Below are 56,270 nucleotides of genomic sequence, written 5' to 3'. Positions count from 1 at the left end.
CTCATATCAAGGAGCATGCGACTGATTTCGATGGCGTCCAGATCGAGGAGCGCACCGAGCGCGTGTATCCGTATGGAACGCTTGCGAGCCATGTTCTGGGCTATACGGGCACGATCACCGGAGAACAGCTCAACGCCCAGGATGATTCGAAAGATGCCGCCGGCGCGGTTCGCTATCAGTCGGGCGATATCGTCGGCCAGGCCGGTGTTGAAATCTACTACGAGCGCTTGCTGCAGGGTATCCGCGGTGAGCAGACAGTGCACGTCGACGCTGCGGGCAACGTGACCGGAAAGGCGGGCGCCATCCCGCCGCGGGCAGGCTCCGATATCAAGCTCACGCTCGATCTCGCCATCCAGCAGGCGTGCGAAGAGGGTCTCGCGCGCGCCATGGCGATGGGAAAGCAGACCGGATACACCTCCGATGCCGGTGCCTGCGTGTGCATCGACTGCACGAATGGCGATATCCTCGGCATGGCTAGCGCACCCACGTTCGATCCGTCGGTGTTCATCGGCGGCGTATCGAATGATGATTGGTCGAAGCTCAACGGCGAGACGAGTGGAAACCCCCTTCTCAATCGCTGCATCAGCGGCCAGTACATGTCTGCATCAACCATCAAGCCCCTGGCGGCGCTCGCCGCGCTTGAGTATGGCGTGTACACCTCCGGCCAGACAACAACCTGCAACGGCTGGTGGACGGGTCTCGGTGAGGGCGCCGGCCGGTGGTGCTGGGACCATGGCGGGCATGGCACGCTCAATCTGCAGCAGGGTATCTCACACTCCTGCGATCCGGTCTTCTACGATATCGGCAAGGGTTTCTACTACGACGAGGACCACCCCGAGGGCCTGCAGGAGGTCTACAAGCGGTGGGGCCTGGGCGAGCCCACGGGCATCGACCTTCCCAGCGAGGCGGCGGGGCGCGTACCCACGGCCGAGTGGAAGAAGGAGTTCTTTTCTTCCTGGCCCGACGCCGATCGCGCGTGGGGTCCCGGCGACATGCTCAATATCGCCATCGGACAGGGCGACATTCTCGTCACGCCGCTCCAGATGGCCACCGTGTACGCCGGTCTTGCTGAAAACGGCAAAGAGTTCACGCCGCATGTCTTTCTCTCGGCCGTCGCGCGCGACGGCGATGGGGACGCCGTGGCCCATCAGCCAGAGGAGCTCCGTTCCGTCGACGTGCGCGATCAATCCGACCTCGACCTGGTCCACGGCGGCATGAAGGGCGTTATCTACGATACGGCCTCGACGGCGAGCCATTTCAACAGTCTTGGCGTCACGGTCGCGGGCAAGTCCGGTACGGGTGAGAAGGCAGACGACGACCTCTATGCGTGGTTCATCGCTTATGCGCCCGCCGACGATCCCAAGTATGTCGTGGCGACGCTGGTCGAGCGCGGCGGCTTCGGCTCCACATCCGCGCTTGTGGGCACGAGGTACGTACTCGGTGCCATCTACGGTTCGCATGACTCCGTGTCGGCCGCGGGCGGCACACATGATCGCTAAGGAGGTGCGGTGCAATGTCGAATGGAAGCAGGCGCGACGCGTCGGCCGATAGCCTTAAGCGCGTGAACAAGCGCGTCGTATCGTCACGCAACTCGCTTTCCCAGCGCGTGAATATTCCCGTGCTCATTGCGGTCGTGGGCCTCATGGCATATGGAACGCTCATCATCTGGACAGCATCCCTGTCGATTCCCGAGGCGCAATTCTCTCGCCATCTGCTCGGCATCGGCCTCGGTGCGGTCTTGGGTATCCTGTGCTGGCGAACGGATTTTCGCGGTCTGCAGAATATGACGACGGTGCTTCTGGTCATCGATATCATGGTCATCTTCTCGCCGTATATCCCCGGCCTGTCGTATAACGCGAAGGGTATGACGGGGTGGATTCAAATTCCGGGCATCGGCTTGACCTTCCAGCCCGTCGAGCTCGCCAAGATCATCACCGCGTTCTTCATCGCCGGTCTGGGGGCCCAGTACAACGGCAAGATCGATTCCGTCCGCGATTACGTGAAGCTCTGCGCCATGCTCGCCATCCCGTTCGGCGCCGTTCTTGCCGCGGGCGATCTGGGAAGCGGACTCGTCATCTTCGTGGGCGGCGCCATCGTCATCTCCATGAGCGGGGCTCGCAGGGAATGGGTCCTGTCGACCATCGCCATTCTCATCGGATTGGTCTCCCTGCTGCTTGCCGCCGATTCCGTCGTCGACTCGCTTGTCGGTCGAGACGTGCTCATCAAGCAATACCAGATGAATCGCCTGCTCGTGTTCATAGATCCTACCGCCGATACTTCGGGAGCGGGCTACAACCTCATGCAGTCCCTCATCGCCGTTGGATCGGGTGGCTTCTTCGGCAAGGGCATCGGCGGCGCCACCCAGGCGGCAGAGGGCTTTCTGCCCGAAGCGCATACGGACTTCGTGTTCGCCCTCATGAGCGAGGAATTCGGCTTTGTCGGCGCCCTGCTGCTCTTAGGCCTCTATGCGCTCCTGATATTTTCCGCCATCCGCATCGCCTATAAAAGCGATTCGTTGTTTTTGAAGCTTACCGTCGTGGGCATCGTCGGCATGTGGACGTTTCAGATTTTCGAGAATATCGGCATGTGCATCGGACTCATGCCCATCACGGGTATTCCGCTACCCTTTATCAGCTTCGGTTCGAGTTCTATGCTTATGCAAAGCGCCATGGTCGGCATCGTCCAGTCGGTATGGCGTCATCGCTCGAAGGCAGCGTAGTCCTTCGGGCATCCATGAGAGGAAGGTGCCGTATGCGAATTCCGTTTGATGCGGTGGCAGATGCTTTCAAGATGGGCGTGAGCGCCCAGCAGCAATCCGATGAGCCCGTGCGCGTGTCCGTGTACGTGGACGGTTCGGCCTCGGCCTATCTGATCGATGCGATCCGCAGCGCGATGGTGCCGCAGACTATCGGCGGACTGGTCCGCGTGTCTCGTCTTACCGCCGAGCTTGAGCCGAAGGCCGACTCCGATCTCGCCATCGTTGTCTCGTGCGGCTCCAGCATGCTGGAGGCGGCGTGCCACCGGTTGGTGATCGCTGGTTCGCCCACCGTCGTCGTATGCGAGTCCCGCGACGACGCGCCTTTCATCGAGCGCGATACCCCCATGCTCGGCTTGGTCGCCTCCCGCGAGGAAGGCGTGCTGCTTCATCGGCTTGCCTGCTGGGTGCTCGATCGCACCGACAAGCCCCAGGCGTTCGCTGCGAATTTCCCGTTCATGCGCGCCACGGCTTCTCGAGGGGTCGTTGCCGCCACGGCGCTATCGAATGCCGTGACGGGTGCGTTGACGATCGTGCCCGGCGCCGATTTTCCGGTTATGACGCTGGCGCAGCTCGGCATGATGGCGAAGCTTGCTTCGATGTACGATAAACCGATGCGCTTCGAGCGCCTGTATGACGCCGCGGGGGTCGCGGTCGCCGGCCTCGGTCTCCGCGCCCTTTCCCGTTCGCTGGCGCCACGCGCCGGAAGGGCGGCGTTCGCGGTCAAAGCGTCGATCGGCGGTCTCGGCACCATCGCCATGGGCATCGCCCTTATGGAGCTGTATGCTCGCGATATCGATTACGGGCCGGCCAACCGCGTCGTTCGAAACGCGGTCGACGCTGTCCGCGACGCCGTTGCCCCCGCCGACGGCGTCGCATCTGTTTCTGCAGAATACCTCGACTAGAAGGAGAGTTTACGTGCGCGTACCCTACGAGGACCGATTCCATGAGCTAGAGCCTTTGCTGGCCCGTGTGGAAAAGCCCAGTCGCTATATCGATCACGAATGGGGCACCATGTCCAAGCAGGAGGCCGACTACCGAGCCTGCTTGATCTACCCCGATACCTACGAGGTCGGCCTGCCCAATCAGGGTATCGCCATCCTCTACCACATCCTCAATCAACAGGAGGGCATCTCCTGTGAACGCGGCTATGTGCCCTGGGTCGATATGGCCGACGAGATGCGTGCCGCCGGCGTCCCCTTGCTGTCGCTCGAGGGCGCGGCCCCCGTGGCTTCGTTCGATGTCGTCGGTTTCCATGTGCCGCACGAAATGGCGTGCACGAATTACCTGGAGGCCATGGATCTGGCGGGCATCCCGTTTTATTCCGCCGATCGCAGCGAGGACGACCCCATCATCATCGCGGGAGGGCCTTCGGTCTACAACCCCGAGCCGCTCGCCCCGTTCTTCGACGCCATCCTTATCGGTGAAGGCGAGGAAGCTATCGTCGAGGTGTGCCGCGAGCACCAGCGCCTACGCGATGCCGGCGCGAGCCGCGACGAGATCTTGCGCGGTCTTGCTGCGATTCCTGGCACCTACGTCCCGGCCCTGTACGATATCCGCTTCGATGGCGACTGCACGCCCCACGGGTATGCCGTTCCCAGCGAGGGCGAGAACGTTCCGCCCGTGGTGTATAAGCGCGTCGTCAAGGATTTTGGCGCAACCGATCCGGTGAGCCAATCGGTCATCCCGTATGCGCAGCTCGTCCACGACCGCCTTTCCGTCGAGGTGCTTCGCGGATGCGCGCGCGGCTGCCGTTTCTGCCAGGCAGGTATCACGTATCGCCCGGTTCGCGAGCGCTCGGCGGACCAAATCGTGTCCGCCGTGACCCGCGGCCTGGCCGAGACCGGCTACGACGAGGTGTCCCTCACATCCCTTTCCACTACCGACCATTCGTGCTGCGAGCAGATTCTGTCGCGTCTCAACCGCCGCTTGGAGGATACGGGAATCTCGGTATCCATCCCCTCGCAGCGCCTCGACTCGTTCGGCGTAAACATGGCACTGCAGGTCGCGGGGGAGAAGAAGGGTGGTCTGACCTTTGCTCCCGAGGCCGGAAGCCAGCGCATGCGCGACGTCATCAACAAGGGCGTGACTGAAGACGACCTCGACCGCGCCGTACGCGCCGCCTTCGAGGCGGGCTGGCGCCGCTGCAAGCTCTATTTCATGATAGGTCTGCCGGGCGAGCGCGATGAGGATATCGTCGCCATCGCCGAGCTCGCCGACCACGTGCTCGAGCTCGCGCGCGAGGTCGTTCCCAAGGGGCAGCGTGGCGGCATCTCGATCTCCATCTCCGTGTCCGTCTTCATCCCTAAGGCCTCTACGCCGTTCCAGTGGTGCGCCCAGACACCCGATGAGGAGGTTAAGCGTCGCCAGCAGCTGCTGCTCAAGAGCGTTAAGAACCGTGCCGTTCGCGTTCACTATCACGACGCCGAGACCTCGCTGCTCGAAGCCGTGCTATCCCGCGCCGGTCGCGATATGGCTCCCGTAATCGAGGGCGCCTGGCGCCGCGGCGCTCGCTTCGATGCATGGACCGAACAGTTCAGCCTCGAGCGGTGGGAGCAGGCGGCCAGCGACTGCGGCATCGACCTGCGCGCGATCGCGCAGACGCCATACGACCTTGATGCCATCATGCCCTGGGAGCACGTGAGCCCGGGAGTCTCCCGCGGGTTCCTGCAGCGCGAGTACCGCCGTGCGCTTGCCGGCGAGACCACGGCCGATTGCACCCGTGCGTCTTGTGCGGGATGCGGTATCTGCCCCACCCTGCATGTCGATAACGTCCTGATGGGAGAGCGTTCGTGAGCGAGCAAAACATTCAGCCCCTGTTCCGGCTGCGCGTCGAGTACGTCAAGGCCGGTCGCCTGGCGTATCTGGGCCATCTCGAGGTGCTGCATACCATCGAGCGCATCATTCGCCGCGCGTCTTTGCCGTATGCCGTCACCCAGGGCTTCTCGCCCCATATGCGCGCCGGGTTCTCGTCGGCGCTCCCGGTGGGAACGAGCTCCCGCAGCGAGTGGTACGACGTGTTCCTAACGAGCCTGGTGCCTCCGGCTGAGGCTCTGCAGCGCCTCCAAGCTGCCTCACCGGAGGACCTCATGGCTACGCGTTGCGGCTACGTCGATGTTCGCACCCCTGCGCTGACCGCTCAGATCACGCGGGTCCTCTACCGTATCGAGCTATCGTTTACCGATGCGAGCGCAGGGTGCCCCGATGTTTCGGATGCGCTATCCGAGGTCATCGGCTTGGGACGCATCCCATATGCTCGCGGTAAGAAGAACAAGGTGCTCGATGTCGACCGCATGCTCGTGTCGCATCGTGTGGCGGATGGCGAAGGATGCATCGTGCTCGAGCTGGATACACGCTGCGATAACGAGGGTGCGCTTCGTCCGGAGATCCTGGTTGCCGCGATCGACCGCGTTCTCGCCCGGCGTGCGGTGGCGTCCGATGACGACCCCATCCAGTCCACGGGAATCCAGCGATTCGATCGTATCGCGCGCTACCGCGTCGAGCGGCGCGCGCAGCTGGTGGAAGGGGAGGACGGCGAGCTGATCGACCCCCTGTGCGCCCGGAGCTAACCGGGTGCCCCCGCGAGGACGGCATGGTTGGCACTGAGCTGCACATTTTATGAAGCAATCTTGCACGATTCCCATTATCGTCTATGATTGTTCAACGGCGCCGCGTCGTCCAGATCGCATGTTTCGTATGCAGGTGCAGCGTCGTTCCAGTGAAACAAGGGCAACTTGTGAATACGCTGGGGAAATGTTCTCGTTGCTTGTTGACGGTGCATGCATCCCCTGCTACTATATTCGGCTGTTGCACTAACTGATGCATGAAGGGCAAGAAACAATGTACGCAATCGTAACAACGGGCGGCAAGCAGTATAAGGTCGCCACCGACGATGTTCTTACGGTCGAGAAGATCGAGGGCGAGGCCGGCACCAAGGTCGAGCTTCCCGTTCTCTTCCTGAACGACGGCAAGAAGATCGTCACGGATCCTGCCAAGCTCGCAAAGGCTAAGGTCACTGCTGAGATCGTCGACCAGTTCAAGGGTGAGAAGCAGCTTGTTTACAAGTTCAAGAAGCGCAAGCGCTATCACAAGCTTCAGGGTCATCGTCAGCAGCTTACCAAGCTGAAGATCACCAAGGTCCAGGCCACGTCGCGTGCCAAGAAGGCTGCTGTTGCCGAGGACGCCGCTGCTCCCGCAGCGGAGTAGTTTCCCTTAAGAACTGTAGAGAGTAGGTATCAGACATGGCACACAAAAAAGGTCTTGGTTCCTCCCGTAACGGCCGCGACTCCCGCGGTCAGCGTCTCGGCACCAAGCGTTTCGACGGTCAGTTCGTGAAGACCGGCGAGATTCTCGTCCGTCAGTGCGGCACCCATATCCACCCCGGCGAGAACGTCGGTCGTGGCAAGGATGACACGCTGTTCGCACTTACCGAGGGTAAGGTCAAGTTTACCCGCGGCGTCAAGCATCGCGTGAGCGTTCTTCCCGTCGTCGAAGCCTAAGTCCCTTCACAGCATAGGCAAATAGAGAGGCCCTCGGCTGTTAGCCGGGGGCCTCTTTTGGTAAGCTCACTGTTGTCTTTCGATACGTTAGGGAAAGGTCATCCATGTCCCAATTCACCGATATCTGCCGTATCAACGTCAAGGGCGGCGATGGCGGCGCCGGCTGCATGTCGTTTCGTCGCGAGGCGTTCGTTCCCAAGGGCGGACCTGACGGCGGCGACGGCGGCCGAGGCGGCAATGTCGTCGTGCAGGCCGACGCCCAGCTGTCGTCGTTGATCGACTACCGATTCAAGCATCATTTCCGCGCTGAGCGCGGCACGCACGGACAGGGTGCGCGCAAAGACGGTAAGAACGGCGAGAACCTCGTCTTGAAGGTCCCCATGGGTACCGTCGTGCGCGAGATCGATGGCGAGACCATGCAGCCCTCCTACGAGATCGCCGACCTCACGCATGATGGTGAGAGCGTCGTCGTGGCCCCCGGCGGTTCCGGTGGCCGCGGAAACCCCCATTTCGTGACCTCGACGCGCCGTGCTCCTGCGTTCGCAGAGAAGGGCGAGCCCGCTATCGAGCATTGGATCGAACTCGAGATGAAGCTCATGGCAGATGCCGCGCTCGTCGGCATGCCCAGCGTCGGCAAGTCCTCGCTTATCGCGCGCATGAGCGCCGCTCGTCCCAAGATCGCCGATTATCCGTTCACCACGCTCGTTCCCAATCTGGGCGTTGTGCGCGCCGGGGAGTATTCCTATGTCGTAGCCGATGTTCCGGGTCTTATCGAGGGTGCGAGCGAGGGCCGCGGACTGGGTCACCAGTTCCTGCGTCATATCGAGCGCACGGCGCTCATCCTCCATGTGGTCGATATCACCGGCGGTTTCGAGGGGCGCGATCCCTTGGAGGACTACCGCATCATCAACGACGAGCTCGCCGCCTATGCGCCTGAGCTCGCGGTTCGTCCGCAGATCGTCATTGCGAACAAGTGCGATGCCAGCGGTATGGCCGATCGCGTTGCCGCCCTGAAGCGAGCCGCCCTCGATGACGGCCACGCCTTTTTCGCTGTCTCAGCGCTTACGGGTGCCGGGCTTCAGACGCTCATGCTCGCTTGCGGCGAGCGCGTTGCCGACCTCCGTCGCGAGCTTTCCGAGGTCGAGGATGCTCCCGAGCTCGATGAGGGCAAGTGGGATCGCAACCGTCAGGCGCGCGACCGCGCATTCCACGTGGAACGCGAGGACGGTTGTGCATGGCGAGTCGTGGGACGCGGGATCGAGCGGCTCGTCGTCCAAACCGACTGGGAAAACGAGGAGGCCGTTATCTACCTCCAGCATCGCCTCGAGCGCATCGGCGTCGACTCCGCGCTCACCAAGGCCGGCTGCAAGCCTGGCGATGAGGTTCGCATTCTCGGCTACTCCTTTGATTTCGAGGGCGCTGAGGACTTCGACGATGAAGACGACTATGAAGACGATGGCGCGTTTGAGTGCATCGATCTTGCAGACGGCGAGGTCGAGGACTAGATGGGCGCGCGGGCACCGCAGCGCCTCCCCGAGCTCGGGCGCGATCCCAACCGGGAATACCGCCTCGGCATCATGGGTGGGACGTTCGATCCCATCCACTACGGCCATCTCGTCACCGCCGAGCAGGCGCGCGAGGCGCTCGATCTCGATCTGGTGCTCTTCATGCCCGCGGGCTCTCCTGCCTTCAAAGATGATTCGTTCGTGACGAGCGCCGAGGATCGCTATGCGATGACGGTGCTCGCCACGGCCGCGAATGCGGATTTCATCGCAAGCCGCTTCGAGATCGATCGTGCGGGGACCACCTATACGGTCGACACGCTTCGCGCGCTGCGTGCACATTATCCCGACAACGTCCATCTCTATTTCGTCACGGGCGCCGATGCGATTCACGATATCGTTTCATGGCACGACGCCAAGCACATTGCAACCCTTGCCACGCTTATCGCTGCCACGCGACCGGGATACGATATCAACCAGTCCTGCCAACGGGTCGAGGAATCCGGTATCGCCTTCGATGTGCGCTATATCGAGATTCCTGCCCTTGCTATCAGCTCGACGAATATCCGCGATCGCGTAGCGCACGGTAAAAGCGTTCGCTATCTTACTTCGGAGTCCGTTATCGGCTACATTCGAAAAAACGGCCTGTATCGCGATCCCGTTTCGCGGTCCCAGGCCGAACCGGGGGAGTGATTATGATCGACACATCTCGACGCGCCATGCTCCATGCGATCGAAACGCGCCTGCGCGACCACATGTCGGGCGCGCCCAAGCGCCTTCGCCATGTCTTGGGTGTTTCCCAAACGGCTGCCGAGCTCGCACGCATCTACGGTGTAGACGAGTTCGAAGCGTGCGCCGCGGGCTTGCTACACGATTGGGACAAGGTTCTCACGCCGGATGAGACGCTTGCGCGCGCTGCTGAGCTTGGAGTATCGCTCGATGGACCCGCGGACCGCGTTGTCGGCTTGCTGCACGGACCGCTGGCTGCGCGCGAGCTGCCCGCGCTGTTTCCCGAGCTCCCCGCAGCGGTATTCCAGGCTGTTGATCGACACACCGTCGGGGCCATCGATATGATGCCGCTCGATATGGTTGTCTTCATCGCGGATGCCATCGAACCGGGTCGCGTGGGGGCATATGCCGACGAGTTGCGCGCTCAGGTCGGTGAGGTCACCCTCGATGAGCTATTCTTCTCATGTTTCTCGCATGGAATCACCTATGTGGTTTCTACGGGCAGATACCTCTATCCCACGGCGGTGGACATCTACAACACGTATGCTATTCGGCGTACCCTTTCAGAAAGGTAAGCATGACTGATCAGATTCAAGAGACGACCTCCGTCGAGGACGAGGTCCGCAACGAGGAGTTCGGCGCGTCGGTAGAACGCTCCGCTGCATCCCTTTCCGCGCGCGGTGTCGATGCGCGAACCGTTGCCACCGTGGCCGCCCAGGCTGCAAGCGATAAGAGCGCGCAGGATATCGAGGTTTTGGACCTCACGGAGCTTTCCGATGTCTGCGATTTCTTCGTCATCGCCACCGGTACCAACAACCGTATGGTCGATGCTGTTATCGATGAGGTCGAGGAACAGGTCTTCAAGACGTGCGGCGAGCACCCCTTTGCCATCGAGGGTCGCGAGGAGCGCACGTGGATCCTCATGGATTACGGCTCGGTTCTCGTCCATGTTTTCACGCCCGAGCAGCGCGATTACTATCGTCTCGAGAAGCTGTGGGGCGACGCCCCTCGTTTGGAGCTCGAACTCGACTAGCGGTCGCGTCGTCGCCATTCATGTGCATCGTATTGAACGAAGGGGCCCGCGCGGCCCCTTCGTCATGAGTATTTATCGCGTCGAACGACGTCGTGGTCGAATCGCATCGATCGACCATATCCGACCGCGCTCGATCCGAAGCGCTCGATCACGCCGTCGACGGCAACCGACAGCGCCCGCTTCTCGCTCGATGCGGCCCCGCGCTCGTCGAGCTCGCAGAATAGATTCGTCTGGACTCCCGACTCGTGGTCAAAGCCGCTCATGCACACGCCAACAAGCCTGACGGCAACCCCTGGACTCCAGATCGTATGGAGCAGCTCCCGCGCCGCCCTGCAGAAAATATGCTCGTCATCGGTTGGCGCCTCAAGCGTTCGCTGGGCGGTCCTGCCCGATCCATAGCCATATTTCAACTTAAGGGTGACTGTCCTACCGGTGAGGCAGCACTTGCGCAGGCGTCGACCGACCGATTCCCCCAGCACGTCTATGGCAGCCTCGATATCGGCTTGCTCTGTGAGGTCGTGGGCGAACGTGCGCTCGTTGCTCAGCGATTTCATGGGGCTCGCTTCGTCGATAGCGTGCACGCGGCTGCGCTCACGACCCTGCGCGCGCTGGCGTACGGATGTCGTGTTGGCACCGAATACCGGAGCGAGGATGTCGTCCGGGGCCCCGGCGAGCTGTCCGAGGGTATGGATGCCGCGCTGTGCCAGGGCCTGCTCCGCCCGCGCCCCAATGCCGCTCATCGTGCGGACGGGCAGCGGCGCGAGAAAGGCTTCTTCGGTGCCGGGGAGGATCGCGGTGAGGCCGCGCGGTTTATCTCGTTCGCTTGCTATCTTCGCAACTGTTTTGTTGCATCCAAGTCCTATCGAGCACGTGATGCCGAGTGCGTTTACGCGCTCCGAGATCCTTCGGACAACGGCCAGGGGGCTTTCGGAGTTAAATCGACCGGGAGAGATATCGAAAAACGCCTCGTCGATCGATACCTGATCCACGTATGGCGTTTCGTCGGCAAGAATAGCCATAACGCGCGCGCTCAACTCGCGGTAGCGGGAGAAGTTCCCATCGGTCCAGATTGCATGCGGGCAGAGGCGCTTCGCCTGCGCAGAGGGCATGGCCGAGTGAACTCCGAATGTGCGCGCCTCGTACGAAGCCGTCGATACGACTCCGCGTCGATCGGGGCTGCCTCCGACGATGACGGGCTTGCCGCGCCAGTCAGGGTGATCGAGTTGCTCGACGCTCGCGAAAAACGCGTCGAGGTCGAGCAGGCCGATCGCCGGACCCGTCCAGCTTCCGAATAGGGAGGGAGCGTAGGGTCCGGTCTCGCCACATGCGGCGTTCGCCTTATCGTATGTGTGTTCGTTATCCATGGAGATAGTATAGCGCACGTCAACTCAGCTCTTTGCATTTTGCGAAATGATGGGTAAGATATGAAAACGCTAACGTCAATTCCGAAGAAGTTCCACCTGGGGCTTCACCTGCTCCCGTCGTTGGCGTAAAATGTTCAATCGTTTGTTTATCGTTGCAGCTGATTGCTGCTTGGTTGGAGGAGTTTGCATTGGCAGTCAAGATTCGCCTTGCTCGTCACGGCTCTAAGAAGCGTCCGTATTACCGTGTTGTCGTCGCCGACGCCCGTTCGCCCCGCGACGGTCGTCTCATCGAGGAGGTTGGCCGCTACAATCCGCTGACCACCCCGAAGACCATCAGCCTCGACCTTGAGAAGATCGCTGACTGGCAGGCCAAGGGCGCTCAGCTTACCGACGCCGTTGCCGCGCTGGTTCGTGCCGCCAACGAGGGCGAGAAGGCCGCTGCCGAGCCCAAGAAGTCCAAGAAGCAGCTCGCCAAGGAGGCTAAGGCCGCTGAGGAGGCCGCAGCCGCTGCCGCCGAGGAGTAATCTACGGTGTCTGTCGATTCCAACAACGAGCTTGCATCCCAGCAGGGAAGCGACGAGGTGCTCGTCTCCGATCGCGTTGCCGATCTGGTGGAGTACCTCGTCGTGAGCATCGTTGATGACGTGGATGCCGTCAGCCTCGAGGTCATCGATGGCGTCGACTCCTCCACCATCGAGGTGACTGTCGCCGAAGACGACGTTGCCAAGGTCATCGGGCGTCATGGACGCACCATCAAGGCGGTTCGCACGCTTTCGCGTGCCCTCGCTGCCCGTCTGGGCACGTCCGTCGAGGTCGAGGTTTTGGGGTAGGTCCGTGTCTTCCCACTATAAGAATATCGCCCGTGTGCTCAAGGCGCACGGGTCTAAAGGGGAGGTCATCGTAGCTGAGCTACGTGGCCTTCCTTTTCTCGTTGAACCCGGTATGCGCGTCGCGCTCACGCCGCCCGCGCTGGATCGCGATCGTTTCGTGCGGGTCGAAAGCGTTGTCGATGGCGGCGATCGCTATATCGTTCGCTTCTCCTGTGCGCACAGCATCGGGGAAGCCGAATCGCTTACGGGATGCTACGTGCTGGCGGATAGCGACGACCTTCAGCTCGATTCGTTTGATGTGACATACGATGACCTGCTTGATCGTTCGGTCATCGACGAGCGTTTTGGTGGACTCGGCACCATCGTCGAGATTATGGAGACGCCTGCCAACGACGTTTGGGTTATTGCGGGCGGCGCCTATGGCGAGGTCCTTGTCCCCGTCGTCGAGGATGTGGTCCTCGATATCCCCGAAGCCGGTCCCATCCGCGTCAAAGTGATGGATGGCCTTATCAATTCCTAGTTCGAGAGGACGCAGATGCTCATCGAGTCGTTATCCGTCTTTCCGGAGATGTTTGAACCGGTGATGTCCACGTCCATCCTGGGTCGTGCCCGAGCGGCCGGTCTCTTCGAGTTTCAGGCTCATAATTTGCGTGACTGGACTCATGATCGACATCGCACCGTCGATGACGAGCCCTATGGCGGCGGGGCGGGCATGCTTATGAAGGTGGGGCCGCTGCACGAGGCCATCACGAATCTTGCGAGCGACCCCGTTTTACCCAGGCCCCATGTCGTGTTCTTTACACCGTGTGGCGTGCCGTTCACCCAGCATGTGGCTGAGCGTCTGGCGTCCTACGATCGCCTCCTGTTCGTCTGCGGCCGTTACGAGGGCATGGATGAGCGCGCGTACGAACTTGCGGACGAGCGCCTATCCATCGGCGACTACGTGCTCACCGGTGGCGAGCTTGCTGCTATGGTCGTTACGGACGCCGTCGTTCGCCTCATACCCGGTGTCCTTGGTGACGAGATGAGCAATAAAGACGAGTCGTTTGCCACCGGCGACGCCGGCGGGCTGCTCGAATATGCGCAATACACGCGTCCGGCATCGTTCAACGGCAGCGAGGTTCCCAGCATCCTTCTTTCGGGCGACCATGCGAAGGTCGACGCGTGGCGGAGGAGGAACGCCATCGAGCGCACGTGCCGCTGGCGTCCCGATCTGCTCGACCAGGCTCGCCTCACCGAAGTTGAGCGCGCCTACGCCAACGAGGTTCTGCGCGCATTGCGCGCTACCGATGATTCGGAGTGATTGCGTTGTCTCGTAACTCTGTTCTTAAAAGCGTACTCGAATGGATCGCGGTTCTCGCGATCGCTATCGTCGCTTCACTGTTCATCCGAACGTTCGTCATCAGCCCGTTCGTCGTCCCCACCAGTTCGATGGAGCATACTATCGAGGTTGGCGACCATCTGCTCGCGCAGAAGGTTACCGTCAATCTGGGTCGGGACGTCAATGCGGGCGACATCATCGTCTTCGAGAACCCTGACGGCTCTTCCAGCCATGACATCCTCGTCAAGCGCGTCATCGCTACCGCGGGCCAGACGGTCGACGTGCGCGACGGCTTCGTCTACGTGGATTGCCAGCGGCTCGACGAACCCTATGTCGAAGGGAGCACTTTTCCGTTGCTCCAGCAGGCCGCTGGCGTCGATGTGACGTTCCCGCTCACCGTTCCGAGCGATCAGCTTTGGGTGATGGGGGATAATCGCGAGAACTCCGCAGATTCGCGGTACTTCGGTTGTATCGATGAGCGCTCCGTTATCGGTGTCGTTGTCGCTCGTTATTTGCCGCTCGACCGCATCGGATTGATGTAGCGGCTTTTCATGCGCCTCGCTTGTTGCGGGGCGCATTTCTTTTGCACCTCACCTATCAACTTAAATGGCCATGCGGTAGTATTGAGAACCGTATGTATTTCTATCGAGGAGTTAGCAGGTAGATGAACGCTTCAGCTCTTTCATTCCAGGACATTATCCTCAAGCTACAGCAGTTTTGGGGCAGCCAAGGCTGTGTGATCATGCAGCCGTACGATTCCGAGGTCGGTGCGGGCACCTTCCACACCGCCACCACTCTTCGCTCCCTCGGTCCGCAGAGCTGGCGTACGTGCTACGCCCAGCCCTGCCGTCGTCCCGCCGATGGTCGCTATGGCGAGAACCCTAACCGCATGCAGCACTACTATCAGTTCCAGGTTCTCATCAAGCCCAGCCCCGCTAATTCCCAGGAGCTGTACCTTGAATCGCTCAAGGCCATCGGCCTCGATCCCGCCGAGCACGATGTGCGTTTCGTCGAGGATGACTGGGAGAGCCCCACGCTCGGCGCCTGGGGCCTTGGCTGGGAGGTCTGGCTCAACGGCATGGAGGTCACTCAGTTCACCTACTTCCAGCAGGTGGGCGGTATCGAGGTCGATCCCGTTCCCGTAGAGATTACCTACGGACTCGAGCGCCTTGCCATGTACGTGCAGGGCGTCGATTCCGTGTACGATCTGGTATGGAGTGTTGCGCCCGATGGCACGACCATGACCTACGGCGATGTCTTCCTCGAGAACGAGCGCGAGTTCTCGGCGTACAACTTCGAGGTCGCCAACGTGGAGCTCATGCGTGAGAAGTTCGACGATTACGAGCGCGAGTGTCATTCCTGCCTCGATGCCAAGCTTCCGCTGCCGGCATACGACTGCGTCATGAAGTGCAGCCACGCGTTCAACATCCTGGATGCGCGCGGCGCGCTGTCCGCAACCGAGCGCGCGGCGTATATCCTCCGCGTGCGCGCTGTTGCGAAGGCGTGCTGCGAGGCGTATCTGTCCGAGGTCGCGGCTGCGGGCGATGATTCTGAAGAGACGAAGGGTGAGGTGGCCTAGCGATGGCTGATGTTCGTGACTTCCTTTTTGAGATCGGAACCGAGGAGATGCCCTCGGCTCCGTTGAACAACGCTGCTTCCCAGCTTGGCAAGATGGTTCCCGAGGCCCTGGACCGTTCCGGCCTCTCCCATGGCGCCGTCACCGTCCTCACGTCTCCGCGTCGTCTGTGCGTCCATGTTGCCGATGTCGCCTCGGCAACCGAAGAGGTGCACGAGGTTAAGCGCGGTCCCGCCGCGGCGATAGCGTTCGATGCCGACGGCGTTCCCACCAAGGCTGCCGAGGGCTTCGCGCGTAAGTGCGGCGTCAGCGCAGCCGAGCTCGTTCGCCGCGAGGATACCGATGGTCGCGAGTACGTTTTCGCCGAGAAGAGCATCGACTCGATTCCCGCCGAGCCCATCCTCGCCGACCTGTGCTCGTCTGTCCTTACGGGCCTGCAGTGGCCCAACTACCGTTCGCAGCGCTGGGGCGCGACGCATGAGAGCTTCGTTCGACCGGTTCGTTGGCTGTGCGTCCTGTTCGGCGGCGACGTGGTGCCCGTGGCGTTCGCAGGCGTCGCGAGCGGTCGAACCACTCGTGGTCACCGCGTGCTCGCTCCCGGTGACCACGAGGTCGCAAGTGCTTCCCTGGCCGATTACCGCGATGCGCTCGGCCGCGCTTTCGTGATGCCCGACGAGGACCGCAAGAACCTCATCAACGCTCAGATCGAGCGAATCGAAGCCGAGTGCAACGTTCGCGTCGAGCGGCCGCGCTCCGTGTTCGACGAGGTCGTCAACCTCTGCGAGTGGCCTACGGTGCTCATCGGCTGTTTCGACGACGAGTTCCTGCAGGTCCCGCACGAGATCATTTGCGAATCTATGCTGTCCAATCAGCGGTATTTCCCCATCTACGACGCTGAGGGCGCCCTGACTCCCGAGTTCGTCGTGGTATCAAACGGCCGTCCCGAGTGCGCGGACGCCATCATCGACGGCAACGAGCGCGTGGTTCGCGCGCGTCTTTACGATGCTAAGTTCTTCTACGACGAGGACCTTAAGGTCTCCCTCGAGGAGTTCCGCTCGCGTCTGGCAACCGTCGGTTTCCAGAAGAAGCTCGGCACCGTTCTCCAGAAGTCCGAGCGCATGGAGGACCTGGCGCTCGCTATTGCCCAGGCGGCCCATGTCGGCGCGTCTTCCGCATCCGATGCCCAGCGAGCCGCGCACCTCGCTAAGGCCGATCTCGTATCCTCCGCGGTCGTCGAGTTCACCAGCCAGCAGGGCGTTATGGGTGGCTACTACGCCTTGGCCGCCGGCGAGGCCCCCGAGGTCGCCGCGGCTATCCGCGATCATTACCGCCCGCGCTTCGCGGGAGACGAGCTGCCCGAGGGTATCGCCGGCTGCATCGTGGCCGTTGCCGATAAGGTCGATACCATCGCCGGCATGTTCGCCATCGACGAGCCGCCCACCGGTTCCAAGGATCCGTTCGCGCTTCGACGCGCGGCGATCGGTGTGATCAACATGCTGTCTCGTCGCCTGTCCTGTGGTTACGAGCCCATCGTTGACGCTGCGCTTGATTTGTATCTCGAGCAGGGTCTTGCGTTTGACAAGTGCTCCGTGAAGGATGCCTGCTGCTCGTTTATCAAGGGTCGTATGGAGCAGCTCGCTCGCGATAACGGCATCGCCGGCGACGTCGTCGCGGCCGTCTCTGCGGGCGATATCACCGTTCCCGCCGACTTCTTCGAGCTCTGTTCCGTGTTGCAATCGGCTCGCGCCGATGATCCCGAGACGTTCGAGAACCTTGCCGTCGCGTACGCCCGCGCCTCCCATCTTGCCGATGCCTCGCTCGGCTTCGACGTCGACGCCGCGCTGTTCATCGATGCCGAAGCCGCCTTGCTTTCCGCAATCGATGATGCTTCCGCGGCCATTGCCGAAGCGGCTCGCGAGAAGCGTTATCTCGATGTGGTGAGTGCCCTTGGCTCCCTGCGCCAGCCTATCGATCGCTTCTTCGACGAGGTCATGGTCATGGATGAGGACGAGTCGCTGCGCGTCAACAGGTTGCGTCTTCTCAACCGCTTCGAGTCGGTATTCTCCGGTATCGCCGATGTGAGCCAGCTTGCCAAGTAGTCTGTGCCCGTATGGGACTGCGTAAAGACCGGCCCTCCTGTCCGTTCGGGCAGGAGGGCCGGCTTCGTTGTCCTGCGGAGGCGTGATGTCTACGCTTCGGCGGAGAGGTGGGTCTTTCCGTTATCGGAGTGAACGGCAAACGGGTGCAGGATGAGTTCGATGCCGAGCAGCAGCACATGGTGCTCGATGTTTGCCAGGGGGCTCGTGATGAGCAGGGTGCCAAGCACCATCTCGATGATGCCCGATAGGGTGACGAGGACGTAGGGTTTCTTGGCGCGGCGTGCGTGCAGCGCTTCGTCGAGCTCCGCCGCCGCTTTGCTTAAGCCGATAAAGCCCCAGGTAACGCCGACGAGATGTAAAAGGGCAGTTCCTTGGAACAGCAGCGTTGCGCCGACGACGATCATGACGATGTCCGACCCCTGGCTGATGCTGCCCGTCTCCTTCTCGTCGTCAAGGAAATCCGTGGCAAGATCCGCTGCGCCCACCAACAGCATCAAACAGCCCAGGATATAGGGGAGGCTGCCCATGATGGCGTCGGGTGCGGCAAGGCAGGCTACGCCTACGAGCGGAAAGAGCAGCGACGCTATGAGGGCTGCTTTGCCCGGTATGCTCTGACGCTTGATGTCTGCTACGGAATCTGCTCGTGCCATTGATGTGCCGTTCCTTTCCGGTATTGCTTGGTTGGCCTAACTCACTCTTCCCCAAATACGGAACATTATGTTGATACGTATGATTTGCATGAAACATTCGCGCGACCAGCGGTGGATCGATCCATCCGACAAGCGGTTGACCAGCTTCTTCGCTCGAGTCGTGAATTGGTTGTAATTGTCCTTGCTTTCCCAGTTATGTCGTGTACAATAAAGAAGTTTGTAAACCTATGTGTCGGCGTACGCGTGCGGCACCTCTAGAACAGTAAAGGAGCGAGAATGGATTACATTCGCGCAATCGAGCGTCAGCAGATCCGTGAGGACATTCCTCAGGTCCGCGTCGGCGACAACGTCAAGGTTCACTACCGTATTAAGGAAGGCGACCGCGAGCGCATCCAGGTCTTCCAGGGCGACGTCATCCGCATGAGCGGCGGCTCCTCCCGTGAGACCTTCACCGTCCGCAAGATCTCCTTCGGTATCGGTGTCGAGCGTACCTTCCCGCTTCACAGCCCGAAGATCGCCAAGCTCGAGGTTGTTCGCCACGGTCGTGTTCGTCGCGCTAAGCTGTACTACCTGCGTGACAAGATCGGCAAGGCCGCTCGCATCCCCGAGAAGCGCTAAGATTTATATCATGTGCTTTGGAGCCGTCTCCTACGAGGCGGCTCTTTTTATACGTAAGATCCGTTGAATTCTGAAGAGGTTGCATTCATGGCCAATATGACGAGCTCTGCGCCGGCGGCGCAGGTTGCCGCCGAGCTGGCGAGCGCTTCGTTCGATCAGGTGCCGGGACTTGTCCAGCGCTATGCGGAGGATCCGCGCCAGCAGGTCAGGAAGGCGTGCGAGCGCGCGTCTCGTCGTTATGAGCGCGAATGCGCCGAGCACGAGCGCGTCCGCTTGCTCTATAGCGCTATGGCCGAGCTTGGCGGGGAGGGCGTTGTACTTGGCGTGGATGAGGTGGGCCGGGGTTCGGTCGCCGGGCCCTTGACCGTGTGCGCCGTTCAGCTGCCCGATGATCCCATTATTTGGGGCCTTAACGATTCCAAGCAGCTCAGCCCTGCCAAGCGCGAACTGCTTGCCGCGCAGATCTCCGAGGTCGCTCGTGCTATCGGCGTGTATCATGTCGCCCCCGAGCGCATCGACGAGATCGGCATGGCGCGTGCGCTTCGCGAAGCGGTGGCGGGCGCCGTCGCCGATGCTGGAGTGGAACCCGATTGCGTTTTGATGGATGGAAATCCCCTAGGTGCCGTGGCGAACGAACGTGATGTGGTGCACGGGGATGCCACGGTTGCCTGTATCGCCGCCGCTTCGATCGTTGCCAAGGTCACGAGGGATGAGTTGATGGTTGAGCTCGATGCCGAATATCCCGGCTATCACTTCGCCCAATCAAAGGGGTATGCTTCGGCCGAGCATATCAACGCCATCCGCGAGCACGGTCTTAGCCCTGTTCACCGCGTTAGCTTTTGTGGAAACTTCCTGCATACCGACTCTCTCTTTTGATGATTTGATGGCGGGTTCACCGTGTGCGCACCTCCACTGCCTTGGGTGTTAACGGGTGCGGTCGATTTTGTAGAGTCGATCGCGCCTTTTTGTTAGTTGATTCAATTTTACCTTCCAGATGACATGCGATGCTTCGCTTGCGAGCGCGAGAGGAGCTGATGGTTATGGATCGAAGGGCGTGTTCGGATGGGGTTCGGTGCGATTCGAGCCCCGATGGTTCGGCGGGACGTCGTCCGGCCGTGTTGCGCGATGATGCTACGGTCGAGGGACTTTCCTCGAAAGAGCTTGGGCGGCTCGGTGAGTCGTTAGCCTGCTTCTACCTTGAAGAGCGCGGGTACCACATCATTGAGAGAAACTATCGCTGCCGTGAGGGCGAGGCCGATATTGTCGCGTATGACGAGGCCGATGATTCTATCGTCCTGGTTGAGGTTAAGACGAGGCGCAAGGCCGCGACCTCTTTGGAGCTCTATCCCGAGGAGGCCGTCAACAAGAAGAAGCGCCGGCGATACCGCAGAATCGCTGCATGCTATGTGATGGAGCATTATCCCGTGCAGACCATACGATTCGATGTGGTGGGCGTTTGCATCCATGATGGGCGTACTGCGGGAATCCAGCATATCTTGGGGGCTTTCGACTGGGACGCGGACCTATGACCGGGTCGGGTGCCGCGATGCACACGTTCTCCGTACATGCTGCATGTATTCGCGGGGTGGAAGCGCAGCCCGTTACCGTCGAGGTCTCGTTTACCGGCGGTATTCCCGGTATCACCTTGGTGGGGATGGCAGATGCGGCCGTCAACGAGGCTCCCGCGCGCATTCGATGTGCGCTGCGGGGGAGCGGATATGATGTTCCCCGTAAAAGCATCATTGTGAATCTCGCGCCCGCCGATATGCGCAAGACGGGCTCGGGACTTGATTTGGCCATCTCCATCTCGATATTGGCTCTCTCAGGGCAGATTCCAGTCGAGGGTCTTGATTCCTGTTTGTTCGTGGGGGAACTCTCCCTCGATGGGTACGTGATGCCGGTTCGCGGCGAGGTTGCCTATGCGATGCTTGCTCGTGATTGCGGCCTTCGGCTTGTCTCGGCACATGGCGATTGTCCAGTTGCGCTGCCAGGTGTCGATATGTATTGCCTCCGGGATCTTTCGTCGTTGCGCGCTGGCCTTTCGAGCGCTCTTGATGCCGTTGATGCTCCCGCTATTCTATCTGGTACCGTCGGATCGTCTCTGGATTACGCAGACGTTAAGGGCCAAGAGCTCGCAAAGCGGGCGCTGGCGATCGCTGCGACAGGGGGCTTGGGCCTGATGATGGTCGGTCCTCCGGGGTCCGGTAAGACGATGCTTGCCGAGCGCATGGGAACGATCTTGCCGCCCATCGACGAGGTGGAGTTGCAGGAAGCGCTGTGCATCCATTCGGTTGCAGGGGAGAGCGTGGAATCCTTGCTCGCCTCGGGCAGGCCGTTTCGATGTCCGCACCATAGTATTTCTGCTGCGGGGTTGGTAGGTGGGGGCCGACCCGTACGTCCTGGTGAGATTAGCTTGGCGCACGGCGGCGTGCTGTTCTTGGATGAGCTGGCGGAGTTTCCCTCGAGTGTGTTGCAGCTATTACGTCAACCACTTGAGAGCAAGGCGGTCCGCATCGTTCGTGCGGATGGCGCGTATGTGTTCCCGGCTCATTTCCAGTTGCTGGTGGCGAGCAATCCGTGTCCATGCGGATATCTCGGGGACCGCGATGTAAGTTGCGCGTGTCCTCCGTATGCCGTTGCGCGTTATCAGGCGAAACTCGCGGGACCCCTTGCCGACCGAATCGACATGCGCATCGATGTCGCTCGCCCCGACCCCGACCTGTTGTTGGAGGGCGGAGCGGGCGCGAGCTCCTCATCCCTTCGATCCGAAGTCGAACAGGGGAGGGCGTTTGCCACGTGGCGTCTACAGCATGGCATCGCAGTTGGAGGAATCGATATGAGGGCGATCGATGGAGCGCAAGGTGTTGCGGGGGCGTATGCCCTGGACTCCGCTGGCTACGAGACGCTTCTGGCTATCGCGCAGCGCGGGCACTTGACGGGACGCGGGATCGTCCGGCTTTGTCGGATCGCGCGGACGATAGCGGATATGCAGGAGTCCCGCGAGGTCGGCCCGAGCCATGTCTTTGAAGCTTCGATGTTTCGAGGGAGGTGCAGCGATGCCGAGTGAGCCTCGTTGCGTGCTTGAATCTTCGGATTCGCGCTATCCCGCGATGCTTCTCGATCTTCCGGGGGAGCCGCCACGCCTCTTCGTACGCGGGGATCCTGATCTTCTTTCGGAGTCCGGACTTGCCGTGGTCGGATCGCGCCGGGCGACTCCGTATGGATTGGCTGTGGCCGAGCTGGCCGCCAAGATTGCTGTGGAGTCGGGAATAGCCGTTGTTTCAGGTGGCGCCGTGGGCTGCGACCAAGCGGCCGGTCGATGTGCGGTGCAGCGAGGCGGCCGGAATGTGATCGTACTCGGTTGCGGGGCCGATGTCGTGTACCCAAAGAGTTCCGCCAGTTTGATCAATCGCACTATCGAAGGGGGCGGCGCGGTCATCTCCCTTGAACCCTGGGGCACGCCTCCGCGACGATATGCGTTTCCGAAACGGAATCGCATTATTGCCGCGCTGTCGAGGGCGACGCTTGTGTGCGAGGCGGGTATGCCGTCAGGGACGTTCTCGACGGCTGAAACGGCCTCCGATCTTGGTCGAGAGGTTCTGGCCGTTCCCGGATCGATATTTGCACCGGAGTATCGTGGTACCAACTATCTGATCACGGTTGGCGCGACGTGCATTGTCGATGAGGAATCGCTTGAAGTCGCAATCTCTCGCTTATATGGAACGATGAGGTATTGTCATGATGCTCCTGCGACGATCGTGGTCGAGAACGGAGCATCGCGTGAAATGCTGCGGTCTTTGGTCGCTCAGCCGATGCGAATCGATGAGCTCGCCTCTCGTTTAGGTGAATCCGAACATGCGGTCATGATGCGTTTGAGCGAGCTTTCAGCTGCCGGATTGGTGGAGCGGCTGTATGACGGTCGCTTTGCTGCTTCAAAAAGTATGCTTCATGGGTTAACCTCGTTCGGGAACAAGCGGCCATAGGGTTTTCGCGGATAGGAGTTTCGAGATGTTTGATGGTGTCATCGTTATTGGGGGCGGTCTTGCGGGATGCGAATGCGCCTTGCAGCTTGCCGACCGGGGAATTCGCGTTCGCCTCTATGAGATGCGTCCCCTGGTCTCGTCTCCGGCGCACCATAGCGACCATCTTGCAGAGCTCGTATGCTCGAACTCGTTCAAGTCAACCCGTTATGATTCCGCCGCCGGAATGCTGAAGCGCGAGCTTCGCGCTATGGGCTCCGTCCTCATGGATTGTGCGGATCGTGCCGCAGTCCCTGCTGGCGGCGCTCTTGCTGTCGATCGCGGACTATTCTCCCGTTATGTTGAAGAGGCTATAGCATCCCGATCGAATATCGAGGTCATTCGCCAGGAGGTCACCGCTATTCCGGAGGGTCGTGTCGTCATTGCTGCGGGCCCCCTGTGCTCGCCGTCGCTCAGCGAGGCCGTTCTGGGCCTGGTAGGTGGCGAATCCCTTTCTTTTTACGATGCGGCGGCTCCCATCGTCGATGCAGCCACCCTTGATATGGATGTCCTGTTCTCCCAGTCCCGCTATGAAGAGCAGGGTTCTGGCGACTACTTGAACGCCACGCTCTCCCGGGAGGAGTATGATGCCTTCATCGACGGCCTTGTTGGGGCCGAGCGCGTGATTTTGAAGGATTTCGAGCGACGCGACCTGTTCCAGGCGTGTCAGCCCGCCGAGGAGGTGGCTCGTACGGGCAAGGATGCCATTCGTTTCGGCGCCATGAAGCCGGTGGGTCTTATCGACCCGCGAACCGGTAAGCGACCCTGGGCCGCCGTGCAGCTTCGCGCCGAAAACGCCGAGCATACCGCGTACAACCTTGTTGGATTTCAAACGAATCTGACATTCGGTGAGCAGAAGCGCGTGTTCCGAATGATCCCCGGTTTGGAGAACGCGGAGTTTTTCCGGTATGGCGTCATGCATCGCAACACCTTTGTCGACGCGCCCCATGTTTTGGATCGTTCATTTGCGGTCCCCGGTACAACCGTGCGCCTCGCGGGTCAGATTACGGGAACGGAAGGCTATACCGAGGCTGTCGCCTCCGGTCTCCTGGCGGCTCTCAACACGTTTGCCGATATGCGGGGGCTTGACCACGTTTCGCTTCCCGATACGTCGGTATTCGGTGCGCTGGTGTCCTATGCCACCGATCCCGCGTGCCTCGACTATCAACCTATGCATGTGAATTTTGGGATCATCCCTCCGCTCGAAGATGGAAAGCGCCGTTCCAAGCGTGACCGGTATACGGCGTATGCCGACCGAGGCGGCAGGGATCTTCAGGCGTACATTGCGTCGCGCGTCGATCTATTTGGTCTCGACGCGAGGTAGACGATCCCGTTGGCTGAGATGCGCGCATATATCGATGATTACTGCCGCTACCTTGTCGATGTCATGGGTCGCTCAGTTCAGACCGACAGGGCGTATCGACAGCATCTGTACGCCTTTGAGGAGTGGTGCGCGCGCGAACATGTGGACGTCGCCGAGGTCGCTGCCAGGGATCTTCGGCGTTATCTAGCGTTCCTGCATGCGGCGGGGTATGCGCCGCGTACGGTTGCCGCGCACCTCTCTTCGATTCGATCGTTCTTTCGGTGGATGGTTCGCATGGGCCCTGTCGATAGCAACCCTGTCGATCTGATGCTTTCGCCGAAACTTCCGACAACCCTTCCCGTTGTTGCTACGAGATCTCAGTTGGAGCGGTTATTTGAAGCCCCCGATCGGGACACCGCCCAAGGATTGAGGGATGTGTGCATGCTCGAGCTTTTATATGCATCGGGCGCACGCATCTCCGAGCTCGCAGGCCTTGACGTGGAGTCGTTCGAGGATGCCGGGCGCGCTTGCCGTTTGTTCGGCAAGGGCTCCAAGGAGCGAATCGTACCCCTGCACCGTCGGGCTCAACATGCCGTTCGCAACTATACTCTTGATGCTCGGCCCAGCTTGATTGTCGATCATCATGATGCCGTTCGGCCTAATGGGCGCCATGCGTTGTTCATCTCCGATCGCGGTCGCATCATGGACGCCGCATCGTTGCGATACCGCTTTACCGTTCTTCGAGATCGAGCGGGCGTCAGTCGTTCGGTAACGCCGCATACGATGCGCCACACCTTCGCTACCGACCTCTTGGATGGCGGCGCTGATCTGAGGACCGTTCAGGAGCTGCTAGGACATGCCAGCTTGTCGACTACTCAGATTTACACGCACTTAGCGCCCGAATCGCTGAAATCGGCCGTGCGGCAAGCTCATCCTCGAAGTGGTTCGTAGCGGACCTCGCGCATGGCGGCCACTCGAGTCTGCGTGATGCACAAGTCGCACACAAGGTGCGTGCAACCCTTGGATTCTCGTCGATGTCCTGCTATTATTTATCGGGTTGCTCTTGTGAGCAACGGACGTATTTCGCACGTGCGACGACTTTTGCGCCGTGGTGCCCGAGATTTGGTAGCGCATGATCGGGTGGCTCAAAAGGATGACATCGCACGGAGGCAACGAACCACAGGAGGTAAGTATGGCTACCACGATTAACATCCGCACCCTGCTCGAGGCTGGCTGCCACTTCGGTCATCAGACCCGCCGCTGGAACCCCAAGATGCGTGAGTACATTTTCGGCGAGCGCAATGGCATCTACATCCTCGATCTCAAGCAGACCATCATCAACGCCGACCAGGCCTACACGTTCCTGAAGAGCATCTCCCGCAAGGGCCAGGTTCTCTTCGTCGGTACCAAGAAGCAGGCTCAGGAGGCCGTGAAGACCGCTGCCGAGCGCGCCAACATGCCCTACATCAACCAGCGTTGGCTCGGCGGCATGCTCACCAACTTCGTTACCATCCGCTCCCGTATCAACCGTATGGAGGAGCTCGAGGCTATGGTAGAGGACGGCCGCATGGCCCTTCTGCCCAAGAAGGAGCAGGCTGTTCTGGGTAAGGAGCTCGCCAAGCTCCAGACCAACCTCGGTGGCGCCCGCGACATGAAGGGCCTTCCCGCTGCCCTGTTCGTCATCGACACCAAGCGCGAGGAGAACGCCATCAAGGAGGCCCAGCGCCTGAACATCCCGGTTGTCGCCCTCATCGACACCAACTCTGATCCCGACGAGGTCGATTTCGGCGTCCCCTGCAACGATGACGCTATTTCCGCCGTCTCCCTCATGTGCGAGCTCTTCGCCGACGCCTGCCTCGCCGGCTCCGGCAAGGAGCAGATCTCCGAGGCTGAGATGGCCGCTGCCCCCGAGGCCGCTGCCGACGCCGAGTAACGTCCGTTTACGTTCGTTCAACGCTCTTTGAAAGGAGCCATCATGGCCCAGATTACCGCCGCTATGGTCAAGCAGCTTCGCGAGATGACCGACTCTCCTATGATGGAGTGCAAGAAGGCCCTCGTCGAGGCCGACGGCGATATGGACGCCGCTGTCGACGTTCTTCGTAAGAACGGTCTTGCCAAGGCTGCCAAGAAGGCTGGCCGCGAGACCAACGAGGGCGCCGTCGCCGCTTTCATCTCCGAGGATGGCAAGACCGGTGCTCTCGTCGAGCTCTCCTGCGAGACCGACTTCGTGGCTTCCAACCCCAAGTTCACCGGTTTCGCCGCTGAGCTCGCCAAGGTTGTCGCCGAGGTCAAGCCCGCCGACGCCGAGGCCCTCATGGCCGCCCCGATGAACGGCGACACCGTCGAGGGCGAGCTCACCGAGCTCATCCACGTTATGGGCGAGAACATGAAGATCGCCCGCTTCAACCTCCGCACCGTCGAGGCCGGTGCCCTTTCTTCCTACATCCACATGGGTGGCAAGATCGGCGTTATGGTCGAGTTCTCCTTCGAGAAGCCCGAGACCTTCGCGTCCGACGACTTCAAGACCTTCTCCCATGACGTCGCCATGCAGGTTGCGGCTACCAGCCCCATCTGCGCTCGTCGTGAGGACGTTCCGGCCGACGTTGTCGAGCACGAGAAGTCCATCTACATGGCTCAGGCTGCCGAGTCCGGTAAGCCCGAGGCCATTCAGGAGAAGATGGCCATCGGCCGCCTTGAGAAGTTCTTCAAGGCTTCCGTCCTCAACGAGCAGGAGTTCATCAAGGATTCCAGCGTGACCGTCAACGGTCTTGCCGAGCAGGTGTCCAAGGCTTGCGGCGATACCGTTAAGGTTATGGCTTTCGATCGCCTTGAGCGCGGCGAGTCCGATAACTAAGGTTATTTCGGTTTTCTGATATGAAAGCGGGCTGTGGGATTACCTACAGCCTGCTTTTTTATGGCTTGTTTCGTTTTCGCTGCTAGAATAAATAAGAATGATGACCAAAGGAGGAATTTTGTCTGATTATCGCTACAAGCGCGTGCTGTTGAAACTTTCCGGTGAAGCGCTCATGGGTGAGAACGGATACGGTATCGATCCGTCGGTTACCGAGAACCTCGCGCGCCAGATCAAGGCCATTCACGAGGACGGCATCGAGGTCGGCATCGTTGTGGGCGGCGGTAACATCTTCCGCGGTCTTGCTGGCTCGGCTAAGGGTATGGATCGTGCCCAGGCTGATTACATGGGTATGCTCGCCACCGTCATGAACGCGTTGGCGCTTCAGGATGCATTCGAGCACGAGGAGTGCCCCTGCCGTGTTATGAGCGCCATCCAGATGAACGAGGTTTGCGAGCCCTATATTCGTCGTCGTGCGATGCACCATCTCGAGAAGGGCTACATCGTCATCTTTGCTGCGGGATCCGGCAATCCGTATTTCACGACCGATACCGCGGCCGCGCTGCGCGCCTGCGAGATCGATGCCGACTGCCTCCTCAAGGCCACGAAGGTCGACGGTGTCTACGATAAGGATCCTGTTTCTAACGAAGATGCCGTTCGTTTTGATACCATTAGCTATCATGAGGTTCTGGTTCGCGGCCTGCAGGTTATGGATTCCACTGCCACCGCGCTGTGCCAGGATAATCGCATGCCTATCATCGTCCTTAACATCGAGGGCGAGAACAACATCAAGCGTGCTCTTTGCGGAGAGCCGGTTGGCACCGTCGTAGTTCAGGAGGACTAACATGGCCACCATCAACGATCACATGGATAAGACCCTCGAGAGCCTCAAGCATAATTTCTCGAAGGTTCGCACCGGCCGTGCGAATGCTAACGTGCTGGCGGATATCACCGTTGATTACTACGGTGTTCCCACTCCCGTAAGCCAGGTTGCCGCCGTCAAGACCCCAGAAGCCCACATGCTTCTGATCGAGCCCTGGGATAAGGCACTCGTCAATGCGATCGTCAAAGCCATTTCCGCTTCCGATCTTGGTATCACGCCGAATACCGACGGTACGGTCATCCGGTTGCCGTTCCCCGCTCCCACGGAGGAGCGTCGTCGCGAGCTTGTTAAGGATTGCCGCGATCTTGCCGAGCAGGCCCGCATCGCCGTGCGCAATGTTCGCCGCGATTTCAACAACAAGCTCGATCGCGATGAGGAGCTTACGGAAGATGAGGTTCGTCGCGAGCAGGCTAAGATTCAGAAATGCACCGATGAGTACATCGCCAAGGTTGACGCTATGCTTAAGGCAAAGGAATCAGAAGTGATGGAGATCTAGGGCTCCCTGCCTTGGGTCTTTTGTCTCGCGCCGTGTCATTCGACATGTAAACCGGGCAGCCCGCATGCTCCCTTCCTAGGAGCATGCGGGCTTTCTTATGAGTTCGTTCGGCGGGGCATTGCCGGATCGCCGGTACGCATGGTTGCTTTCATATGCTGCTTATACTGCGACTTTTATGAAATGGGTCCTTGCGTTGCCTTGCTCCATCGCTCTCTTTATTATTGATAGATATGCGTTCTCGCACCCGCGTCTGCGCTGAGCCGTACACACGCCCGCATGTGCGGGCTCGCTATAGTCTGGAGTACCAACGTGCGCTACGACCCCGATAAGCTCGTCGAGCATTTCAGCAATCCTCCACAAGACATATCTTTGGCAGATATCGATCTTGATCGAATTCCGCGCCACATCTCCTGCATCATGGATGGCAACGGCCGCTGGGCTACCTCGCGCGGGCTTTCCCGTACGGAAGGTCATAAGCAGGGTATCGTTGCGCTTCGCGACGTCATTACCACCGCGGTCCGTCTGGGTGTAGATGTCTTGTCTGCCTACGCCTTTTCTACGGAGAACTGGGGGAGGCCCCAGCACGAGGTCAATGTCCTCATGCATCTCTTTGCGAAGACGTTCATCGATGAGCTGCCGCTGTTGAAGCGCGAGAACGTTCGCGTTGTTTTCCTGGGCGATATCTCCGCATTGCCCCAAAAGACGCGCGATGTTTTCGAATATGGCTTGAAGGAATGCGAGCATCACACGGGAATGGTTCTTGCCCTTGCCGTGAACTACGGCGCGCGCGCAGAGCTCGCCCGGGCTGCTCGTACGATTGCCGAGCAGGTGTCCGCCGGCTCTCTTGCAGTTGGGGATATCGACGAGAACGCGGTTGCCGAGCATTTGTACACCGCTGGCCTGCCCGACCCAGAGCTTGTTATCCGTACATCTGGCGAGATGCGCGTTTCCAACTATCTGCTTTGGCAAATCGCGTATTCGGAGTTCTATATCACCGAATTGTACTGGCCTGATTTCGATAAATGGGGAATGCTGCGCGCGATCGCAGCCTTCCAACACCGCGACCGTCGATTTGGCGGCTTGAGCGCCGAGTAGCGCTCGTGTTAGCAAGAGAGGAGCATGTACGGTGGAAGATCAAAAGCAGCGTCAACGGGCCCAGGAGCCTGTAGCTGCCGGTCCTCGTGCCGAGCGAAAGCCCTTTGACGTGAAGGGTTTCCTTGTCCGCTCGGGCTTTGGCATTATGTATGCGGCATTGTTTATAGCTTGTTTGGTGCTCGGCGTCATTCCGACAGCTGTATTCGTTGCCGTCATGAGCTGGTTTTGTTGCTATGAGTTTTACCGTATGGCGCGTCTAGACGGCAAGGTGCCGAACGAGTTCATTGGCCTTTCTGCTGCCGTGCTCTTTCCGCTGTCTGCGCTAGGGGCATCGGTGCTTCTCACGGCGCTGCTCTTTATCCTGGTTCTGGCGGTTGGTTTGTGGTATCTCTATTCGCCGCGTACGCGTATCTCAGATGTCGCCGTCACCATCTTCGGTCCGCTCTATACGGGTTTCATGCTGTCTGCAATCGTTCTTACGCGCGGTTCTATCCCAGGGTTTGCCGGCGCCCTACTTTCCGTGGGCGTTTGCGCATCGCTATGGGTGAGCGACTCGCTCGCGTATATGGTTGGCAGCCGCTTCGGTAAACATAAGATGGCCCCTAAGATCTCTCCCAACAAGACTTGGGAGGGTTTTTGCGGAAGCGTAGCGGGCTCCCTTGTTATCTGGCTGATTCTGTATGCAACCGGCTGGTATAGCCTGTCGCTACCCGTAGCGGTACTCGCTGGTGTCGGCGTGGCCGTTTTGGGCGTTTTCGGCGATTTGATCGAGTCGCGTATCAAGCGCGGCGTAGGCGTCAAGGATTCCGGCAACCTGATTCCGGGACACGGCGGCATGCTCGATCGTTCCGACTCCCTTATCTTCGGTTGCATCACGGCTCACCTCATCTTGGTACTAGGAGGCGTTCTATGAGTGAATGCAGGCGCCGCGTGGCGGTTTTGGGTTGCACGGGATCCATCGGCGTTCAGACCCTCGATGTTTGTCGCCAGCATTCCGACCGTCTCGAGGTCGTCGCGCTTTCGGCCCATCGAAGCATCGCCGGCCTCGTGTCCGCTGCTCGCGAGTTCAACGTTTCCGCTGTCGCGCTGACCGATTCGTCGTTATCCGCCGACCCTCGTTTGTCCGAGCTTCCCGATCCGCATCGCTGCGGATTCGGCATGCGCGCGGCGATCGATATGTGCCTTTCCGATGAGGTGGACGTCGTGGTCGTTGCCATCGTTGGCGCGGCCGGTCTCCATGCGACCTATGAGCTCATGGCTGCCGGTAAAACCATTGCGCTTGCCAACAAGGAGTCGCTCGTGGTCGGCGGCGATCTTATCATGCCGCTCGCCAGGCCTGGTCAGCTGCTGCCCGTCGATTCTGAGCATTCGGCAATCTTCCAGTGCTATCTGGGCGAGGATATGCGCTCGACGCATAAGATCTGGTTGACCTGTTCCGGCGGCCCTTTCTATGGCTGCAGCCGCGAGGAGCTTGAGCGGGTTACCGTTGCGGACGCACTGGCCCATCCCACGTGGAATATGGGTTCCAAGATCACGATCGATTCGGCTACGTTGATAAACAAAGGCCTTGAGCGTATCGAGGCCATGCATCTATTCGATATAGATCTCGATCGCATCGAGGTGCTCATTCAGCGCCAGTCGAAGATTCATTCGATGGTCGAGTTCGCCGATGGCTCGGTTATGGCGCATCTCGGAGCATCCGATATGCGCATACCTATTCAGCTTGCACTTTCGTATCCGGATCGCTGGGAATCACCCGCTCCGCGCGTCGATTTCCGGACGTTGGGCTCACTTGATTTCGACGCCCCGGACGCCGATGCGTTCCGCTGCCTTGCCTTGGCGGAACGGGCGGGAATGACGGGCGGAACCCTGCCGTGCGTTCTCAATGCGGCGAACGAGGTGGCTGTCGACGCGTTCCTGCATGAGCGCTGCTCGTTCACCGACATCCCTCGCATCGTCGAGGGCTGTCTCGATGCACACGACGTCCAGCCCGTCTCCTCGCTCGAGCAGCTCGACGAGGTCGATGCATGGGCGCGGATCACGTCGGAACGCTTCGTAACATCTCTTTCACGATAGAAACGAGCTTATATGGATGCCATCTTTGGTTTCATCACCCCGCTCTTCTGGGGTGTTTTGCTGCTGTCGCTTCTGGTGTTCGTGCATGAGGGCGGCCATTTCCTTGCTGCGCGTGCGTGCGGCGTTCGCGTTACCGAGTTCTTCTTGGGACTGCCGTTTCGCTATAACATCAGCCATACGTCCAAGCGCATCGGTACGAAATTCGGCGTAACGCCGCTGCTTCTCGGTGGCTATGCGGCCATCTGCGGCATGGATCCCGAGCAAGCGCCCCATGCCGCGCGCGTGCTTTCGCGCGTGCACGAAGCCGGGGCCATCTCCGTTGACGAGCTTGCCGAGCAGCTCGAGATCACCCCCGATGAGGCCCTTGAGGCATGCGTGTTTCTCATGGGCTGGGGGTCCGTCCTGCCGGTGTACGATGCTTCGAAGGGTGAGGGGCCGACTTCAAAATACTATCCTTCGCGCTATATGGCACCTGCCCGCGATGCCGCGGGCAACACCGTGTTCGATGGTCGGGTGTTCGACCGTGCCGGCGCCACCAGCGATGGCGAACCGTGGACGCCTCCTATGGGCGCCGAGCGCTTTTTCGAGCTCGAGCGCTCCCATACGTATGTGGGCAAGGGTTTCTTCAAGCGCGCGTTCATGCTTCTCGCCGGAATCCTCGTTAACCTCGTTACCGGCGTGACGCTGTTTGTCATCGCTTATTCCGCCATAGGCTACAACGCACCCATCGACGTCAACATCGTCGGTTCGATTACCGAGGGTTCACCGGCGGCGGCCGCTCATATCCAGGAGGGAGACCGCATCCTTGCTGTCGACGGCACGGCTGTGGACAGCTGGTCCGAGCTTCTCGCCGCGCTTGGAAATCGCGATGCCGGCGCTACGGTCGCCCTCGAGGTGTGGTCGCCCTCCCAGGAGGAATCGGCCGAGCAGCGTCTTGGGCCCGTCGACCGCACCTATCTCGAAGCGCATGGTTCTACGCACACGGTTGAGGCGAAGCTGGATGAAGATGGTCTGTTGGGTATCGGGGTGCTCTACCACACGATGCGCGTGAGCCCTATGGTTGCAGCTCGCATGTCGGTCGACTATCTCGTCCAGACCGCCCAGGGCGTGGCCAAGCTGCTTATGCCGCAGCACACCAAGGAGGTTTTGGATAGCTCGACCTCCGTCGTCGGTATCTCCGTTCTGTCTGCACAGGCCGCCGAGCAGGGTGCCGCCTCCTTCATGAGCTTTGCGGCGCTCATCTCCTTCTCGCTGGGCTTCATGAACCTGCTACCTATCCCGCCGCTCGACGGTGGCAAGCTTGTGATCGAGGCTATCCAAGCCGTTCGGGGGAAGGAGCTTTCCGTGAAGGCCCAGACAATCGTGTCGTACGTCGGTATCGCCTTCTTCGCATTCTTGTTCCTGTATATGCTTCGCGCGGATATCCTGCGCTTGCTGCACTAGGAGGCTTGCTATGTCCTATCAGCCTTGCGCGCGGGAGTTGACCCGTCCGGCCCATGTGGGGTCCGTGATAATCGGCGGGGGAGCTCCCGTGGCCGTCCAGTCGATGACGTGCACGCCCACGGTCGATGCGGCGCGTACGATCGAGCAGGTTCGCGCCCTTGCCGATGCGGGCTGCGACTTGGTGCGCGTCTCCGTTCCCAACGCCGATGCCGTTGCATCGTTCGGCGAGGTGTGCGCGGAAAGCCCCGTGCCCATCGTGGCCGACATTCATTTCGACTACCGTCTGGCTATCGCTGCCGTCGAGGCCGGCGCCTCGAAGCTCCGTATCAACCCCGGCAACATCGGATCATGGGATCGCGTCGACGCTGTGATCGACGCGGCGGGGGAGCACGGCGCCGCCATCCGCATCGGTGTCAACGCGGGTTCGCTCGATCCCGCTATCGCGCAACGTGAGGATCTTTCCCAGGTGGACAAGTTGGTCGCTTCCTCGATGCAGTTCGTAGAGCACTTCGAAGCGCGCGGCTTCACGAATATCGTGCTGTCCGCCAAGGCCCACAGCGTCGCGACCACGCTGGAGACGAACCGTCGCCTTTCAGCCGAGCTCCCGCAGGTACCGCTTCACCTTGGCGTTACCGAGGCCGGCGGCATCCAGCAGGGCACGATCAAGAGCGCGATCGCATTGGGCTCGCTGCTTGCCGAGGGCATCGGCGACACCATGCGCGTTTCGCTCACCGCCGACCCGCTGGAGGAAGTGCCCGTTGCCTGGGGCATTCTCTCGGCTCTCGAGTTGCGCCGCCGTGGTCCCGAGATCGTGTCTTGTCCTACGTGCGCCCGCTGTCAGGTCGACTTGATCGGTATCGCCGACGAGGTCACCCGGCGGCTCGCCTCGTGCACCAAGCCCGTTTCCGTTGCCGTTATGGGTTGCGTTGTGAACGGCCCCGGCGAAGCATCCGACGCCGATGTAGGCGTTGCCTGCGGGCGCGGCTCGGCCTTGCTGTTCCGCCACGGGGAGGTTATTCGCAAGGTCGCCGAAGACGAGATAGCCGACGCCTTGCTCGATGAGATCGACCGCCTGTGACCCTCGGCGCGGTCCGTTCCGTCCGTGCCGTTTACACGCATGATTTGCGCTATGATTGCTACTGTTTGTGACGTTTGATACAAGGAGTTTTACCGTGACTACCAACCGCACCAGGGCTATGAAGATGTCGGCGCTCTATGCGCCCACCTTGAAGGAGGATCCCGCCGAGGCCGAGCTTGCCAGCCATCGGCTGCTCCTCCGTGCCGGCATGATCCGCAAGCAGGCTGCCGGCCTCTATAGCTATCTGCCGCTTGCATGGCGCTCCCTGAAGAAGATCGAGGATATCGTCCGCGATGAGATGGATGCAGCCGGCGCCCAGGAGCTCCTCATGCCCATGGTGGTCGATGGCGGCCTGTGGCACGAGAGCGGCCGCTGGAACGCATACGGCCCCGAGCTCATGCGCATGAAGGATCGCCATGATCGCGAGTTCGTGCTCGGTCCCACGCACGAGGAGACTATCACGGACCTCGTCAAGAACGAGCTGCGTTCCTACAAGCAGCTGCCCGTTAACCTATATCAGATCCAGGATAAATTCCGCGACGAGATGCGTCCGCGCTTCGGCCTGATGCGCGGTCGCGAGTTCATCATGAAGGACGGTTACTCCTTTTCCGCGACGCAGGAAAGCCTGCAGGAAATCTATGATGAGATGAAAGACGCCTATGCGCGCATCTGCGAGCGCTGCGGCCTGAAGGCGCTGCCCGTCGTGGCTGATTCCGGCCAGATCGGCGGCGATACCTCCGTGGAGTTCATGGCGCTTGCCGATGCGGGCGAGGCCAGCCTGGTGTACTGCGACGCCTGCGGCTTTGCCGCGGACGACGAGGCCGCGTCCACCACGATCGCCGTTACCGAGGGGCCGGGAGACGGTACCCTCCAGAAGGTTCACACTCCTGGCTTGGGCTCCATCGAGGCCGTTGCTGATTTCTTCGGCTTCCCTCAGAACGGCACCCGCAAGTCGCTCGCGCTTGTCGCCGAAGACGGCACCAGGGTCGTTGCCATCGTTCCCGGCGATCACGAGCTCAACGAATGCAAAGCCGAAAAGCTCTTCGGCGAGTTCCACATGATGAGCGAGGAAGAGCTTCAGGAAGCCGGTCTCTTCAAGGGCTTCATCGGGCCGGTCAATCTGCCCGAGGGCATTCGCCTCGTCGTCGACGAGTCCCTGCGTGAGTCGCGCAGCTGGACGTGCGGCGCCAACGAGGTCGATTACCATTTCACCGGCGCTTGCCCCGAGCGTGATTTCTCCGTCGATGAGTGGGCCGATCTCGTGACCGTTCACGAGGGCGATGTCTGCCCGCACTGCGGCGAGTCCCTGAAGGGCGCGCGCGGTATCGAGGTGTCGCAGGTTTTCCAGCTCGGTACCAAGTACTCCGAGGCCATGGGCGCTACCTTTGCCGACGAGAACGGCGAGGAGAAGCCGTTCATCATGGGTTGCTACGGCGTCGGTGTATCCCGCACGCTTGCCGCCGTGGTCGAGCAGCATAATGATGAGCACGGCATCATCTGGCCTGTTTCCATCGCGCCGTACGAGGTGTCCATCATTCCGCTCGATCCGAAGATGGACGAGTGCGCGGCGGCATGCGGTGCCATCGCCGACGCCCTCTGCGAGGCTGGTATCGAGGTTGTTATCGACGATCGCGACGAGCGTCCCGGTGTGAAGTTCGCGGACAACGATCTTATGGGCTTCCCGTATCAGGTTGTGATCGGTAAGCGCGGGTTGAAGAACGGCACCGTCGAACTCAAGGACCGTTCTACGGGCGATCGCGTCGATGTGGCTCTCGACGAGGTTGCGGCCAAGGTTGCGCAGCTCGTTGCCGAGCAGCGTCGCTAGGAGTATTCTCGACAGCTTGTTTTCTAGACGGCGTCCGTGCTGGCGGACGCCGTCTTTTTATTGTCTGCGAAAAAAGTTCAAGGATTTACTTGCATGCTCGCCTGCAATCCCGTATAGTACTTTTCAGTTGCAAGGGGGCGTAGCTCAGCTGGGAGAGCGCTTGACTGGCAGTCAAGAGGTCAGGGGTTCGATCCCCCTCGTCTCCACCACTTGCTTTTCTCTTTCATGGGGGCGTAGCTCAGCTGGGAGAGCGCTTGACTGGCAGTCAAGAGGTCAGGGGTTCGATCCCCCTCGTCTCCACCATGAGATTTATGGCCTCCGGGTAACCGGAGGCCTTTTTTCTAAAGAGAGTTGTCGGCGAGTGAATAGCTCCGGGCTCTTGGCGCAACGGTTAGCGCAGGGGACTCATAATCCCTGGGTTCTGGGTTCGAATCCCGGAGGGCCCACCATCGAATCAGCAGGTCAGACCACGTGTCTGGCCTTTTTCTTTTTCGCGCCCGGTGCACATCGACTACATGCGATCCCTCGCGTCGCGCTTCTCCGGCGAGACCAACGTGCCGCTGAGCGAGCTGGGCGTCGTGTCCGACAACCCGTCGAGCGCGGAGGCGATCTACGCCGCCAAGGAGGCGCTCGTCGTGGAGGCGCAGAACCTCAACGCCGACAACGGCGAGGCCCTCGCGCACGTGGCCCTCATGGCGCTCGCCATCAAGGAGGGCACCACGTACGCCGAGCAGGCGGCGCGCCGCCTGCGGATATGCCCCAAGTTCCGCAACCCTGCCATGCCGTCGGTGGTCACGCAGGCCGACGCCATGCTCAAGGACGTCCAGGCCGTGCCGTGGCTCGCCGAGAGCGACGTGCTCCTCGAGGAGCTCGGCTTCTCGGACGACCAGATCCAGCGCCTGCGCAGCGACCGCGACCGGGCCACGAGCCGCGCGCTCGTCGCCGCCGCGACCTCCGGCACCGGCATCGAGCTGCCGAAAGCCAATCCGGCGGCTGCCGCCGGCGCGCTCCTGGGCGGGGAGCGATGATATCCCGCGAGCAGTTCGACGCCTGCAACCGAGCGGTGGCGAGCCTGTCAGACGGCGCGCAGTGCGAGATCGAGTCGAGGATCATGTCCTGGCTCCAGACCGACGATGGGAGGTCGGCGAGCGTCGCGGAGTGCCGCGAGTACGCAAAATCCGTCATGTCCGGCGTGGTGCAGGCCTACGACTCCACCGCCTCCTCTCTCGCGGCGGAGTGGTACGACAAGCAGGCGGCGGATAGCGGCGCCAGGCTGCGCGCCGCCGTCACCGCGGCGACCTACAACCCCGAGAGCGTCGACGAGACGGCGCGCTACCAGGCCAAGAAGCTCGCGAAGGGCGACCTGCGCGGCTTCGCGGAGTACTGCGGCGAGCTCGGTCGCAACGACGTCCTGCGCAGCCTCAACGAGACGATCATCCGCAACGCCGCTAGAGACAGGAAGAAGGGGGTGCGATTCGCGCGCGTCCCAACCGGCGCGGAGACGTGCACGTACTGCCTGATGCTGGCGAGCCGCGGCGCCGTCTACCACTCCCGGAAGACCGCCGGCGAGTTCCGCCACTTCCATCGCAGGTGCGACTGCAAGGTCGTGCCCGGCTTCGAGGACGACAAGGATGCCGAGCTGGTCGAGGGCGTCAGACCGAAGGAGCTCCGAGAACTGTGGAGGGAGTTCAAGGATATCGACGACCGGGATGGCCTGGCGAATGAGGAGGGGCAGCTATTAAAGAGGTTTGTCGCATCAGGGGGAGAGGTCCCGTTCGTGGCGGCGAAGGGCGTCGGCGCGAAAGCGAGGAACGAGTACGTCGTACACATGCCGGATGGATCGGAGTCGCGGTTCGTTACGGGAAGCGAGATAACCGTTAAGAAGGTGTTCGCTGGGAACGGGGGCGAGCCTTACAAAAAACTTCGTGTTTCCGGGAGATTGGTTGAAGCCTACGGAGGGGAGGAGGAAGAGCGGTCCCATGTCGCCGGTGTTGGATGGATATTCGATCCATCGGAAGATGGTGAAATCAAGCTAGCCGACGTGCTCTGGATGGAGCATCCAGAGCTTGGCATATTCGAGTTCCATTGCAAGCACTGGCTGAAAAGGAGGGGCTGATGAAGGTCAGGTACATCGGGGACTACTACAAAGTGGTCTTGGAAAAGGGCAAGGTCTACGATGTCGAATGCATGGAACCGGGCCCCTTCGGCGATGCTTATAGGATTTTACTCCCCGATCTCGATGACGATGGACTTTTCCCCGTCGACGATTTCGAAGTCGTGGAACTTTTTGTCGACTAGCGTGCGACCTCGTTTCCATGAGCATCTTAGGATGCTCGAGAGGGCCGGTGGGTCTTACTATCTCCCTGAGGACGACGGCTCGAAGGCCGGGCCGGTGTGCCCCTAGTGCAACGGGGCGGACGAGATCGTCTGCATCCTCCACCGCTCGAGGTCGGGCGCCCGTTGCGCGCGGTGCGGCACGCGGTACGCCGGCGTCGAGGCATCCGCCGAGGGCTTCAAGCAACACATCTTCTAGTTATCCCATCGAACAGATCGGAGCCCCGTCATGGCATTTATGAGGAAGCTCCTGGTCGTCTGCGACAAGTGCGGCTGGCACGTCGAGGCGTCCGGGGGATCGCGCGACCCGGCGGTATCCGGTTGGCTCGCGGTCGATTCCGAGCACCATCTCTGCCCCGCATGCGCTGCCGCGTACACGAGGCGTAAGGAGGAGATGGAGCGCGAGCTCAAGGAGCGCGTGGCCACGTCATCACATGGAACTGCTTTCATGCCGAAAGCAGGCGTCAGTTCAATCAGCGACTCTACACCACGTACGATTTCTAATTTTGTTCGACTCCCCTGGCTATCTCCATCTTCTCGTCGTTGGGGCAATATTTATAAAAATGTCCTTGCATTCCGCATCGATCTCGCGTAAAGTATTTTTTGCACCACATGGGGGCGTAGCTCAGCTGGGAGAGCGCTTGACTGGCAGTCAAGAGGTCAGGGGTTCGATCCCCCTCGTCTCCACCTCATGTATTTTAGACCCCCCGGTATTCGGGGGGTCTTTTTTTAGCCGTCGCTCGGAGTCACTCGACCGTGCGGAAATATTTTCAAAAAGACGCTTGCATCCTCTTCGAGTACCGTGTTATTATTCTCCTTGCTGAATAGCAACGGGCGATTGGCTCAGGGGTAGAGCATATCCTTCACACGGATGGGGTCACAAGTTCGAATCTTGTATCGCCCACCATCAAATCTTAAGGACCTGGGTAACCGGGTCCTTTTTGTTATGAATGGGAGCAGTCGTCGTGATCCTTCTTGCCGACAAGATCGAAAAGAGCTTTGGTGCCCGCGTATTGTTTTCCGGTGCCACGCTTCAGGTGAACCCCGGTGAACGCTATGCCTTGGTTGGTCCGAACGGCGCCGGCAAGACCACGTTCCTCAAGATCGTCATGGGTCTCGAGTCGCCGGATGCCGGCACCGTGTCGTATGCGAAGGATGTCACGGTTGGCTATCTCGAGCAGGAGACCAAGCTCGCTTCCAATACATCGGTGATCGAAGAGGTTATGGCGTCCGCTGTCGAGATTCGCTCTATGGGCGAGCGCGCCGAAGAGCTTCAGGTTATGATCGCGGAGGCGGGGGAGAACGACGACCTTGACGCGCTCCTCCTTGAATACGGTCGCGTTCAGGATCGCTTCGAGCATCTGGGCGGATACGAGCTCGAGAGCCATGCGCGCCAGATCCTCTCGGGACTGGGTTTCCGCGTTTCCGATTTCGATAAGCCATGTAGCGATTTTTCCGGTGGCTGGCAGATGCGAATCGCGCTCGCCAAGCTGTTTCTTCGCAAGCCCGATCTGCTGCTGTTGGACGAGCCCACCAACCACCTTGATCTTGAGAGCGTTCAATGGCTTCGCGGCTTTATCGCGAGCTACGAGGGCGCGGTCCTGCTTGTCAGCCACGACCGCGCATTCATGGACGCTTCCGTCGACCATGTAGCGGCGCTCGAGAACAGGCGCGTCACGGTCTATACCGGTAACTACAGCTCGTATCTCAAGCAGCGCGAAGACAATCTCGAGCAGATGCGCGCCAAACGCGCCGCCCAGGAGCGAGAAATTGCCCATATGCAGGTTTTTGTAGATAAGTTTCGCTACAAGCCCACGAAAGCGGCCCAGGCTCAGGAGCGTATGCGCAAGATCGAGCAGATTAAAAACGAGCTGGTCATACTCCCCGAAGGCCACAAGCATGTGGACTTCAAGTTTCCCGATCCTCCGCGCTCGGGTGACCTCGTGGCTTCTCTCGAGGGCGTAAGCAAATCGTACGGGGCCAAAGAGATCTACAGCGGTATCGACCTTAAGCTTTACCGAGGCGACCGTATCGCGCTCGTCGGTCCGAACGGCGCGGGTAAATCGACGTTGCTCAAGATGCTGGCCGGCGTCGAGCAGCCGTCGTCCGGCTCGCGAGAGCTGGGCCTGCATGTGGGCGTGGCCTATTATGCACAGCACCAGCTGGAAGGACTGAAGGAATCGAATACCGTACTGCAGGAGATCGATTCGGTCGCTCCCGGTTGGACCGTGCCCCAGGAGCGAAGCCTGCTGGGCGCCTTCCTGTTCTCGGGCGATGACGTCGATAAGCGCGTCGGTGTTCTGTCGGGTGGCGAGCGCGCCCGACTGGCGCTGGCCAAGATGCTCGTAGCGCCCGAGGCCCTCCTATGCCTCGACGAGCCCACGAATCACCTTGATATCGATTCGGTCGATATGCTTGAAAACGCGCTCAAGCGTTTTCCCGGCACCATCGTGTTGATCAGCCATGACGAGCATCTCGTCCGGGCTGTTGCCAATCGCGTCGTTGATATCAGGGACGGCCACATGACCGTGATCGACGGCGATTACGACTACTACCTCTATAAGCGCGAAGACCTTGCCGCCCGAGCTGCGCTCGAGGCGTCGGCGGGCGCCCCCTCGCGTCCCAAGCAGGCTGCGCCCACCGTTTCCGCCGCGACTCCTGTTCGCGAGGGCAAGAAGACAAAAGAGCAGCGTCGGGCCGAAGCCGACGCTCGTGCCGAGCTCAACCGTCGTCTTAAGAAAACGAAGACGCGCCTCAAGGAAGTCGACGCTGCCCTTGAGAAGCACCGCGCTCGTTATGACGAGCTCATGGAATTGATGGCATCCGAGGAGCTCTACGCCGACCAGGAGAAATTCAACACGGCCCTTGCGGAATATAACGAGTTGAAGAAGACCATCCCCGCGCTCGAGGACGAATGGCTCGAGCTGTCGACGACCATCGAGGAGGAAATGGAACGTGGACGCTCGTAGAGCCGGCGCCATTGCCTTGACCATCCTTGCGATCGCGCTTCGCATCTGCGCGTTCGCGCTCTGCTCCATCGTTGTCCTGCTGTGCTTCAGCGGGCTTTCCGCCCGCCTCAACATGGTTGGCTTCGTGGTCGATCTCTCGCGCCTGCTGCCCTCGTTCATCGCGGGTTACGGCGTGATAACCACCCCGTTTGGCGGCGTATTTCGGCTTGATTTCTCCCTTGTAGCCGTTGTGTTGTTCCTGCTCGATTACGCTTGCATGCGCGCCGCGCGCAAGCTTCGCTTCTGAAAGGTAGTAGATGGGACTCAAGATTAGCTCGCTGCTTATGAGCGCACTTGCCGTGATGCTCGGTATCGTCGTTCATGAAAGCGCGCATGCGCTCGCAGCCTACGCGCTGGGCGACAAGACCGCTCGCTCCCGCGGTCGAGTTTCGCTGAATCCTTTGCGCCACATCGACCCCTTTGGCACCATCTTGCTGCCGTTGCTGATGATCGCCGCCGGCGGCCCCGTGTTCGCGTTCGCAAAGCCGGTGCCGGTGTACCTCAATAATCTCAAGCATCCCAAACGGGACGAGGTCCTCGTTTCTATCGCGGGACCCGCGTCAAACATCATTCTTGCCTGCGTGGGCGCCGCGATTCTGTCCCTCGTCGCCTCGGAAGCAGTTGCCGTCGCTCTGCCCACGGCGGTGCTGAGCGCCCTCGTCGACTTCTCGTTCACGTTCATCTTCGTCAATCTCTCGCTTGCTTTCTTCAACCTCATCCCGTTGCCGCCGCTTGATGGCTCGTCCATCTTGGTGCCGTTCCTCAAGGGCGATGCGTTGCATGCGTATTACCGAATCCAGCAGTATGCGATGCCCATCCTAATCGTTGTTCTGTACCTGCTTCCCATGGTTACGGGTATCGACCTGATCGGTATGTATTTCGATGCCACTGTATATCCTCTGGGCGACGTCCTCGTGTCGCTGGCTCTCGGTCGGTAGTGCGCTAAACTACCTACGTATTTGTTCTTATTCGATCGCAAGAGGAGGCCGGCGTTGTCCTATCGAGTTTCCACGCAGGTCTACTCGGGGCCGTTCGATCTGCTGCTTCAGCTTGTAAGCAGGCAAAAAGTCGATATCGGATCGATCTCTATCGCCGAAGTGGCCGAACAGTATCTCGCCGAGGTCGAGCGACTGGAAGCCCTCGATCTCGATGTGGCCAGCGATTTTCTTCTCGTGGCCGCCACGCTGCTCGACATCAAGGCCGCTTCGCTTGTTCCGGATGAACCCGTCCGCTCGCGTTTGGACGAGGAGGAGCAGGAGGAGTTCGCCGAACTTGATGGCGATGCGCTGCGCGAAGTGCTTATCGCGCGCCTGATCGCCTACAAGCAGTTTAAGGGCGCGGCGGCGGCGCTCGGTGCGCGCATGGAGGCCGAAAGCCGCATGCATCCGCGCGTCGCCGGTCCCGACCCGGAGTTTCTCAACCTCATGCCCGATTATCTTGCTGGCATCACCCTGCGCGGCCTTGCGGTCATCTGCGCCGATATCGATGGCCGCCGCGAGAAGTTCCTGCTCGAGGCCGAGCACGTGGCGCCGCGGCGCATGCCCATCGAGCTCACCGTCGCCTCCGTAGACCGCGTTACCATCGCGCGACCCCATCTGACGTTTCGCGAGCTGCTCGATGGCCAGGCTACGACGGAGCAGCTCGTTGCCGCGTTCCTTGCCATCCTCGAGCTTGCAAAGCGTGGCTCGGTCACGCTCGAGCAGGAGGAGAACTTCGGAACCATCTCCATTCATCGCGTTGCAGGGGCTGCGGAATACCGTCCCGGCGATGCGCTCGCCATCGAAGGGGAGTAACGCATTATGGCAGAATTGACGACGCTCGGACCCTCCTCGCTGAAGGGGGCTCTGGAAGCGCTGCTACTCGTTTCAAGCGACCCGGTAAGCGCGGCCACGCTGGCTTCCCATCTCGATGTCGCACCGGGCGAGGTCGCCTCGCTCCTGGCCGAGCTCCAGGTGGAATACGAAGAGGCCAATCGTGGATTTCAGCTGCGCGAGGTGGCTGGTGGTTGGCGGCTGTTCACGCATCCGGCCTTTCACGAGCAGGTCGAGTCCTATGTTCTCTCGTGGGACACCCAGAAGCTCAGTCAGGCCGCCCTGGAGACGCTTGCGGTGATCGCCTACCATCAACCCGTCACGCGCGAGGCGGTGAAGGGCATCCGCGGCGTCAACTCGGACGGCGTGATCTCCTCGCTTGTCGATAAAGGCCTTATCCGCGAGATGGGTCGTGACCCCGAACGTGGTCAGGCCATCCGTTACGGTACCACCACCGTGTTTCTCGAGAAGTTTGGCCTGCGCAGCGTGAAAGATTTGCCCGACCTCGAGCAGTTCGCCCCCGACGAGCAATCGCGTCAGTTTATTCGCGAGCGCCTGTCTGGTCGTTCGATTCAGTCGACGCTTGAGGAAACCGAAGAGGACTTGGAGGAAGAACGCGATCTGATCGACTCCTCCTATGAACTCGATGCACCTAGGGAGGATGCACATGAGTAGCCCCGCGTTTCGACCTGATGAACGCCTCGTTCCCATGCGCCTGCAGCGGTTTCTCGCCCGCGCCGGCGTTGCGAGCCGTCGCGGGTCCGAGGACCTCATGACGGCCGGCAGGGTATGCGTCAACGGCATCGTCACCACCGAGCTCGGCAGCAAGGTCGACCCTGCATGCGACCGTGTTACGGTGGACGGCGTCCCCGTGGTCCTTGGCGCCGGTGCCACGTATATCATGCTCAATAAACCTGCCGGTTTCATTACCACGATGCGCGATCCGCATGGGCGGCCAACGGTTGCCGAGCTCGTTCCGACCAGGCGCTACCCCGGGCTTTTTCCCGTAGGGCGCTTGGACCTGGACACCACCGGATTGTTGCTCTTTACCACGGACGGTGATTTCGGTCAGGCCCTGCTCCATCCCTCGCATCATGTATGGAAGACGTATCTCGCGCTGGTCGACGGCATCCTGGAGGACGATGAGCTCGAGCCGCTGCGTCGCGGCATCGAGCTCGATGACGGCCTATGCCAGCCCGCGCGCTGCCGGCTTCTTACCAATCGCGAGATTCGCCAGGTCTATTCCGGTCGTCCGCCCGCATACACGACCTTCGTCGAGGTGAAGATTCGCGAAGGCAGGAAGAACCAGGTGAAACGCATGCTTTCGATAATTCACCATCCTGTCCTGGAGCTGCACCGGACGCAGTTCGGTTCGCTGCGCCTCGACGATCTTCCCATGGGGGAATGGCGCGAGCTCGATTCCTCTGAAGTCGCGCTTCTCAAAGACGATGCAGGCATCTCCTAAGCCTGCCTTATACGACCGAAAGGACGCATCACCCATGATCGTTGCTATCGACGGCCCCGCCGGTTCGGGTAAATCAACTATCGCGCGCGAGCTCGCGCATCGACTCGACTTCGAGAAGCTTGATACAGGTGCCCTGTATCGGACCGTCGCGCTTTCATGTGTTCGCGACGGCATCGACCTTGAAGATGAGGCGGCGGTGTGCGCGCAGGCTCGTTCGGCTTGCATATCGTTTGACTCTTCCGGGGATGCGACGCGCATCTCGCTTGATGGCGACGATGTCAGCGAGGCCATCCGCACCCCGCAGATCGACCGCGTCGTTTCGAAGGCCTCGGCATATCCTGGCGTTCGCGAGGCCATGCTGCCTGTTCAGCGCAGCTTCGCCGAAGGCCGCAACGTTGTCGCCGAAGGACGTGATATCGGTACCGTCGTTTTCCCTAACGCCCAGGTTAAGGTCTTTCTCACCGCTGACCCGCGCGAACGCGCGCGCCGTCGCGTGCTGCAGCGTCATGAGGGCGAAGTCGTTTCCGCAGCTCAGGTCGAGTCCGAGGTAGATGAGACCCTTCGCGACCTCGAACGGCGCGATGCCCTTGATTCGACCCGCGAGACGGCACCTTTGCGTCCGGCCGACGACGCTGTGCATATTGACTCCTCGTCCTTCACGATCGAGGAGGTCGTGGCAGCCATCTCGCGCCTCATCGACGAGGAGGCAGAATAATGAAGGTGTTCGGAGGTGCTCCCGACGAGTACTACGAGTCAGATATGGCGGATTTTCCGCGGCGCGTGCGCATGCTATACGCGATCGTCCTGGCGGTCGTCTTTGCTTTCACCAAGATCATGTGGCGCTGGACGATGGCCGACGAGGGCCATCTTCAGCCTTCCGGGGATACCGGCCGCGTGATCATCTGCAATCACACGTCGATGGCCGAGGTCCCCGCGCTCGTAGCGTACCTTTGGTCGAAGGGCCATCGTGTCCGCCCGATCTTCAAGTCGGAGTTCAACGGCAACGGACTCGTTCGCTGGGCGTTCGCCCGTACCGGCGGCATTCCCGTCGAGCGCGGCACCGCCGACATGAAGAGCCTGCGTCGCGCGCAGCACGCCTTGCAGCGCGGCGAGGATATCCTGATCTTCCCCGAGGGCACGCGCGTGCGCTCTGACGATCAAGAGGTCCAGGTACACGGAGGCTTCGCACTGATCGCGCAGATGGGCAAGGCCGCTATCGCGCCGGTTGGCGTCTGCGGTTTTCGCGACGTCACGCCGGAGGGCAAGAAGCTCATGCGTCCCGTTACCTGCTGGATGAAAGCGGGGGCTCCGGTTTCGTTCGATGATGCCCCCGTCGAGCTTAAGCGCAAGGAGCGCGTGCAGTGGATCGAGGACGAGGCGGTTCGCCGTATGTACGCGCTTCGCGACGACCTTCGTCGCGAGCATCCGGGTAGGCGATAGCCATGGCGTCATCTCAGGTCGTGCGCATTCGCGTGGCCCAGCACGCCGGTGTGTGCTACGGCGTCGAGCGGGCCCTCAAGCTTACCATCGACGCTGCGAGCGCGGCGCGCCAGCCTGTTTGCACGCTGGGTCCGCTCATCCATAATCCGCGCGTCGTTGCCGAGCTATCGGCTGCAGGCGTCGGCACGGCAGGTTCCGTGGACGAGGCCGAAGCGGGGACGCTCGTCATTCGCGCCCACGGGGTCGTACCGCAGGCTATCGAATCGGCCAAGCAGCACGGACTCGACGTGATCGATGCCACGTGCCCGTACGTCAAAAAGGTTCATCACGCTGCCGCCCGCCTCGCGGCCGACGGCTATCAGGTTATCGTTGTAGGGGAGAGCGGCCACCCCGAGGTCGAGGGCATCCTGGGCCATGCCGGCGACGGCGCCGTCGTCGTGTCAGGAATCGATGACCTGAACGATATCGTTCTTGGCAAGCGCGTAGGCGTTGTGGTGCAGACCACGCAAACCGATGAGCGACTGGGCCAGGTCGTGGCTTCGCTCGTTGCTCGCGTGGGCGAGGTTCGCGTTATCAACACGATCTGCAAGGCCACGCACGAGCGACAGGAAAGCGCCGAGAGGCTCGCGTCGAGCGTCGACGCCATGGTCGTTATCGGCGGCAAGAACTCGGGCAACACGCGCCGCCTCGCTCAGATCTGCGCGGCCCAGTGTCCTTCCACCTACCACGTCGAGGATGCCGACGAACTCGATCCCATCTGGTTCCAAGATGTCCGCAACATCGGCCTTACCGCGGGTGCCTCCACGCCGCCTGCCCATATCCACCAGGTGATCGATCGCCTGGTGGCCTGTAATCCAGACTCTTCTGTTGAATGGAATCGTGACTGAGCATGACGAAACCGACCGTTCCCGCCTATGCCTCCACTCCCGCGAACTACGGGGCGAGGCGCGGGACCGTACCCGCCGAGGCGTTTCGCGGCGCGCTCGTTGTGGCGGTTCGCCCAGATTCGCCCGCATACGATGCCGGCATCGAGCCGGGTATGTACATTTCGCACGTGAACGACCAGTCGCTCACGGATATGATCGTCTGGCTATGGGAGGCTGACGAGGACGAGGTCGAGCTGACGGTGTTCGATCCGAGCGACGACACGTCAACGCCCTGCGTGCTGGAGCGTTTTCCCGGCGAGGACTGGGGCCTTACATTCAACGACGCCATCTTCGATGAGATGCGCACCTGCGTGAACGCGTGCGTGTTCTGCTTCATGCGGATGCTGCCCAAGGAGAGCCGCGATACGCTCACGATTCGCGACGACGATTACCGACTCTCGTTTCTGCAGGGCAACTTCGTAACGCTCACCAATATGAGCGACAGCGATGTCGAGGAGGTTATCGACAAGTTCCTCTCGCCCATGAACGTCTCTATCCACGCCGTGTCGCCCGACGTGCGGCGCAGCCTTATCGGCCGCAATGCCGGGCGCGGTATCGAGGTGCTCGAGCGCTTGATGGATGCGGGAATCGAGATTCACGCCCAGATCGTCTTGTGCCCGGGCCTCAATGATGGCGACGAGCTCGATCGGACGCTTCGCTATTGCGAAGCGCATCCGTCTATCACGAGCCTCGGGATCGTGCCGCTCGGATTCACCAAGCACCAGGATCGCTTCGCCTCGTCGTATTCGGATGATTGGCGTGCGGCACGGGCGGTGGTTGAACAGGTTCGCCCGTTTCAGGAGCGGGCGTTCGAGCGTTTCGGTCGCCATACGTTCCAGATGTCCGATGAGTTCTACCTCGCTGCGCGCCTCGATCCCCCTCAGGCCGACTTCTACGACGGCTACCCGCAGTTTTATGATGGCATCGGCATGATCAGATCCTATCTGGACGATACCGACGCCGTTCTCGCCGACGCCGCGCGCGTTCGTCGCACGGGCGATGCGCTTCGCTCGCTCGGTCTTCGGCTCGTCGTCATCTCGGGAGAGGCGGCGCGCGACACCGTGGCGCGCTTCGTCGAGTCCCCCGAGCTCTCGGGTGAGGCCCGTGCCATCAAGAACTACTATTTCGGCGGCAACGTCAACGTTACGGGGCTTATCTGCGCATGCGATATCCTCGACCAGCTCGAGACCGACCTGGGACGGGTTATGCTCATTCTGCCCGAAGTCATGTTCAACGCCGACGGCCTCACGCTGGACGGGTATCATCGTGAGCACCTGCTCACTTTGCTGGAAGAGCGCGGGGCTCGTGCGCTCTGTTCTTCCACCGCGCCTCAGGAGCTCCTCTCGTTTATCGAGGGCGACCTGGGGCTCTAGCCGTATCGTAATTCTTCTTATCGAGGAGCGTCTATATGAAACCTATCGTCGCCATCGTCGGCCGACCGAATGTCGGTAAATCCACGTTGGTGAACCGCATCGCGCAGACCGCCGACGCCATCGTCCATCAGAGCCGCGGCGTTACGCGCGACCGCAGCTACCACGATGCCGATTGGAACGGCCGCGAGTTCACGCTTGTCGACACCGGCGGTATCGAGCCGCTGAAAAGCGAGGATATCTTCTCGGGCTCCATTCGCGACCAGGCGCTCGCCGCCTGCGAGGAGGCCTCCGCGATCCTGTTCGTGGCCGACGGCACCACCGGCGTCACCGAGGAAGATGAGAGCGTTGCGCGCATGCTCAAGCATGTCAAGGTCCCCGTGTTCCTCCTCGTCAACAAGCTCGACAATCCCGAGCGCGAGGCCGACAACCTTTGGGAGTTCTACTCGCTGGGCGTGGGCGAGCCTATCCCCGTGTCGGCGCTGCACGGCCATGGCACGGGCGACCTGCTTGACGATATCGTCGCGCTTTTCCCCGATGAGGAGGAGCTGACCGAGGACGACGACCCCGACATGATCTCGGTCGCCATCATCGGTCGTCCCAACGCCGGTAAATCCTCCCTGTTCAACAAGATCATCGGATCCGATCGGTCCATCGTGTCCAACGTCGCCGGCACCACGCGCGATGCCATCGATACGATCGTCGAACGCAACGGCCGCCGCTACCGCATGGTCGACACGGCGGGCATCCGTAAGAAGAGCACCGTCTACGAGAACATCGAGTACTATTCGATGGTTCGCGGCCTGCGCGCCATCGACCGCGCCGATGTCGCACTGCTCGTCATCGACTCGTCCGTTGGCATGACCGAACAGGATCAGAAGGTCGCCAACCTCGCCATCGAGCGCGGTTGCGCACTGGTGATCCTGCTCAACAAGTGGGACCTCCTCACCACCGATCGCGAGCGCGAGCACATGATGGAGACGGTTGACCGTCGCATGACGCTTGCACCCTGGGCCAGCTACCTTCGTATCTCGGCGCTCACCGGCAGGTCGGTCGAGAAGATCTGGCAGCACATCGACGCCGCCGCAGCCGCTCGTGCAAGCAAGGTGTCCACGTCGAAGCTCAACCAGATGCTCACCGAGATGCGCGAGTTCGGACACACCGTGGTCGATGGCAAGCGTCGCCTGCGCATGCACTACGTAACCCAGACGGGCTCCAAGCCGCCGACCTTCACGTTCTTCGTCAACCATACCGATTTGGTTAACGATACGTACAAGCGCTATGTGGAAAACCGCATGCGCGCCGCCTTCGATTTCAAGGGGACGCCGATTCGACTGCGTTTCCGCAAGAAGGACCAGAAAGCCAAGGAGGCGTAAGGGTTGATGGACGATTTCGCGCGTGCCTTGATCGTGACGGCCGTCTGCTGCGTGGCCGCGTACTTCCTGTGCGGTATCCCCTTCGGCAAGATCTTGGGCAAATGCCTTGGGAACGTCGATATCCAGCAGGCCGGTTCGGGCAACATCGGCACCACGAACGCCCTGCGTGTCGCGGGGCCGAAGGTTGCTGCGCTCACGCTGCTCTTCGACCTACTCAAGGGTACGGTATGCGTCGTCGCCGCCCGCTGGCTCATCCCGGTGCTCGGGCTCGGAGCGCCCGCATGGTCGCTGGTTCCGGGTGCTTCGGGAGACTGGCTTGTCGTGCTTGTTGCACTGGCAAGTCTCTATGGGCACATCTTCTCACCGTACCTGCACTTCCATGGCGGCAAGGGTATCGCCACGGGCGTCGGCATCCTGTTCGGCTACTGCTGGCCGCTCGCGCTCGTCCATCTCGGCATCTTCATCGTGCTTGTCGCGCTCACCAAGTTCGTTTCACTCGGTTCGATCGTCACGGCCGGCCTCGTTCCTCTTACCATGTTCGTGACGTTTCCCTCCATGGGCCCCGCCGCCCTGGCCCTATGGGCCGTCCTTGGTTGGACGGTCGTATGGGCCCATCGCGCCAACATCGCACGCCTGCGCGCGGGCAAGGAATCGAAACTGTCGTTTACCAAGCGTGTGACCACGAAGGATGATGAGTGATGAAGATCGCCCTTATCGGTTCCGGTTCATGGGGCACGGCCGTCGCCGGCCTCGCCGCCGCGCATGCCGACTCAGTGGTCATGTGGGCCCATGGCGACGAGACCGCTCGTGGGATCAACGAGCATGGTCGCAATCCGCGCTATCTCTCCGACTACGAGCTTCCTGCCAACATTGCCGCGACCGCGAGCATCCAAGAAGCGCTCAAGGGGGCAGACGGCGTCGTGTTTGCAGTCCCTTCCGCCCACCTTCGCTCCGTTGCGCACGATGCGGCCGATTTCATGGATAGCGCGACGCCCGTCCTCTGCCTTACGAAGGGCGTCGAGCCCGGCACCGGGTTGCTGATGAGCGAGGTCATCGCCGATGAAATCGGCCATCCCGAGCGTATCGCCGCCCTTTCCGGCCCCAATCACGCCGAAGAGATCTGCCGCGGCGGACTTTCCGCCGCCGTCATCGCCTCCGAGGATCCCGCGATCAGCGATTTCTTTAAACGCCTTCTTATCACCCAGGCGTTTCGCATCTATGTCTCGCACGACATGGTGGGTGTCGAGACATGCGGTGCCATGAAGAACATTATCGCCATCGTCTGCGGCATCTCCGCCGGCGCCGGATACGGCGACAACACCCTCGCCCTCATCATGACGCGCGGCCTTGCCGAAATCAGCCGCGTCGTCAGCGCGCGCGGGGGCGATCCCATCACCTGCATGGGGCTCGCGGGTATGGGCGACCTCGTTGCCACCTGTACGTCCGAACATTCCCGCAATCGCAGCTTCGGCGTCGCGTTCTCCCATGGCGTGAGCCTCGATGAATACCAGGATAGCTCCCATATGGTCGTCGAGGGTGCAGCCGCCGCGATCAGCGTCGCCGAGCTTGCGGACCGCCTCGGGGTCGAGGTGCCGCTCACCTCGGTGCTCAACCGCACGCTCTTCCATGGTGGTACTATCGCAGAGGCGCTGGAGTTGCTCACTGACCGCTGCCCCACGCAAGAGTTCTACGGTATCGACGATTAGGAGAGTGTCGACCATGCACGATTCCGTTCTGGTATCCCCGTCTATCCTGTCCGCCGACATGGCGCACCTCGCCGACGATCTGGATAAGATCGCCGGCGCCGACTATATTCATATCGATGTGATGGACGGCCATTTCACGAAGAACCTGACGTTCGGCGCCGGCATCGTGGGTGCATGCAAGCGCTCTACCGACGTACCGCTCGACGTTCATATGATGGTTACCAATCCCGATGACACCGTCGATTGGTATATCGATGCGGGCGCAGATCTTATCACGATCCACTTCGAGGCTTCTACGCATCTGCACGGCACGCTCAAGCATATTCAGTCGCGCGGCGTGAAGGCCGGCGTCGTCCTCAACCCGGCAACCCCCGTGAGCCTCCTCGAGAACATCATCGAAGACGTCGACGCGGTGCTGCTCATGAGCGTCAATCCCGGTTTTGGCGGCCAGTCCTTTATCGAGGGCACCTTCGCCAAGATTCGCGAGCTGCGCGCACTGTGCGAGCGCCACGGCGTCTCTCCGCTCATCGAGGTCGACGGCGGCGTGTCCCGCAAGAACGTCGAAGCTGTTTGCGCCGCCGGTGCCAACATGGTAGTTGCCGGCTCGGCGGTTTTCGGCGCCGATGACCCTGCATCCGAAATCGATGTCATTCGCGAGCTCGGAACTCGCGGTCTTGCATCGGCGCGTGGCTAAACATGCTGGATAACGATTCGCTCGCCGCCCTCGTCGATCTCGACTACGCCGCATCAACGCCCATGCGGCCCGAAGCCATACGGGCCCAAGAAGCGTACGATCGCGCTGCGTATGCCGGCGCCAATCCCAACTCCCTGCATTCCCTTGGGCGCGCCGCCCAGACGGAACTCGAGGCCTGCAGGCGTGCCGTCGCGGCGACCTTCGGTCGTTCGGTGCGCGCTTCCGAAGTCATCTTCACCGGCGGCGGAACGGAATCGAATCACCTGGCCGTACACGGTATCGCCGCCGGCGTTCGCCAGCGCGACCATGCTCGCAACCGCGTAATCATCTCGGCAATCGAGCACGATTCCATCCTCGATAACGTGGGGCTGCTGCGCAATGCGGGCTTTGCCGTCGACCTCGTGTCGCCGTGTCGTCGCGGCTATGTCGAGCACGAGGCCCTCGAAGCGCTGATGGGGTCCGATGTCGCGCTGGTATCCATCATGCTCGCCAACAACGAGACGGGTGTCATCCAGCCCGTTCGCGAACTCGCGTCCGTGGCGCATGCCTATGGCGCGCGATTCCATGCCGACGCTGTCCAGGGCTGGCTGCACACGCCGTTCGACGTGCGCGACCTCGGGGTCGATGCCCTTTCGGTGGCAGGTCATAAAGTCGGCGGGCCCGTGGGGATCGGCGCGCTCTACCTCAAGAGCCGCACGCCCGTGCAGCCGCTGATGCACGGCGGCGGTCAGGAGGGAGGTCTGCGCCCCGGCACACAGGACCTTCGCGCCATCGTTGGCTTTGCCGCAGCCGCGCGCGAGCTCCACGATCGCATCGATAAGGATGCCGCTTTCGTACGCGACTGCTCCGATGCGCTCTACGAGCGTCTGTGCGCACACGAGCGCATCAAGCCCACCATGGAAGATCCGGCCGCCGTTCCACGTCTGCCCGGTATCGTCTCCATCATGGTTCGTGGTTTCGAATCCGAGGAGCTGATTCTCAAGCTCGATGCCGCCGGCTTCGCCGTTTCCGCCGCTTCGGCATGCTCGAGCGGATCTATGGATGCAAGCCATGTGCTCACGGCGATGGGCATCTCCAAGAACGAAGCCCTGGGGTCCCTTCGAATCTCCTTCGACGATCGCGTGGATGCGCCATCGCTTGACCGATTCGCAGATGCCCTCGAGCAGATCATCGCTTAAGGAGCGCCATGAAGGTTCAAGATCTACTCGCGTCGCTGCTGGACCGTTACCCGCTTGCAACCGCCGAAGCCTGGGATCACGTCGGATTATCTGTTGGAGACCCTTCAGATGAGGTCCGTCGCGTCGCCGTGGCCCTCGATGTAACCGAGGCGGTTCTACGTGAAGCGCATGCACGCGGCTGCAACGTGCTTGTAACGCATCATCCCGTATACATCAAAGCACCCGGTGCCTTTTGCCCGCCTCATCGCGATGCACCGAGCTCATCGGGAGCGGTCTTTACTGCCATACGGCTTGGCATCAGCATCATCTCGCTTCATACGAATCTCGACCGTTCGCTTGAGGTGCGCGCGAAGCTACCGGAGCTGCTTGGCGCATCGGCCCGCTCCTCGCTCGAGTTTCCCGAACAGCCTATGAATCCAGGGCTGGGTTCGCTCGTCGATATGCCGGCATGCACTGTCGAAGACCTTGCAGCTCGATGCGCCGATGCCTTCGACACCACCCCGCGCGTTTGGGGAGATCCCACATGTCGCGTGCATACGCTGGCGATACTCGGCGGCTCGCTCGGCGACTTCGGAGTCCAAGCGATTGCCGCGGGCGCCGATGCCATTGTTTGCGGCGAGGCAGGCTATCACGTCTGTCAAGACCTTGCCCAACGCGGTATATGCGTCATACTCCTCGGTCATGACGCGTCCGAGCTACCGTTCGTGGATATATTGGCAAATTCTGTGTACGAGAGCGGTATCGCACCTGCCGATGTGGCTACAATAAGCACCTCACATCAATGGTGGACCTATACAAAAGGAGAGCGCTCATGACCGACGGGTCGACGTTATTGAAACTACAGGAACTCGATCTGGAGCTTGAGCGTTTAACCACCGAGCTCAACAGTATGCCCGAGATCCGCGAACTCGCCAAAAAGCGCAAGGCATACCAGAAGCTCAAGCAGGATGCCACCAAGCTGCTTGCCCAGCGCAAGGATATCGAGAACGAACTTTCCGAGCTCGATGAAAACGAGGCCTTCTGCATGGCTGCCGTCGACCAGGCTCAGTCCGAGATGGCGGATCCTGCGAATTACCATGTCGTTCGCGATCTCGAAGTGCAGCTTTCCAGCATATCCAAGCGTCTCGATAAGATCGAGTTCACGCGTAAGGAGAAGCGCGCTGCCCTTACCAAGGTGCTCGATGCCGAAGCCTATGCGAGCGACTATATCGCTAAATTCGAAGCCTCTGTCATCTCCGACACGCGGATGGCGCGCGAGAAGGCCGCCGGCCTGCAAAATGATATAACCGTCAACAAGGCACGTAGGCAGGCGCTCGTGGACGGTATGGACCGGGCTCTCTATGAGCGTTACGAGGCCGCATCGAAGCGTTTCCGCGGGCTGGGTGTTGAGAAGCTCGAGGGCACCGTCCCAAGTGTCTGCCGCACCGCGCTGTCCCCATCGTCTATGGACGAGCTCGCCTCTATGGATGAGGTAGGGGAGTGCCCGTACTGCCACCGCATCATCGTTCGTTCGGTCGTGGAGTAATCATGTCACATCAGCCTTCGCATCAGCCATGTGTGCTGTTGTGCGTCACGGGCTGCATCGCGGCTTATAAGGCTTGCGAGATCACCCGCCTTCTCCAGAAGGCGGGTGTTCGCGTAAAGGTCCTCATGACGGACCACGCCATGCAGTTCGTTGGACCCACGACATTCCGCGCGCTTACTGGAGAAAAGGTCGCTTGCGGCCTGTTTGACGACCCTGAAGACCCTATTCACCATATCTCTCTTGCCCAGGAAGCCGATCTGGTGCTTGTCGCACCAGCCACCGCCAATATCATCGCGAAGATGGCGCACGGTCTTGCCGACGATCTGCTGAGTACGACCCTTTTGGCCACCAAGGCCCCCATCGCCATCGCGCCCGCTATGAATACCGGTATGTGGGAGGCGGCAGCTACCCAAGAGAATATCGAGACGATCAAGCGACGTGGTTGCCGGGTTATCGAACCGGTTGACGGCAGGCTTGCATGCGGTGATGTCGGATCGGGCAAGCTGGCGCCGGTCGATGGTATCGTTGATGCCGCCCTGCGGCTCCTTCGTGGTTCCAACCTGCTTTCCGGCCGCAGCGTCCTGATCACGGCGGCCGGAACGCAAGAACCAATCGACCCGGTTCGCTTCATCGGTAACCGCTCTTCCGGTAAATTCGGATACGCCCTTGCCCGCGCCGCCCGAGACCTCGGCGCTTCCGTCACCCTTGTATCGGGCCCCTCGTCGTTGGCTGCACCTAGCGGCGTCGAACGTATCGATGTGGGCACGGCTGCCGAGATGTACGATGCGGTCGACAGCCTTTTCACTGGCGCGGACCTGCTGATCTGCGCCGCCGCCGTCGCGGACTACACCCCCGCCCACACGGCCTCGCACAAGCTCAAGAAGGCCTATGAGCACCTTGATGCCATCGAGCTGGTTGAAACGAAGGACATACTTGCAGCCATGACGGCTAAAAAGGGGGAGCGCGTCGTCGTAGGCTTTGCCGCCGAGACCAACGACCTGCTCGACCATGCCCGCTCCAAGCTCGTCGCGAAGAAATGCGATGCGATCGTCGCCAACGACGTATCGCAACCCCATTCGACGTTTGGAGCCGACACCGATAAGGTCTGGTGGATTACAGCTGATGGAGACGAGGAGCTTCCGCTCGCGCGCAAGGAGGACCTCGGCTACGCCATTATCCAACGGGCTGCGAAGCTTCTTCCGTAGCAAACAGGGCGCCCTCGTGCAGGCATAAGCACGAGGGCGCCCTGTTATTAACGGTCGGCATATATACAAAAAAGGCCGGTTCATAAGAACCGGCCTGTAAGCTTCTGGTCGGGACGACTGGATTCGAACCAGCGACCCCTTGACCCCCAGTCAAGTGCGCTACCAAACTGCGCCACGTCCCGAAGCG

The 56,270-nt window shown here is 60.8% G+C and carries 59 protein-coding genes and 6 tRNA genes (1 of these 65 cut by a window edge); 62 read left to right on the top strand and 3 right to left on the bottom strand.

Translation table 11 applies throughout. The features are described from left to right. The 11 genes from mrdA to rsfS all read left to right on the top strand — a co-directional run. On the top strand, positions 1 to 1,499 hold the 3' portion of the coding sequence (mrdA, locus tag E4J93_RS04755; RefSeq protein WP_147588316.1) for a penicillin-binding protein 2. 541 nt of this gene lie to the left of the window's left edge; only the last 1,499 of its 2,040 coding nucleotides appear in the window; its start codon lies off the left edge, out of view; it ends in the stop codon at positions 1,497 to 1,499. Between the two features lie 14 nt (positions 1,500 to 1,513). Beyond that, a complete protein-coding gene (locus tag E4J93_RS04750) occupies positions 1,514 to 2,719 on the top strand; it encodes an FtsW/RodA/SpoVE family cell cycle protein (RefSeq protein ID WP_147588315.1) in 1,206 nt (401 codons plus the stop codon). Positions 2,720 to 2,751: 32 nt separating this feature from the next. Next, positions 2,752 to 3,660 carry a hypothetical protein gene (locus E4J93_RS04745; protein ID WP_187231606.1) on the top strand — a complete coding sequence of 303 codons (909 nt, stop codon included), beginning with the start codon at positions 2,752 to 2,754 and terminating at the stop codon, positions 3,658 to 3,660. 13 nt (positions 3,661 to 3,673) lie between these two features. Then, positions 3,674 to 5,551, top strand: a complete 1,878-nt coding sequence (locus E4J93_RS04740; protein WP_147588314.1) for a TIGR03960 family B12-binding radical SAM protein — start codon at positions 3,674 to 3,676, stop codon at positions 5,549 to 5,551. After that, complete coding sequence (locus E4J93_RS04735) at positions 5,548 to 6,324, top strand: TIGR03936 family radical SAM-associated protein (protein ID WP_147588313.1); 777 nt, start codon at positions 5,548 to 5,550, stop codon at positions 6,322 to 6,324. The genes E4J93_RS04740 and E4J93_RS04735 overlap by 4 nt, the downstream gene beginning before the upstream one ends. Positions 6,325 to 6,595: 271 nt before the next feature. After that, positions 6,596 to 6,961, top strand: a complete 366-nt coding sequence (rplU, locus tag E4J93_RS04730) for a 50S ribosomal protein L21 (protein WP_147588312.1) — start codon at positions 6,596 to 6,598, stop codon at positions 6,959 to 6,961. A gap of 35 nt (positions 6,962 to 6,996) precedes the next feature. Then, the gene (rpmA, locus tag E4J93_RS04725; RefSeq protein WP_147588311.1) at positions 6,997 to 7,254 is read left to right on the top strand and encodes a 50S ribosomal protein L27; all 258 of its coding nucleotides are present in this window, start codon (positions 6,997 to 6,999) and stop codon (positions 7,252 to 7,254) included. A 104-nt stretch (positions 7,255 to 7,358) separates the two neighbouring features. After that, on the top strand, positions 7,359 to 8,759 hold the full coding sequence (obgE, locus tag E4J93_RS04720) for a GTPase ObgE (protein WP_147588310.1): 1,401 nt from the start codon (positions 7,359 to 7,361) through the stop codon (positions 8,757 to 8,759). After that, the gene (gene nadD, locus E4J93_RS04715) at positions 8,760 to 9,449 is read left to right on the top strand and encodes a nicotinate-nucleotide adenylyltransferase (protein ID WP_147588309.1); all 690 of its coding nucleotides are present in this window, start codon (positions 8,760 to 8,762) and stop codon (positions 9,447 to 9,449) included. A gap of 2 nt (positions 9,450 to 9,451) precedes the next feature. Next, on the top strand, positions 9,452 to 10,060 hold the full coding sequence (gene yqeK / locus E4J93_RS04710) for a bis(5'-nucleosyl)-tetraphosphatase (symmetrical) YqeK (protein ID WP_147588308.1): 609 nt from the start codon (positions 9,452 to 9,454) through the stop codon (positions 10,058 to 10,060). A gap of 2 nt (positions 10,061 to 10,062) precedes the next feature. Continuing rightward, positions 10,063 to 10,518 (top strand): ribosome silencing factor, encoded by a 456-nt coding sequence (rsfS, locus tag E4J93_RS04705; RefSeq protein ID WP_147588307.1) that lies wholly within the window; start codon positions 10,063 to 10,065, stop codon positions 10,516 to 10,518. A gap of 62 nt (positions 10,519 to 10,580) precedes the next feature. Here rsfS and dinB read toward each other — a convergent pair whose 3' ends face one another. Beyond that, positions 10,581 to 11,882: a DNA polymerase IV gene (gene dinB, locus E4J93_RS04700; RefSeq protein WP_147588306.1), complete on the bottom strand. Its 1,302-nt coding sequence runs from the start codon at positions 11,880 to 11,882 to the stop codon at positions 10,581 to 10,583. Positions 11,883 to 12,070: 188 nt separating this feature from the next. Between dinB and rpsP the strand changes: the two genes are divergently transcribed. From rpsP to glyS, 7 genes are all read left to right on the top strand, one after another. Next, positions 12,071 to 12,406: a 30S ribosomal protein S16 gene (rpsP, locus tag E4J93_RS04695; protein ID WP_147588305.1), complete on the top strand. Its 336-nt coding sequence runs from the start codon at positions 12,071 to 12,073 to the stop codon at positions 12,404 to 12,406. Between the two features lie 6 nt (positions 12,407 to 12,412). Next, complete coding sequence (locus E4J93_RS04690) at positions 12,413 to 12,712, top strand: KH domain-containing protein (RefSeq protein ID WP_187231605.1); 300 nt, start codon at positions 12,413 to 12,415, stop codon at positions 12,710 to 12,712. A gap of 4 nt (positions 12,713 to 12,716) precedes the next feature. Then, the gene (rimM, locus tag E4J93_RS04685; protein ID WP_147588304.1) at positions 12,717 to 13,232 is read left to right on the top strand and encodes a ribosome maturation factor RimM; all 516 of its coding nucleotides are present in this window, start codon (positions 12,717 to 12,719) and stop codon (positions 13,230 to 13,232) included. Positions 13,233 to 13,247: 15 nt separating this feature from the next. Continuing rightward, positions 13,248 to 14,015 (top strand): tRNA (guanosine(37)-N1)-methyltransferase TrmD, encoded by a 768-nt coding sequence (gene trmD, locus E4J93_RS04680; RefSeq protein ID WP_147588303.1) that lies wholly within the window; start codon positions 13,248 to 13,250, stop codon positions 14,013 to 14,015. Then, on the top strand, positions 14,012 to 14,575 hold the full coding sequence (lepB, locus tag E4J93_RS04675) for a signal peptidase I (RefSeq protein ID WP_255431920.1): 564 nt from the start codon (positions 14,012 to 14,014) through the stop codon (positions 14,573 to 14,575). Before trmD ends, lepB begins: the two co-directional genes overlap by 4 nt. A gap of 122 nt (positions 14,576 to 14,697) precedes the next feature. Beyond that, the gene (locus tag E4J93_RS04670) at positions 14,698 to 15,612 is read left to right on the top strand and encodes a glycine--tRNA ligase subunit alpha (protein ID WP_147588302.1); all 915 of its coding nucleotides are present in this window, start codon (positions 14,698 to 14,700) and stop codon (positions 15,610 to 15,612) included. A gap of 2 nt (positions 15,613 to 15,614) precedes the next feature. After that, on the top strand, positions 15,615 to 17,708 hold the full coding sequence (gene glyS / locus E4J93_RS04665) for a glycine--tRNA ligase subunit beta (RefSeq protein ID WP_147588301.1): 2,094 nt from the start codon (positions 15,615 to 15,617) through the stop codon (positions 17,706 to 17,708). An 89-nt stretch (positions 17,709 to 17,797) separates the two neighbouring features. On the opposite strand, the gene E4J93_RS04660 is transcribed toward glyS, so the two are convergent. Beyond that, on the bottom strand, positions 17,798 to 18,358 hold the full coding sequence (locus tag E4J93_RS04660) for a DUF308 domain-containing protein (protein ID WP_147588300.1): 561 nt from the start codon (positions 18,356 to 18,358) through the stop codon (positions 17,798 to 17,800). Positions 18,359 to 18,634: 276 nt separating this feature from the next. On the opposite strand from E4J93_RS04660, the gene rplS reads away from it, so the two are divergent. The 44 genes from rplS (at position 18,635) to coaBC (ending at position 56,083) form a co-directional block, all read left to right on the top strand. Beyond that, a complete protein-coding gene (gene rplS, locus E4J93_RS04655) occupies positions 18,635 to 18,976 on the top strand; it encodes a 50S ribosomal protein L19 (protein ID WP_147588299.1) in 342 nt (113 codons plus the stop codon). 87 nt (positions 18,977 to 19,063) lie between these two features. Then, entirely contained in the window at positions 19,064 to 19,852 is a 789-nt protein-coding gene (locus E4J93_RS04650; protein WP_147588298.1) for a ribonuclease HII, read from the top strand. A 164-nt stretch (positions 19,853 to 20,016) separates the two neighbouring features. Then, the gene (locus E4J93_RS04645; protein WP_147588297.1) at positions 20,017 to 20,505 is read left to right on the top strand and encodes a YraN family protein; all 489 of its coding nucleotides are present in this window, start codon (positions 20,017 to 20,019) and stop codon (positions 20,503 to 20,505) included. 17 nt (positions 20,506 to 20,522) lie between these two features. Continuing rightward, positions 20,523 to 22,043, top strand: a complete 1,521-nt coding sequence (locus tag E4J93_RS04640; protein WP_147588400.1) for a YifB family Mg chelatase-like AAA ATPase — start codon at positions 20,523 to 20,525, stop codon at positions 22,041 to 22,043. Beyond that, positions 21,994 to 22,959, top strand: a complete 966-nt coding sequence (locus tag E4J93_RS04635; protein ID WP_370511755.1) for a DNA-processing protein DprA — start codon at positions 21,994 to 21,996, stop codon at positions 22,957 to 22,959. The genes E4J93_RS04640 and E4J93_RS04635 overlap by 50 nt, the downstream gene beginning before the upstream one ends. Positions 22,960 to 22,984: 25 nt before the next feature. After that, a complete protein-coding gene (gene trmFO, locus E4J93_RS04630) occupies positions 22,985 to 24,319 on the top strand; it encodes a methylenetetrahydrofolate--tRNA-(uracil(54)-C(5))-methyltransferase (FADH(2)-oxidizing) TrmFO (protein ID WP_147588296.1) in 1,335 nt (444 codons plus the stop codon). 18 nt (positions 24,320 to 24,337) lie between these two features. Further along, on the top strand, positions 24,338 to 25,249 hold the full coding sequence (locus tag E4J93_RS04625; protein WP_147588398.1) for a tyrosine recombinase XerC: 912 nt from the start codon (positions 24,338 to 24,340) through the stop codon (positions 25,247 to 25,249). Between the two features lie 241 nt (positions 25,250 to 25,490). Then, positions 25,491 to 26,231 (top strand): 30S ribosomal protein S2, encoded by a 741-nt coding sequence (gene rpsB, locus E4J93_RS04620; protein ID WP_147588295.1) that lies wholly within the window; start codon positions 25,491 to 25,493, stop codon positions 26,229 to 26,231. Between the two features lie 42 nt (positions 26,232 to 26,273). Further along, positions 26,274 to 27,152: a translation elongation factor Ts gene (gene tsf / locus E4J93_RS04615; RefSeq protein WP_147588294.1), complete on the top strand. Its 879-nt coding sequence runs from the start codon at positions 26,274 to 26,276 to the stop codon at positions 27,150 to 27,152. A gap of 118 nt (positions 27,153 to 27,270) precedes the next feature. Continuing rightward, entirely contained in the window at positions 27,271 to 27,993 is a 723-nt protein-coding gene (gene pyrH / locus E4J93_RS04610; RefSeq protein ID WP_147588293.1) for a UMP kinase, read from the top strand. A gap of 1 nt (position 27,994) precedes the next feature. Beyond that, a complete protein-coding gene (gene frr / locus E4J93_RS04605; RefSeq protein ID WP_147588292.1) occupies positions 27,995 to 28,528 on the top strand; it encodes a ribosome recycling factor in 534 nt (177 codons plus the stop codon). Between the two features lie 309 nt (positions 28,529 to 28,837). Then, positions 28,838 to 29,623 (top strand): isoprenyl transferase, encoded by a 786-nt coding sequence (locus E4J93_RS04600; protein WP_255431919.1) that lies wholly within the window; start codon positions 28,838 to 28,840, stop codon positions 29,621 to 29,623. 31 nt (positions 29,624 to 29,654) lie between these two features. Beyond that, positions 29,655 to 30,536, top strand: a complete 882-nt coding sequence (locus E4J93_RS04595; protein WP_255431918.1) for a phosphatidate cytidylyltransferase — start codon at positions 29,655 to 29,657, stop codon at positions 30,534 to 30,536. Next, positions 30,533 to 31,699 (top strand): 1-deoxy-D-xylulose-5-phosphate reductoisomerase, encoded by a 1,167-nt coding sequence (gene dxr / locus E4J93_RS04590; RefSeq protein WP_147588290.1) that lies wholly within the window; start codon positions 30,533 to 30,535, stop codon positions 31,697 to 31,699. Before E4J93_RS04595 ends, dxr begins: the two co-directional genes overlap by 4 nt. 12 nt (positions 31,700 to 31,711) lie before the next feature. After that, on the top strand, positions 31,712 to 33,142 hold the full coding sequence (locus E4J93_RS04585) for an RIP metalloprotease (protein ID WP_147588289.1): 1,431 nt from the start codon (positions 31,712 to 31,714) through the stop codon (positions 33,140 to 33,142). A 10-nt stretch (positions 33,143 to 33,152) separates the two neighbouring features. Further along, on the top strand, positions 33,153 to 34,220 hold the full coding sequence (gene ispG / locus E4J93_RS04580) for a flavodoxin-dependent (E)-4-hydroxy-3-methylbut-2-enyl-diphosphate synthase (protein WP_147588288.1): 1,068 nt from the start codon (positions 33,153 to 33,155) through the stop codon (positions 34,218 to 34,220). 118 nt (positions 34,221 to 34,338) lie between these two features. Next, on the top strand, positions 34,339 to 36,045 hold the full coding sequence (locus E4J93_RS04575; RefSeq protein WP_147588396.1) for a proline--tRNA ligase: 1,707 nt from the start codon (positions 34,339 to 34,341) through the stop codon (positions 36,043 to 36,045). A 133-nt stretch (positions 36,046 to 36,178) separates the two neighbouring features. Next, positions 36,179 to 36,254 (top strand) — tRNA-Ala (locus E4J93_RS04570). Between the two features lie 18 nt (positions 36,255 to 36,272). Then, positions 36,273 to 36,348, top strand: a tRNA-Ala gene (locus E4J93_RS04565). 70 nt (positions 36,349 to 36,418) lie between these two features. Further along, a tRNA-Ile gene (locus E4J93_RS04560) sits at positions 36,419 to 36,494 on the top strand. Positions 36,495 to 36,560: 66 nt separating this feature from the next. Continuing rightward, a complete protein-coding gene (locus tag E4J93_RS04555) occupies positions 36,561 to 37,073 on the top strand; it encodes a phage portal protein (RefSeq protein WP_147588287.1) in 513 nt (170 codons plus the stop codon). Further along, the gene (locus tag E4J93_RS04550; RefSeq protein WP_147588286.1) at positions 37,070 to 38,161 is read left to right on the top strand and encodes a hypothetical protein; all 1,092 of its coding nucleotides are present in this window, start codon (positions 37,070 to 37,072) and stop codon (positions 38,159 to 38,161) included. The genes E4J93_RS04555 and E4J93_RS04550 overlap by 4 nt, the downstream gene beginning before the upstream one ends. Next, the gene (locus E4J93_RS04545) at positions 38,161 to 38,343 is read left to right on the top strand and encodes a hypothetical protein (protein ID WP_147588285.1); all 183 of its coding nucleotides are present in this window, start codon (positions 38,161 to 38,163) and stop codon (positions 38,341 to 38,343) included. Before E4J93_RS04550 ends, E4J93_RS04545 begins: the two co-directional genes overlap by 1 nt. 265 nt (positions 38,344 to 38,608) lie before the next feature. After that, the gene (locus E4J93_RS04540; protein ID WP_147588284.1) at positions 38,609 to 38,974 is read left to right on the top strand and encodes a hypothetical protein; all 366 of its coding nucleotides are present in this window, start codon (positions 38,609 to 38,611) and stop codon (positions 38,972 to 38,974) included. Between the two features lie 19 nt (positions 38,975 to 38,993). Beyond that, a tRNA-Ala gene (locus E4J93_RS04535) sits at positions 38,994 to 39,066 on the top strand. 145 nt (positions 39,067 to 39,211) lie between these two features. Continuing rightward, positions 39,212 to 39,286 (top strand) — tRNA-Val (locus tag E4J93_RS04530). 58 nt (positions 39,287 to 39,344) lie between these two features. Then, a complete protein-coding gene (abc-f, locus tag E4J93_RS04525; RefSeq protein WP_147588395.1) occupies positions 39,345 to 41,348 on the top strand; it encodes a ribosomal protection-like ABC-F family protein in 2,004 nt (667 codons plus the stop codon). Next, positions 41,335 to 41,634 (top strand): hypothetical protein, encoded by a 300-nt coding sequence (locus tag E4J93_RS04520; RefSeq protein WP_147588283.1) that lies wholly within the window; start codon positions 41,335 to 41,337, stop codon positions 41,632 to 41,634. The genes abc-f and E4J93_RS04520 overlap by 14 nt, the downstream gene beginning before the upstream one ends. A gap of 10 nt (positions 41,635 to 41,644) precedes the next feature. Further along, positions 41,645 to 42,325 carry a site-2 protease family protein gene (locus E4J93_RS04515; protein WP_147588282.1) on the top strand — a complete coding sequence of 227 codons (681 nt, stop codon included), beginning with the start codon at positions 41,645 to 41,647 and terminating at the stop codon, positions 42,323 to 42,325. Positions 42,326 to 42,379: 54 nt separating this feature from the next. Beyond that, positions 42,380 to 43,180: a ScpA family protein gene (locus E4J93_RS04510; protein ID WP_147588281.1), complete on the top strand. Its 801-nt coding sequence runs from the start codon at positions 42,380 to 42,382 to the stop codon at positions 43,178 to 43,180. Between the two features lie 6 nt (positions 43,181 to 43,186). Beyond that, positions 43,187 to 43,873 carry an SMC-Scp complex subunit ScpB gene (gene scpB, locus E4J93_RS04505; RefSeq protein ID WP_147588280.1) on the top strand — a complete coding sequence of 229 codons (687 nt, stop codon included), beginning with the start codon at positions 43,187 to 43,189 and terminating at the stop codon, positions 43,871 to 43,873. Beyond that, positions 43,866 to 44,663, top strand: coding sequence for a pseudouridine synthase (locus E4J93_RS04500; protein WP_147588279.1), 798 nt, complete (start codon positions 43,866 to 43,868; stop codon positions 44,661 to 44,663). Before scpB ends, E4J93_RS04500 begins: the two co-directional genes overlap by 8 nt. Positions 44,664 to 44,697: 34 nt before the next feature. Then, entirely contained in the window at positions 44,698 to 45,378 is a 681-nt protein-coding gene (cmk, locus tag E4J93_RS04495; RefSeq protein ID WP_147588278.1) for a (d)CMP kinase, read from the top strand. Then, on the top strand, positions 45,378 to 46,103 hold the full coding sequence (locus E4J93_RS04490; protein ID WP_147588277.1) for a 1-acyl-sn-glycerol-3-phosphate acyltransferase: 726 nt from the start codon (positions 45,378 to 45,380) through the stop codon (positions 46,101 to 46,103). The genes cmk and E4J93_RS04490 overlap by 1 nt, the downstream gene beginning before the upstream one ends. 2 nt (positions 46,104 to 46,105) lie before the next feature. After that, positions 46,106 to 46,990, top strand: coding sequence for a 4-hydroxy-3-methylbut-2-enyl diphosphate reductase (gene ispH, locus E4J93_RS04485; protein WP_147588276.1), 885 nt, complete (start codon positions 46,106 to 46,108; stop codon positions 46,988 to 46,990). 2 nt (positions 46,991 to 46,992) lie between these two features. Beyond that, positions 46,993 to 48,402: a DUF512 domain-containing protein gene (locus E4J93_RS04480; protein WP_147588275.1), complete on the top strand. Its 1,410-nt coding sequence runs from the start codon at positions 46,993 to 46,995 to the stop codon at positions 48,400 to 48,402. 35 nt (positions 48,403 to 48,437) lie between these two features. Then, on the top strand, positions 48,438 to 49,775 hold the full coding sequence (gene der, locus E4J93_RS04475) for a ribosome biogenesis GTPase Der (RefSeq protein WP_147588274.1): 1,338 nt from the start codon (positions 48,438 to 48,440) through the stop codon (positions 49,773 to 49,775). A gap of 6 nt (positions 49,776 to 49,781) precedes the next feature. Next, entirely contained in the window at positions 49,782 to 50,474 is a 693-nt protein-coding gene (gene plsY, locus E4J93_RS04470) for a glycerol-3-phosphate 1-O-acyltransferase PlsY (protein ID WP_147588273.1), read from the top strand. Beyond that, positions 50,474 to 51,481, top strand: a complete 1,008-nt coding sequence (locus E4J93_RS04465) for an NAD(P)H-dependent glycerol-3-phosphate dehydrogenase (protein ID WP_147588272.1) — start codon at positions 50,474 to 50,476, stop codon at positions 51,479 to 51,481. Before plsY ends, E4J93_RS04465 begins: the two co-directional genes overlap by 1 nt. Before the next feature lie 13 nt (positions 51,482 to 51,494). Beyond that, positions 51,495 to 52,175, top strand: coding sequence for a ribulose-phosphate 3-epimerase (gene rpe, locus E4J93_RS04460; RefSeq protein ID WP_147588271.1), 681 nt, complete (start codon positions 51,495 to 51,497; stop codon positions 52,173 to 52,175). A 2-nt stretch (positions 52,176 to 52,177) separates the two neighbouring features. Further along, positions 52,178 to 53,353: a cysteine desulfurase family protein gene (locus E4J93_RS04455; protein ID WP_147588270.1), complete on the top strand. Its 1,176-nt coding sequence runs from the start codon at positions 52,178 to 52,180 to the stop codon at positions 53,351 to 53,353. A gap of 8 nt (positions 53,354 to 53,361) precedes the next feature. After that, the gene (locus E4J93_RS04450; protein WP_147588269.1) at positions 53,362 to 54,168 is read left to right on the top strand and encodes a Nif3-like dinuclear metal center hexameric protein; all 807 of its coding nucleotides are present in this window, start codon (positions 53,362 to 53,364) and stop codon (positions 54,166 to 54,168) included. After that, a complete protein-coding gene (locus tag E4J93_RS04445) occupies positions 54,165 to 54,878 on the top strand; it encodes a zinc ribbon domain-containing protein (protein ID WP_147588268.1) in 714 nt (237 codons plus the stop codon). Before E4J93_RS04450 ends, E4J93_RS04445 begins: the two co-directional genes overlap by 4 nt. A 2-nt stretch (positions 54,879 to 54,880) precedes the next feature. Beyond that, the gene (gene coaBC, locus E4J93_RS04440) at positions 54,881 to 56,083 is read left to right on the top strand and encodes a bifunctional phosphopantothenoylcysteine decarboxylase/phosphopantothenate--cysteine ligase CoaBC (protein ID WP_147588267.1); all 1,203 of its coding nucleotides are present in this window, start codon (positions 54,881 to 54,883) and stop codon (positions 56,081 to 56,083) included. A gap of 105 nt (positions 56,084 to 56,188) precedes the next feature. Here the strand turns inward: coaBC and E4J93_RS04435 are convergent. Then, positions 56,189 to 56,265 (bottom strand) — tRNA-Pro (locus E4J93_RS04435). Between the last annotated feature and the right edge of the window lie 5 nt (positions 56,266 to 56,270).

It is taken from the genome of Collinsella sp. BA40 (assembly GCF_008014645.1).
Classification (GTDB): domain Bacteria; phylum Actinomycetota; class Coriobacteriia; order Coriobacteriales; family Coriobacteriaceae; genus Collinsella.
Note: the sequence above shows the minus strand (reverse complement) of the source record. Positions and strands in the feature narration are given on the sequence as shown.

Bases quoted from the DNA above. Each gene is read 5' to 3' on its own strand.
- E4J93_RS04750 (WP_147588315.1), top strand. From the start codon at position 1,514: ATGTCGAATGGAAGCAGGCGCGACGCGTCGGCCGATAGCCTTAAGCGC.
- E4J93_RS04745 (WP_187231606.1), top strand. From the start codon at position 2,752: ATGCGAATTCCGTTTGATGCGGTGGCAGATGCTTTCAAGATGGGCGTG.
- rplU (WP_147588312.1), top strand. From the start codon at position 6,596: ATGTACGCAATCGTAACAACGGGCGGCAAGCAGTATAAGGTCGCCACC.
- rpmA (WP_147588311.1), top strand. From the start codon at position 6,997: ATGGCACACAAAAAAGGTCTTGGTTCCTCCCGTAACGGCCGCGACTCC.
- obgE (WP_147588310.1), top strand. From the start codon at position 7,359: ATGTCCCAATTCACCGATATCTGCCGTATCAACGTCAAGGGCGGCGAT.
- nadD (WP_147588309.1), top strand. From the start codon at position 8,760: ATGGGCGCGCGGGCACCGCAGCGCCTCCCCGAGCTCGGGCGCGATCCC.
- yqeK (WP_147588308.1), top strand. From the start codon at position 9,452: ATGATCGACACATCTCGACGCGCCATGCTCCATGCGATCGAAACGCGC.
- rsfS (WP_147588307.1), top strand. From the start codon at position 10,063: ATGACTGATCAGATTCAAGAGACGACCTCCGTCGAGGACGAGGTCCGC.
- dinB (WP_147588306.1), bottom strand. From the start codon at position 11,882: ATGGATAACGAACACACATACGATAAGGCGAACGCCGCATGTGGCGAG.
- trmD (WP_147588303.1), top strand. From the start codon at position 13,248: ATGCTCATCGAGTCGTTATCCGTCTTTCCGGAGATGTTTGAACCGGTG.
- E4J93_RS04670 (WP_147588302.1), top strand. From the start codon at position 14,698: ATGAACGCTTCAGCTCTTTCATTCCAGGACATTATCCTCAAGCTACAG.
- glyS (WP_147588301.1), top strand. From the start codon at position 15,615: ATGGCTGATGTTCGTGACTTCCTTTTTGAGATCGGAACCGAGGAGATG.
- E4J93_RS04660 (WP_147588300.1), bottom strand. From the start codon at position 18,358: ATGGCACGAGCAGATTCCGTAGCAGACATCAAGCGTCAGAGCATACCG.
- rplS (WP_147588299.1), top strand. From the start codon at position 18,635: ATGGATTACATTCGCGCAATCGAGCGTCAGCAGATCCGTGAGGACATT.
- E4J93_RS04650 (WP_147588298.1), top strand. From the start codon at position 19,064: ATGGCCAATATGACGAGCTCTGCGCCGGCGGCGCAGGTTGCCGCCGAG.
- E4J93_RS04645 (WP_147588297.1), top strand. From the start codon at position 20,017: ATGGATCGAAGGGCGTGTTCGGATGGGGTTCGGTGCGATTCGAGCCCC.
- E4J93_RS04640 (WP_147588400.1), top strand. From the start codon at position 20,523: ATGCACACGTTCTCCGTACATGCTGCATGTATTCGCGGGGTGGAAGCG.
- E4J93_RS04635 (WP_370511755.1), top strand. From the start codon at position 21,994: ATGTCTTTGAAGCTTCGATGTTTCGAGGGAGGTGCAGCGATGCCGAGT.
- trmFO (WP_147588296.1), top strand. From the start codon at position 22,985: ATGTTTGATGGTGTCATCGTTATTGGGGGCGGTCTTGCGGGATGCGAA.
- E4J93_RS04625 (WP_147588398.1), top strand. From the start codon at position 24,338: ATGCGCGCATATATCGATGATTACTGCCGCTACCTTGTCGATGTCATG.
- rpsB (WP_147588295.1), top strand. From the start codon at position 25,491: ATGGCTACCACGATTAACATCCGCACCCTGCTCGAGGCTGGCTGCCAC.
- tsf (WP_147588294.1), top strand. From the start codon at position 26,274: ATGGCCCAGATTACCGCCGCTATGGTCAAGCAGCTTCGCGAGATGACC.
- frr (WP_147588292.1), top strand. From the start codon at position 27,995: ATGGCCACCATCAACGATCACATGGATAAGACCCTCGAGAGCCTCAAG.
- dxr (WP_147588290.1), top strand. From the start codon at position 30,533: ATGAGTGAATGCAGGCGCCGCGTGGCGGTTTTGGGTTGCACGGGATCC.
- E4J93_RS04585 (WP_147588289.1), top strand. From the start codon at position 31,712: ATGGATGCCATCTTTGGTTTCATCACCCCGCTCTTCTGGGGTGTTTTG.
- ispG (WP_147588288.1), top strand. From the start codon at position 33,153: ATGTCCTATCAGCCTTGCGCGCGGGAGTTGACCCGTCCGGCCCATGTG.
- E4J93_RS04575 (WP_147588396.1), top strand. From the start codon at position 34,339: ATGAAGATGTCGGCGCTCTATGCGCCCACCTTGAAGGAGGATCCCGCC.
- E4J93_RS04555 (WP_147588287.1), top strand. From the start codon at position 36,561: ATGCGATCCCTCGCGTCGCGCTTCTCCGGCGAGACCAACGTGCCGCTG.
- E4J93_RS04550 (WP_147588286.1), top strand. From the start codon at position 37,070: ATGATATCCCGCGAGCAGTTCGACGCCTGCAACCGAGCGGTGGCGAGC.
- E4J93_RS04545 (WP_147588285.1), top strand. From the start codon at position 38,161: ATGAAGGTCAGGTACATCGGGGACTACTACAAAGTGGTCTTGGAAAAG.
- E4J93_RS04540 (WP_147588284.1), top strand. From the start codon at position 38,609: ATGGCATTTATGAGGAAGCTCCTGGTCGTCTGCGACAAGTGCGGCTGG.
- E4J93_RS04515 (WP_147588282.1), top strand. From the start codon at position 41,645: ATGGGACTCAAGATTAGCTCGCTGCTTATGAGCGCACTTGCCGTGATG.
- scpB (WP_147588280.1), top strand. From the start codon at position 43,187: ATGGCAGAATTGACGACGCTCGGACCCTCCTCGCTGAAGGGGGCTCTG.
- E4J93_RS04500 (WP_147588279.1), top strand. From the start codon at position 43,866: ATGAGTAGCCCCGCGTTTCGACCTGATGAACGCCTCGTTCCCATGCGC.
- cmk (WP_147588278.1), top strand. From the start codon at position 44,698: ATGATCGTTGCTATCGACGGCCCCGCCGGTTCGGGTAAATCAACTATC.
- E4J93_RS04490 (WP_147588277.1), top strand. From the start codon at position 45,378: ATGAAGGTGTTCGGAGGTGCTCCCGACGAGTACTACGAGTCAGATATG.
- ispH (WP_147588276.1), top strand. From the start codon at position 46,106: ATGGCGTCATCTCAGGTCGTGCGCATTCGCGTGGCCCAGCACGCCGGT.
- E4J93_RS04480 (WP_147588275.1), top strand. From the start codon at position 46,993: ATGACGAAACCGACCGTTCCCGCCTATGCCTCCACTCCCGCGAACTAC.
- der (WP_147588274.1), top strand. From the start codon at position 48,438: ATGAAACCTATCGTCGCCATCGTCGGCCGACCGAATGTCGGTAAATCC.
- plsY (WP_147588273.1), top strand. From the start codon at position 49,782: ATGGACGATTTCGCGCGTGCCTTGATCGTGACGGCCGTCTGCTGCGTG.
- E4J93_RS04465 (WP_147588272.1), top strand. From the start codon at position 50,474: ATGAAGATCGCCCTTATCGGTTCCGGTTCATGGGGCACGGCCGTCGCC.
- rpe (WP_147588271.1), top strand. From the start codon at position 51,495: ATGCACGATTCCGTTCTGGTATCCCCGTCTATCCTGTCCGCCGACATG.
- E4J93_RS04455 (WP_147588270.1), top strand. From the start codon at position 52,178: ATGCTGGATAACGATTCGCTCGCCGCCCTCGTCGATCTCGACTACGCC.
- E4J93_RS04450 (WP_147588269.1), top strand. From the start codon at position 53,362: ATGAAGGTTCAAGATCTACTCGCGTCGCTGCTGGACCGTTACCCGCTT.
- E4J93_RS04445 (WP_147588268.1), top strand. From the start codon at position 54,165: ATGACCGACGGGTCGACGTTATTGAAACTACAGGAACTCGATCTGGAG.
- coaBC (WP_147588267.1), top strand. From the start codon at position 54,881: ATGTCACATCAGCCTTCGCATCAGCCATGTGTGCTGTTGTGCGTCACG.